Annotated in this window: 42 protein-coding genes and 2 tRNA genes; 15 read left to right on the top strand and 29 right to left on the bottom strand. The window is 35.7% G+C overall.

Annotated elements, in window-relative coordinates; genetic code table 11:
- Positions 1 to 171 precede the first annotated feature (171 nt).
- Complete coding sequence (locus J0M08_09855; protein MBN8703358.1) at positions 172 to 456, top strand: GIY-YIG nuclease family protein; 285 nt, start codon at positions 172 to 174, stop codon at positions 454 to 456.
- Between the two features lie 131 nt (positions 457 to 587).
- Here J0M08_09855 and J0M08_09850 read toward each other — a convergent pair whose 3' ends face one another.
- Positions 588 to 3428, bottom strand: coding sequence for a TonB-dependent receptor (locus J0M08_09850; protein ID MBN8703357.1), 2841 nt, complete (start codon positions 3426 to 3428; stop codon positions 588 to 590).
- Between the two features lie 96 nt (positions 3429 to 3524).
- Entirely contained in the window at positions 3525 to 6482 is a 2958-nt protein-coding gene (locus J0M08_09845; protein ID MBN8703356.1) for a CocE/NonD family hydrolase, read from the bottom strand.
- Positions 6483 to 6872: 390 nt separating this feature from the next.
- Here J0M08_09845 and J0M08_09840 point away from each other — a divergent pair.
- Positions 6873 to 6943 (top strand) — tRNA-Cys (locus J0M08_09840).
- A 206-nt stretch (positions 6944 to 7149) separates the two neighbouring features.
- Positions 7150 to 7575 carry a DUF2141 domain-containing protein gene (locus J0M08_09835; protein ID MBN8703355.1) on the top strand — a complete coding sequence of 142 codons (426 nt, stop codon included), beginning with the start codon at positions 7150 to 7152 and terminating at the stop codon, positions 7573 to 7575.
- A gap of 106 nt (positions 7576 to 7681) precedes the next feature.
- Here the strand turns inward: J0M08_09835 and J0M08_09830 are convergent, their stop codons facing one another.
- On the bottom strand, positions 7682 to 8143 hold the full coding sequence (locus tag J0M08_09830) for a rhodanese-like domain-containing protein (protein MBN8703354.1): 462 nt from the start codon (positions 8141 to 8143) through the stop codon (positions 7682 to 7684).
- Positions 8144 to 8363: 220 nt separating this feature from the next.
- Between J0M08_09830 and J0M08_09825 the strand changes: the two genes are divergently transcribed.
- From J0M08_09825 to J0M08_09805, 5 genes are read left to right on the top strand one after another with little or no spacing between them, the layout of a single operon-like run.
- Positions 8364 to 8702, top strand: coding sequence for a helix-turn-helix transcriptional regulator (locus tag J0M08_09825; GenBank protein ID MBN8703353.1), 339 nt, complete (start codon positions 8364 to 8366; stop codon positions 8700 to 8702).
- Positions 8692 to 9426: an ImmA/IrrE family metallo-endopeptidase gene (locus J0M08_09820; protein MBN8703352.1), complete on the top strand. Its 735-nt coding sequence runs from the start codon at positions 8692 to 8694 to the stop codon at positions 9424 to 9426. Before J0M08_09825 ends, J0M08_09820 begins: the two co-directional genes overlap by 11 nt.
- Positions 9410 to 9931, top strand: a complete 522-nt coding sequence (locus J0M08_09815) for a hypothetical protein (protein MBN8703351.1) — start codon at positions 9410 to 9412, stop codon at positions 9929 to 9931. The genes J0M08_09820 and J0M08_09815 overlap by 17 nt, the downstream gene beginning before the upstream one ends.
- 19 nt (positions 9932 to 9950) lie before the next feature.
- On the top strand, positions 9951 to 10571 hold the full coding sequence (locus J0M08_09810) for a hypothetical protein (GenBank protein MBN8703350.1): 621 nt from the start codon (positions 9951 to 9953) through the stop codon (positions 10569 to 10571).
- 21 nt (positions 10572 to 10592) lie between these two features.
- Positions 10593 to 11315: a hypothetical protein gene (locus tag J0M08_09805; GenBank protein MBN8703349.1), complete on the top strand. Its 723-nt coding sequence runs from the start codon at positions 10593 to 10595 to the stop codon at positions 11313 to 11315.
- A gap of 11 nt (positions 11316 to 11326) precedes the next feature.
- Here the strand turns inward: J0M08_09805 and J0M08_09800 are convergent, their stop codons facing one another.
- From J0M08_09800 to J0M08_09725, 16 genes are all read right to left on the bottom strand, one after another.
- Entirely contained in the window at positions 11327 to 11797 is a 471-nt protein-coding gene (locus tag J0M08_09800; protein ID MBN8703348.1) for a hypothetical protein, read from the bottom strand.
- A complete protein-coding gene (locus J0M08_09795; protein MBN8703347.1) occupies positions 11790 to 12566 on the bottom strand; it encodes a hypothetical protein in 777 nt (258 codons plus the stop codon). The genes J0M08_09800 and J0M08_09795 overlap by 8 nt, the downstream gene beginning before the upstream one ends.
- Before the next feature lie 188 nt (positions 12567 to 12754).
- Positions 12755 to 12958, bottom strand: a complete 204-nt coding sequence (locus J0M08_09790) for a hypothetical protein (protein MBN8703346.1) — start codon at positions 12956 to 12958, stop codon at positions 12755 to 12757.
- A gap of 30 nt (positions 12959 to 12988) precedes the next feature.
- Positions 12989 to 13402, bottom strand: a complete 414-nt coding sequence (locus tag J0M08_09785) for a GxxExxY protein (protein MBN8703345.1) — start codon at positions 13400 to 13402, stop codon at positions 12989 to 12991.
- A gap of 22 nt (positions 13403 to 13424) precedes the next feature.
- Positions 13425 to 14630 carry a restriction endonuclease subunit S gene (locus J0M08_09780; protein MBN8703344.1) on the bottom strand — a complete coding sequence of 402 codons (1206 nt, stop codon included), beginning with the start codon at positions 14628 to 14630 and terminating at the stop codon, positions 13425 to 13427.
- Complete coding sequence (locus tag J0M08_09775) at positions 14623 to 16251, bottom strand: SAM-dependent DNA methyltransferase (protein ID MBN8703343.1); 1629 nt, start codon at positions 16249 to 16251, stop codon at positions 14623 to 14625. The genes J0M08_09780 and J0M08_09775 overlap by 8 nt, the downstream gene beginning before the upstream one ends.
- A gap of 603 nt (positions 16252 to 16854) precedes the next feature.
- Positions 16855 to 17316, bottom strand: a complete 462-nt coding sequence (gene tnpA, locus J0M08_09770; GenBank protein MBN8703342.1) for an IS200/IS605 family transposase — start codon at positions 17314 to 17316, stop codon at positions 16855 to 16857.
- Positions 17316 to 18185, bottom strand: a complete 870-nt coding sequence (locus J0M08_09765; GenBank protein ID MBN8703341.1) for a Bro-N domain-containing protein — start codon at positions 18183 to 18185, stop codon at positions 17316 to 17318. The genes tnpA and J0M08_09765 overlap by 1 nt, the downstream gene beginning before the upstream one ends.
- A 10-nt stretch (positions 18186 to 18195) precedes the next feature.
- Entirely contained in the window at positions 18196 to 21261 is a 3066-nt protein-coding gene (locus J0M08_09760; GenBank protein ID MBN8703340.1) for a type I restriction endonuclease subunit R, read from the bottom strand.
- A gap of 170 nt (positions 21262 to 21431) precedes the next feature.
- The gene (locus tag J0M08_09755) at positions 21432 to 23675 is read right to left on the bottom strand and encodes an RNA-binding transcriptional accessory protein (protein ID MBN8703339.1); all 2244 of its coding nucleotides are present in this window, start codon (positions 23673 to 23675) and stop codon (positions 21432 to 21434) included.
- A 120-nt stretch (positions 23676 to 23795) separates the two neighbouring features.
- Positions 23796 to 24635, bottom strand: coding sequence for an alpha/beta hydrolase (locus J0M08_09750; protein MBN8703338.1), 840 nt, complete (start codon positions 24633 to 24635; stop codon positions 23796 to 23798).
- A 20-nt stretch (positions 24636 to 24655) separates the two neighbouring features.
- Entirely contained in the window at positions 24656 to 25606 is a 951-nt protein-coding gene (locus J0M08_09745) for a phosphatidate cytidylyltransferase (protein MBN8703337.1), read from the bottom strand.
- A 17-nt stretch (positions 25607 to 25623) separates the two neighbouring features.
- Positions 25624 to 26217 (bottom strand): CDP-alcohol phosphatidyltransferase family protein, encoded by a 594-nt coding sequence (locus J0M08_09740; GenBank protein MBN8703336.1) that lies wholly within the window; start codon positions 26215 to 26217, stop codon positions 25624 to 25626.
- Between the two features lie 216 nt (positions 26218 to 26433).
- A complete protein-coding gene (locus J0M08_09735) occupies positions 26434 to 27276 on the bottom strand; it encodes a hypothetical protein (protein MBN8703335.1) in 843 nt (280 codons plus the stop codon).
- A 6-nt stretch (positions 27277 to 27282) separates the two neighbouring features.
- Positions 27283 to 29394, bottom strand: coding sequence for a T9SS type A sorting domain-containing protein (locus tag J0M08_09730; protein MBN8703334.1), 2112 nt, complete (start codon positions 29392 to 29394; stop codon positions 27283 to 27285).
- Between the two features lie 54 nt (positions 29395 to 29448).
- Positions 29449 to 29898, bottom strand: coding sequence for a hypothetical protein (locus J0M08_09725; protein ID MBN8703333.1), 450 nt, complete (start codon positions 29896 to 29898; stop codon positions 29449 to 29451).
- Positions 29899 to 30000: 102 nt separating this feature from the next.
- On the opposite strand from J0M08_09725, the gene J0M08_09720 reads away from it, so the two are divergent.
- Positions 30001 to 30459, top strand: coding sequence for a hypothetical protein (locus tag J0M08_09720; GenBank protein ID MBN8703332.1), 459 nt, complete (start codon positions 30001 to 30003; stop codon positions 30457 to 30459).
- A gap of 81 nt (positions 30460 to 30540) precedes the next feature.
- Here the strand turns inward: J0M08_09720 and J0M08_09715 are convergent.
- The 7 genes from J0M08_09715 to J0M08_09685 form a co-directional block, all read right to left on the bottom strand.
- Positions 30541 to 30613: transfer RNA gene (locus J0M08_09715), tRNA-Gln, on the bottom strand.
- A gap of 89 nt (positions 30614 to 30702) precedes the next feature.
- The gene (gene infB, locus J0M08_09710; GenBank protein MBN8703331.1) at positions 30703 to 33465 is read right to left on the bottom strand and encodes a translation initiation factor IF-2; all 2763 of its coding nucleotides are present in this window, start codon (positions 33463 to 33465) and stop codon (positions 30703 to 30705) included.
- A gap of 112 nt (positions 33466 to 33577) precedes the next feature.
- The gene (gene nusA, locus J0M08_09705) at positions 33578 to 34828 is read right to left on the bottom strand and encodes a transcription termination/antitermination protein NusA (GenBank protein ID MBN8703330.1); all 1251 of its coding nucleotides are present in this window, start codon (positions 34826 to 34828) and stop codon (positions 33578 to 33580) included.
- A 37-nt stretch (positions 34829 to 34865) separates the two neighbouring features.
- Positions 34866 to 35339 carry a ribosome assembly cofactor RimP gene (gene rimP, locus J0M08_09700; protein ID MBN8703329.1) on the bottom strand — a complete coding sequence of 158 codons (474 nt, stop codon included), beginning with the start codon at positions 35337 to 35339 and terminating at the stop codon, positions 34866 to 34868.
- Positions 35340 to 35515: 176 nt separating this feature from the next.
- Positions 35516 to 36139, bottom strand: coding sequence for a hypothetical protein (locus J0M08_09695; GenBank protein ID MBN8703328.1), 624 nt, complete (start codon positions 36137 to 36139; stop codon positions 35516 to 35518).
- A gap of 94 nt (positions 36140 to 36233) precedes the next feature.
- Positions 36234 to 37700 carry an RNA polymerase factor sigma-54 gene (gene rpoN, locus J0M08_09690; protein ID MBN8703327.1) on the bottom strand — a complete coding sequence of 489 codons (1467 nt, stop codon included), beginning with the start codon at positions 37698 to 37700 and terminating at the stop codon, positions 36234 to 36236.
- 9 nt (positions 37701 to 37709) lie between these two features.
- Positions 37710 to 38903 carry a phosphoglycerate kinase gene (locus J0M08_09685; protein ID MBN8703326.1) on the bottom strand — a complete coding sequence of 398 codons (1194 nt, stop codon included), beginning with the start codon at positions 38901 to 38903 and terminating at the stop codon, positions 37710 to 37712.
- 124 nt (positions 38904 to 39027) lie between these two features.
- On the opposite strand from J0M08_09685, the gene J0M08_09680 reads away from it, so the two are divergent.
- From J0M08_09680 to J0M08_09665, 4 genes are all read left to right on the top strand, one after another.
- On the top strand, positions 39028 to 40155 hold the full coding sequence (locus tag J0M08_09680; protein MBN8703325.1) for a DNA polymerase III subunit delta: 1128 nt from the start codon (positions 39028 to 39030) through the stop codon (positions 40153 to 40155).
- Between the two features lie 102 nt (positions 40156 to 40257).
- On the top strand, positions 40258 to 41460 hold the full coding sequence (locus tag J0M08_09675) for a hypothetical protein (GenBank protein ID MBN8703324.1): 1203 nt from the start codon (positions 40258 to 40260) through the stop codon (positions 41458 to 41460).
- A 56-nt stretch (positions 41461 to 41516) separates the two neighbouring features.
- Positions 41517 to 42083, top strand: a complete 567-nt coding sequence (locus J0M08_09670; GenBank protein MBN8703323.1) for a GNAT family N-acetyltransferase — start codon at positions 41517 to 41519, stop codon at positions 42081 to 42083.
- Positions 42084 to 42086: 3 nt separating this feature from the next.
- Positions 42087 to 42569 (top strand): gliding motility lipoprotein GldH, encoded by a 483-nt coding sequence (locus J0M08_09665; protein ID MBN8703322.1) that lies wholly within the window; start codon positions 42087 to 42089, stop codon positions 42567 to 42569.
- 46 nt (positions 42570 to 42615) lie between these two features.
- Here J0M08_09665 and J0M08_09660 read toward each other — a convergent pair whose 3' ends face one another.
- Positions 42616 to 43605, bottom strand: coding sequence for a ketoacyl-ACP synthase III (locus J0M08_09660; GenBank protein ID MBN8703321.1), 990 nt, complete (start codon positions 43603 to 43605; stop codon positions 42616 to 42618).
- 202 nt (positions 43606 to 43807) lie between these two features.
- Here J0M08_09660 and J0M08_09655 point away from each other — a divergent pair, with 202 nt between their 5' ends.
- On the top strand, positions 43808 to 44086 hold the full coding sequence (locus J0M08_09655) for a hypothetical protein (GenBank protein MBN8703320.1): 279 nt from the start codon (positions 43808 to 43810) through the stop codon (positions 44084 to 44086).
- On the opposite strand, the gene J0M08_09650 is transcribed toward J0M08_09655, so the two are convergent.
- Together J0M08_09650 and J0M08_09645 are read right to left on the bottom strand one after the other, a co-directional pair.
- Positions 44081 to 44680 (bottom strand): riboflavin synthase, encoded by a 600-nt coding sequence (locus J0M08_09650; GenBank protein ID MBN8703319.1) that lies wholly within the window; start codon positions 44678 to 44680, stop codon positions 44081 to 44083. The genes J0M08_09655 and J0M08_09650 overlap by 6 nt on opposite strands.
- A gap of 1 nt (position 44681) precedes the next feature.
- On the bottom strand, positions 44682 to 47354 hold the full coding sequence (locus J0M08_09645) for a gliding motility-associated C-terminal domain-containing protein (protein MBN8703318.1): 2673 nt from the start codon (positions 47352 to 47354) through the stop codon (positions 44682 to 44684).
- 630 nt (positions 47355 to 47984) lie between these two features.
- Here J0M08_09645 and J0M08_09640 point away from each other — a divergent pair.
- On the top strand, positions 47985 to 48224 hold a 240-nt coding region (locus tag J0M08_09640; protein ID MBN8703317.1), incomplete at its 3' end, for a transposase.

The following is a 48224-nucleotide window of genomic DNA, read 5'->3' as shown; positions in this document are numbered from 1 at the left end:
ACGTAACAAAATTTATTAGCAGCCTTGACCTTTTATTGCTTTTGTGTCAAGGCAAAAGCAAAATAGCAGGCTATTTTAATTGCTCTTGTTCAAAAAAGGTTCTAACTTGCTTCAGTAACGCCCACCACAAAAACCTTCTAAACATAATTAGTTTAGAAGGTTTTTTATCTTATGCCAAGCTGCTACATTATTTTTAGTAAAAAGTTGAATCGCTTTTATACAGGGGCAACGCAAGATTCCGTAGATGTGAGAATTACAAAACATAATAATCACTTCTATGGTAATTCTCATTTTACTGCTAAGGCTAGTGATTGGGAGCTTTTTCTGTATATCGAGTGCAACACTTTTAATCAAGCGTTAAAAATAGAAAAGCACATCAAAAAAATGAAAAGCGCACAGTATATTAAAAATCTAAAATCTTATCCGGAATTAGTTACAAAACTGAAAAACTTATAACACAGACTCCCCCGATAGCCATTGGGGATTTTTTTGTTTGTTCCGATTACAACATAAAACCCTCAACAAACAAAAAGGAGATGAAGTAAAATACTTCATCTCCTTTTTACATAATAAACCCTACTATTTTCTTATTTATTTTTAAAAGCACCTACATCGCAAAGCCATGTAACATAAGCCATCCTGCCAATTGTTGGAGCTCCGTAAGCTTCTCTTCTCTTTTCGTTAAGCAAGTTAGAGCACCCTAACCGCACTGTAGAATGGTATTTCGGGAACTCGTAAAATAATTGCACATCAACAATTCGATAACTGCTTATATCTCCATTGCCAAAAGTACTTTCCCAACGATAGGTATCAACCCACTGAAAATTAGAAGAAAAACCTAGATTCTTGTACAAATTATTTCCTTTAACACCAATGTTTACTTTGTGTTTAGGCGTATTAAATCCGGGGATAATTTTATCCTGTGCTAATTTACTTGTATCTAACGCAGCATAGGTGTAGTTTGTGCTAATAGAATAATTTTGATTACTTCCTGTAGGCAACAACTGTACCGGACTAAAATAATAAGCAAGCCCAAGACCCCCTCCGTAACTAGACACACTCTCCTTTGCATTAATTGGTGTTTGATACAACCTATATGATTTTGTTAAAATTGCATCCATTCCATTTTCTTCGCCTGCAACAGCATCTCCATTTGGAAGAACAACTCGAGTATCCCCAATAAAATTATCGTAAATACTATAGTATGCATTTGCATCTACATATACTTTATTTGCAATTACTCCGCGATATCCCAATTCTACTGTTCTTACTTGTTCCGGCTTAACAGGATCTAGCTTTACTGTTTCGAGTAATGATGGAGAAATTTCATATGTAGAATCGTAATGTGCGTTAAATGCATTAACAGATTCGAGCGTATATAAATTACTAAACCCATCTAAATTTCCACTTAAAATAATTGGGCCAATATCTAACATTAAATACTGGTTTTGAAGTGTAGGGCTTCTAAATGCCGACTGCGCTGAGAAACGGAATACACTGTTTTTATGTGAATAAACAGCCGAAATTCTTGGCGATAATTGAGGATCAAAATTTTGATTTTTATCTACACGAACAGAACCTATTAACTTCAACTTTGTATTTTCTGTTTTGTACACTTCCTTACTCATTTGAATATATCCACCCACTTCGTAAGTTGACAAATCTAAGTACTTCCCTTTCGGATTGTCTCTTCCATCGGCCAATGTATCAGAAGGGTCTATAAGTGTGTCTCTAAAAATTGTTCCAAAAGATCTTGGTTTAAACAATCTTGCAGAGCCTCCTGCAATAACATCGGCAAACTTAAAATTGAAATTATATTGCCCCTCGACATGCGTAAACGATGATTTATCAAGGAATTTAGACCCAGTTTCTAATCGTGGGTCGTTTACTATTTTATTATAAATAGAATCAAACGCTGCAGTTCCCGGTTTATACCAACCAGAATTGGCAGCAATATTAGCGCGAGAAATAGCTGTATCTACCATCCATGGTTTTAAATCATCCGAAAATTCATCTGTATAGTCAGACAGCGTGTTAAAATATTTACTGAGATATTCTGATATGTATTGCGGAACGCCTTCTTTAGAAACATTAATTCCGGTAAACACAATATCATATGAATCACCAGCGTTCTCGCGAGTTGTATATGCTTTCACAAAAAAACGTTTGCCTGTCAACTCTAATTTATGTTGTTGAAATAAAATATTGTTTATGCTATATCGATTCGACCCCTGATACACTGCGGTTCCCTGACCAAGCTTATACACATAAGACGCACGCAAACTATCGCTAAATTTATAATGAAGCTCGGCACCCAATTTTAAACTTTTTACTTTATTATCAGACAAGTCAGACTCCATATACCCAGGAGCCGTAATTTTTTTCTTGCCTAATCCTCTGAAACCTTCTTGGTTAAAGTCTAACCAGTCGTTCAGCTTAGTAAAATCAGAAGCCTTTTGTGGATCGCTATCGTACTTTAACCCTCTAACGATAGCACTTAAATCTTGTGTGGTAGAAATATCTCCATATTTATTTGCTGCGGTATCATCTGCAACCCAATCATCAGCACGAGTAAAAGAACCCGTAATTTTTCCTCCCCATTTATTATTTTTTCCAAAAGTCTGTGCATGTCTAAACTGAGCCTCCACCAAGTTGTTTGTAGCTCCTTTCAATTGAACTGTTGTTCCCGGGAAGTCGTATGGATTTTTTGATGTCATACTTACCACTCCTTGAAACGCATTTGGACCATACAAAGCAGATGCTGCTCCTGTAATAATTTCAACACTGTGCAAATCAATATCGCTTACTCCCACTAAATTACCAAGTGGGAAATTAAGACCCGGGGCTTGATTATCCATACCATCTACAAACTGCACCATTCTAATTGGGGCTGTGGAGTTAAACCCGCGCATATTAACTGTTTTGAAACCCATACTAGATTGATTAACGTCTACTCCACCTAGGTTACCCATGCTTTCATAAAAATCTCCCGATGCAGCTTCTTTAATTTCTTTTGAATTCATTTTCTTTATAGAAACAGGCGATTCCAAAATAGTTTCACTAACACGAGAACCGGTAACAACAACTTCTTTACCATAAACTGCTGTTGGCTCTAACCACAAGTCGATTGTAGTTTCTCCTTTTTCAAGTGTAACCTCTCTTTTAGAATAGCCAACGTATGCCACTTGAAGAATCACCTCCTCTTTATCAGCAAAGTCAACAGTTAGTTCGTAAGCTCCATTAATATCAGTGGTAACACCTGTGGTAGTACCCTTGATAACTATAGCCGCAAAAGCAAGTGGCTGCTTGGTACTTTTATCTGTTAAAACTCCGGAGATTTTTTGTTGGGCAACTACAGTAAAAAAAGAAAGATTTAAAATTAAAAACGCAAAATTCTTTACTAGCTTAAAAGGAGATACTTTTTTCATTACACTATTTTCTAGATTTTATTTATTTGAAGTGCAAGCCATATAACTAACTATGGCTTGCACAAAGGAATTAATTCAAAAAAAAATGGAATTCGTTTAACGATTAATAATTAATTTTCTCATCGACTTTTCATTCGTTCTGCTGTCTGTTACTTCTACAAGATAAATTCCTGTTGGAATATTCTTCACATCCAAATCAACTTGATCTTGGAATGCTTTAGACTCAAGCAATTGCTTGCCAGTAATATCCAATAAAGCAGCTTTGTATTCTGAGTTTGTAGAAAGATATATGCTTACTTTATCTGAAGCCGGATTTGGATAAACAAGTATATTCAATCCTGAAGAATAATCTTGTTTATCTTCGTTCAACGACAGCGGAGAGCTTGTAAATACAGGCAATTCAATACTAGACGGGTATTGAGGAGAAAAAGCAAGTCTTTGTACTGCAACTCTTGGCATCATAAAAGAGCCATCCGGTGTTTTGTTTGTTCCTTGTCCATCACCTGGTTTTCTTCTAAAAAATTCTCCATCTGCAATTGGAATGTTTGGATTAACTTGAAAGCGAGGAAAATTACTACTACTGATAAGTATTTTTATTTTATGGTTTTTACCCCAGGTATATGCAATTGGGAAAAATTTGAATCTGAATTCATACACTTGTCCAATATTAATATTTGTAAATGGAGTATTATCATTAGGGAAAGGGAAATCTTCATCCATACTTGGATTGTCCACTAAGTTTTTAGCATAATCTCGTGCACGTGCATTTACAGCGCCTTCTACAACAAAGAGTTCTCTTCCATCAGGATATACATCGAGAATCCTAACCATAAAATCTGTGTCTGTAAGTCCACTGGAGGCTCCTGCAGGATTTGTTTTTGCATACAATGTTGCAACGGGTGCTCCTATAATACATAAAGAATCTTGAATCGCATTACTTGAAAATTGTATTACACCTGGCCTGTTCATTGTATAGGAAGAATATAATGGACTTGTCATATCTACTTGTCCTCTAGTTATATCATTGCTATTGGGTATTTGCTCAAGCATGTTACCACCACCGGCTGTAATAACAGGATCGTTAGGATCGTGCACATAAATTTTATATCCTTCATCAGATGTTGGTGCAGTAGAATTAACAGTTCCGTTATTATGTAAATACATTTTCTGCATACTGATACCAGTTGGAGGTGGAAATGTATTGGACGAAAACCAATAGTTACCCACATTTACATTATTAGCCGAATCATTTACTGGACCAATAACATAAAACTTCACATTCGGAAGGTTGGCAAAGTTCTTAATAGGAGCCGGGGAAATAGGTTCATTATCTAATTGACTCATCATTGGTTGCCCAAGTGCAGGAATACTAATAGTTATTTGATGCACGGTATAAGGAGGGAATGGATCTTTGTATTCCATCTTTAAATTATTTAAGCCACCGGAACCATTCATAAAATTTAGGAACTCATGAAATTGCATTTTAAAATCTTGAGATGGTATTCTTACTTTTATCAATCCTCCTTGCCATTTGTGGCTTGCAGGTATCATAAACTTAGGATCTCCAAGATATTGACTAGGGTTATAATTTAGGTTGTAGCGATACCAAGACACAAACTCTGATTTCAATACATCTGTAATCGAAACATCTTCGTTATCTCCGGATATATTCACGCCTATACCGTCTAATACATTTTCAGGATATTTGTTTGCACCCACCATATCTCCTGTTTCTCTCGAACCAATGGTTCCGTGCGCCCAAGGACCTATTAATATTTTTTGCAGTTTTTTGTTTCCATACGTGTTGCTCAAATATTTTTCGGCATAATTTCTTGACTCAATTTGTCCATCAATAAAAATATCATACCAACCAGTAAGATTATAAATTGGCACTTCCATGTTGGTGTAGCGACTAAATGTACCGGTAGCACTTCCTTCGCCATTGGCATCTACCATTGCACGACTAACATCCATGTCAATTCTGGCAGGGGAATTTGGATAGTATCCAGCCGGCTCTAAATTGCCATTTGCGTCCGGATATCGGGTTACACAAAAGTGGTCGATTGCACTATTTGCAGCCACAAATTTATTTGGCAATCCGTAATCAAATGCACTGTGAATGGCATTTTGAATGTCATTATCATTTGCAATTTGTGCTGAATCTTGATACTCTGTAATAGCATCAGTACCGGTAAATATTTGTCCTTTAAGCCATCCGGTAACTAATCTATCTCGCAACACTCCATTGTGAAAGCCGGTACTCTTAAAAAATTCGCTTGGTCCTACAATTGGCAATAAACATTTAAGTCCAGGCTTGCTTGGGTCTATCCTATGTGCCGCAGCAGCTTGATATTGATTGTATCCCAATGCCGACCCTCCGAACATTCCAATTCGTCCATTAAACATGGAGAATGACTCTGTAGCAGGATTTATAACACCATCATTATTTATATCATACGTTCTAATTAAATTATTGGTATCCAACATAAACTGAATACTGTTGTACCCATCTTCGTGCTTATTCCCATTTTTAGGGTCGCTCAAAGGTGTTAAATCCAATACATGTTTTGTTAGTGGATGATATGGATTTTTGTTCCAACCATCGCTATACAGCGGAAGATAAACACCTTCGGAGGTGTATCTACCTCTCATATCTTGTTCAGCATACGCATAACCAAGAAGCCCCAAAATACCGCCAATAGGAGAATTAGCGTGCTTATTGTAAGGAGTACGGGTAAAAATTAATGGCATTTTGTATGGATTAGGATTAGACTGCCCATTAAGAGTATCGTAAATCAATAGCTGAGTTCCTTTGCTGATCAACTCTAAATTGGTGCTTCCAAAACCAAAATTTATATTAACCATTAAACAATCTTGAACTACCGGAAGAAACACGTTAGTCATTAGCTTTATACTATCCGGCATTACAAATGGAATGTCGTATCGAACAGCAAAATCGGTAATGGTATCTAGCTTACCATTGTTACTCTTTTGCGCAAAGCTATTCATGGCAATAAAAAACAATACAATAGAGGTAAAAATAATTTTTCTCATTTTCTTATTCTGTTTGTGTTTAATAATCTACTCAAAAAAAGCAGATTTAAAGTTTAGGCATTTTGTTTCGTTGTTTTTTTTGTGTGCTGCAATGGCACGCAAACAACTTACAATTTTGCAATGCAAATGTATTTAATTTTTTTCTTAAAATAGCGCAATCAGACCACAGATTATGGCTAAAATCAAAAGGTTTTTAACCAACTTAGCCCCTATTTTATAAACAACTACAATACATATTGGTTCAATACATACAACACAATTAGCTTCAATCAACCAGCCTCATTGCAAGTATTCTCTAAAGACATTGACAAATATCTTTTTTTGAAAAATAATCCTTACCTTTGCATTGCATTATTAGAATTAATAAAACTTTAATTCTTAAATAAATAAGGTCCTGTGGCCGAGTGGCTAGGCTGAGCTCTGCAAAAGCTCCTACTGCGGTTCGAATCCGCACGGGACCTCTACTTAAAACAATAAACCCCTGTAATGTAATTCATTTCAGGGGTTTTGTTTTTGTTGGTGCCGACAATGTTGTCTTTTTAAAACAATTTCATCACATTTTTTTTCCATCTTAAGCAACAATTAAAAACTATATAAATAGCAAAAGGGGGTTTAAAAAATGCTAAGGAAGCATAGATCTGATAATTACAATAGAAAATAGAATACAATGAGACTATTAGTTTTCTTACTATTGCTTTTTACATTAGCCCATCTAGCTGTGGCTCAAACAAGCACCATTGCTTTGACCATTGAAGGCATACAAAATACTAATGGGAAAATTCAAATCGGGCTATATAACCAAAAAAGCGACTTTGGCAGCTATGATAAAGTATTTATCGGAGTTGTTGCCACACCTTTACTAAACAAAATTACCTACACCTTCAAAGATATACCTGACGGTACTTATGCAATTGCCACTTGGCATGATACTAATGATAATAAAAAAATTGATAAAAACTATTTCGGAATACCCACCGAAAAATATGGATTCTCTTTAAACAAATATGGCACATTTGGCCCTCCAGATTTCGAGGACGTATCTTTTAAGATTGGAAATGCTGAAAACGTAAAATTAACTATTAGATTAAAATAAGTTGGCAAAACCAAAATACAATTCAATATCAATTTAAAAGAATAATAGAAAGGAATTACCAATTGTGTGCTTCATTATTCTCAAACAATTTCCAAGAATACTCTCCTTACTCCATCATCGGATAACCCTTGTCAATCCAATCAACCTTTAGATTATCGGCTAAATTTAACAGTCGTGGCTTTTGAAAATTTAAGTCTTTTAACAAAGCAAATGCAGGGCGAATATTGGGGCAATTCTTAAAAGGACAGCAGCCACAATAAATTACTACTTCTTTGTCTTTCGAAACGGTAGATAATTGCTTCTTTAGATTCTCCAAATTTTCTTGTTCTTGCGTTGGTCCAATTTCAACCGAATTTTTAATTTTTCCGGATGGCCCAATATTAAATACAACCACAGACAATAGCTCTTGGGAGGTCAATAGTTCATTTAGCTTTGCAGGTGGCATAAGTTCCGCCTCTGTCCAAGGCTCTTTTCCGGCTTCCGCAGAAGTATTGGTTGAATTTACATTGCAGGCAGAGGCTCCAATGGATAGTATAATTGCTACGAAATAAATTATTTTGCTCTTCATAAATATATAGGATTACTGTTTAAAGTTCTATTTTCCAAGCTGTACTACCAAATTTAGCAGTAAAAATTTCGCCAAAGGAAATGGAGAATAGAGAAAGGGGAATACGGATTTGAAACAAATTTGTTTTTGATAATCAGGCCAATATAAAAACCTGCATATAATTGTTACAATTATTGACTAAAAAATGAAGTTTCCATATATTTGTAACAATCTTAGCAATATGAAAATCGGACATATATTAAAAGCATATCGGGAGAAAAATAAGTTTTCTCAAGAAGCTGTGGCTTCTTTCCTAGACATTAAAAGAGAATTGCTTAGTTATTATGAAAATGATAGCAGGGAGCCTTCGGTTGAAATTTTAGAAAAGTTGGCGGATGTATATGGGGCTGAGCTGTCTGATTTTTTTGAAACAGATATAAATCATATCAATACCAATGTTGCTTTTGCGTTTAGGGCAACTGAGATGAAAGAAAAAGATTTGAAAGAACTGGCTCAATTTAGAAAAGTGGTAAAAAATTATTTAAAAATTATTGATTTAGAAAAGAAGAATGCCGAATAATTATTTTTTACAAAAGGAAGCATCCGATTTTCGTTTGCGAAATGGCATTGGAGCATGTGAGCCGATACGTATGAAAAGCTGGTTACCCAAACTGGGTGTGATGGCCATGTTTAAGCCTATGTCGGATAATTTTTCCGGAATGGCAATTAAGCATAGTGATTATAAATTTATAATCATAAATTCCAATCATCGCGTGAGTAAACAGCATTTTACAATAGCGCATGAGTTTTATCACCTGTTTGTTCAAAAAGATTTTGTGTACGAAGTTTCCAATGCAGGTAACTTTGATAAAAAAAATAAAGTGGAGTATGAGGCCGATTGGTTTGCAGCATATTTATTAATGCCGGAGGAGTGCTTACTGTCTCTTATTCCTAAGGATGAATTGAGTAAGAATAAAATTGAATTAACTACGATTATCAAAATTGAACAATATTTTGCGTGCAGCAGGAGAGCTTTATTGATACGCTTAGATGCCATGGGATTGATTGATTTTGACAAATATGAAAAATATACAACAGGAGTTGTTCGCAGTGCAGAGTTGTTAGGGTACGATACCACTTTATACAAACCCGGCAACAAAGGCCTGGTAATAGGCGATTACGGAGCCAAAGCAAAAAAATTATTTGATAATGGTATTATTTCAGAATCTCATTTTATCAGCTTAATGAAGGATATAGGAAAGGATATTGAAAATTTAGCAGACGATAATGAGCAGGAAGAATAAGCCGGATATACTGTTAGATGCAGATGTGGTCCGTCACTTTTTAAATGGAAGTTGCCTACATAAACTCTCCGCTATTTTTCCGAACAGGTTGGTAATGTTGGACAAAGTGAAGAATGAACTATGCAGAAGTAAAAGCTTAACCACACCCATTACTAATTTTATATCTCACTTTAAAATCCCGGTAATCTCATTTCCTACTAAAACGGAGGTAATTAGGGAGTACGCTCTTTTGATAAAACAATTTGGAGAGGGGGAAAGCGCTTGTATGGCCGTAGCAAGGTTTCAAAACCATTATATTGCCAGCAGCAATTTGATAGATATTAAAGCATATTGCAAACAATACAACATCATCTACTATACGACAATGGACATATTAGTAATAGCTATGAACAAAAAAATAATGACAGAAAAGGAGTGTGATGAATTTATTAAAGATGTGAAAGCAAAAGGAAGTAAGTTGCCTTGTGATACGATGAAGGAGTATTTGAAGACTAAGAATTTGTGATTTTTTAAAAGTGAAAGAAATGACTCAAGAATTAGAACAGTTAGCAAATGCGTTAAATGGAAAATCTAACCTTCGCAATACTTTCGATAAATGCATTTCAATATTAGCTGATAATGGATGGTATATATCCAAAACCATGTCAATTGGAAATATTTTCAACTCAACGACCATAGTCATAAAAGAAGGCAAGGAGGCAATTGATAAAGCAATGTGCAACTATTATAAAAATAATTTTAGTAGAGTTATTGATGAATTTATATCTGATTTCCCCGAGAGAAAAGAGATAATTAAACAAGCAAAAAAGTGTCATGATAAAAAAATGTTTTTTGCTTCTACAATTTTATTTACTTCACAAGCTGATGGAATTTGTGAAGGATTTTTATTCAAAATAAAAAGAAAAAGAAAGGATGGACTGAAATCCTACCTTGAAAAAAACAATGCGCCTGATTATATTACAAAGCTTTTAATTGAAATTAGGGGAATTGATGCTTTTTTTGAAGACAATCATCTATATAATTCTGATTTTAATAGACATGGAATAATGCATGGATTAGATAATGAATATGGAAATGAAATAAATAGTTATAAAGCACTTTCATTATTGAGTTTCGTATCAAATCTATTCACAAGAAACAATTAGTAACTCTCTTAAAATAAAATTATGGACGAACTCTTAAAAACAGCTAGCTTAATTAGACATGGAAAAGGGCATAATTTATTAAAACCTTTTTTGAATATTCTATTTGTTTCCGTTATAACGTTTGCCATCATTAAGAAGATATATGTAAATCTACCTATACCTAGTAACTTTCCTATAGAGATGATCATTGATTTTTTCCTGAACGGAAAATTCATAATTCCATTAGGATTTTTTTTTCTTGTTTGGGTGTTAACCTCCGCCCCTTCTCAATTCATATTTCAGTGGTTTAACGATAGAATCGGGGAGAAGCAGCAAAGAAAAATTCTTGACTTCTCTTTTGCTGAGGCATTTACGTTGCTAGGAACAAATAAACAACTCAAAGAAAAATTACCAATTCAAACAAAAAGAAAAAATTGGATATTCGATTTATATGAGAAAGTAAGTAAATCTATTCCTTCAAAAGAGGCAGCAAGAATGCTGAAACAAATCCAGCGAGCAAAATTCTATTATACTACTGATTTTATTTTATTGATTAGATCTATTATAACATCAATTATTGTTTTCAATCAAAGTCTATATTTTAATAACTATGTATTAGCCATTCTAATAATGGCACATGTTATAATGGGATTTCTATTAGTATTTGGCTACCAGTTGGCGGCGGTAACACCGATTATAGTTTCAAAACTAAAAAATGAATACGAAGAATTTAAGCGACAAGAAGAAATTGCCAAGGTAACTTAGAAGTATGCTGGCTAAAACAATTCTCCTCTATATTCTTTTAATGGAATTTCGAAATCAAGTAGTTCTATTTTAATACCTTTTATAGTTTGAATAGGCTGGATTATTTGGTTAAAAGACTTTTTGTCCTTTGTAATATATCCTTGAATTTTCCTATTGAATATTTGAGCAATCAGTTTGCAATCATCTTTAATTACATTACGTTCAATATTGGCAACGTACTCTTTTTTATTAATAAGAATTGAATGAAACTCGCCAGCAGTTTTTCCATCAAAAAAATCAAATGGAATTATTTTTACATACTCAAGTGGTAAATTATTTGCATCATCTTTCACTGAGTATTCCGCAATAACGATACTTGATAAATACATTTCTATTTTTTGTTCTAAAAAATACTTGAAATACTCCTTAGTATTTTGGTGCAAAGCATCATTGCTTTTAAGTAGTCGAATGCAAAATGAAGTATCTAGTAAAATACTATCCATTAGCTCCTCCTCTTATTCCTTGCAACCATAAATCTACATTTGCAATCCCATTCCATGCTACGGATGCTTTTTTTATAATCAAATCCAATTTATTTTCATCATAATTTGGGTTGTATGTAACGTAATCAATAAGCTTTAGGTCAAAAGGCTTCTTGTCTGATAAACTCTGTTTCCCTTTTGCCCTTACTCCATAAATTTTAAATAACCGCTTCTCACCTTCCAAAAGTTGCTGTTCTGTAGCACTAATTACCAACTTTCCATATTCTTTAGTTAAAAGATGAAAGTTGGGATTATTCCCTCCTTCTTCATTAATCTTGCCATACAGTACAAATTCAGTTTCTATGTATGATGCAGCTATTTTAAAAAATTGTGTTTCTTTACTGATTTTTAGAATTGGATTAGCCCCTGAAGAGCTATAAAATGAAATCTCTATGTTTTTTTCGGTTGCTTCTCTCTGAAACTTATCAATAATTTCAGCTCGTTTATTATCTAAAAAATCGATGTTTCCTCTAACGCTTACCTCATTTAACAAACCATTGAATAATAGTACACCTGATATTGGTAAGTAAAATAAATTTCTGGCAGATCCTTCTTCTAGTTTGTAAGAAATGTGGGGGCGTTCTGCTTTTTCAGATCTAGTGGGGTACAAAAAAGTTTCAACATTGTTGATTATTTCTTTTATTTCAGCAATATCAATATCTAAAGGTTTTAGTTGCTTGTTACCAACTAATCCTTCAATCTTAACTTCTATGTAGCCTTGTTCTTCCACATTATAAAAATACGATTAAAAAATTAATTTTTCATCCTCTCTCTAACTTTTCAACCTTCAGCTACCCTAATCCCGAAGGGATTATACATTTATAGATTTACGTTTCATTTCATTAGTGCGACCCCGTTGGGGTCGTATGTTTTTTTATTTTTCATTTATTTATACATATAGGAATCCTTCGGATTCTTTTATCTAGCTTGTCTCTTTCGCTTCTTCAAATTTTCGTTTTTGGGGGTTTCGCTTTTTTTGCTTTTTAATGCTGCCTTTGAATTTTGAAGATTTTTTATAGGGCCAGTCTCCCCTCTAGCATGCATAGTGAAAGGCTTGTACTGCTTAGGTAAATATTCAATTGTTTCTTCTTTGTCAGGTAAATTCTCATCACCTACCTTCACCTGCCCATTCATTAAGTGTCTGAACTATGATTATTTTGATTGTTTTGATTCAGGTGATTTATATTTTTTGTTGGTCAATCTTTTGAAATTTAGGCTTGATTCTCCAAAATTGATAAGCAAACCTATTTCCAAATTGTACGCTTCCAAATAATTAATAGCCTGCGCAAGATGAACATCTTCTAGTTTGGTAATTGCTTTTAACTCCACTGAAATAATTCCTTCTACTAAAAAATCAACCCTCCGAGTGCCTATTTGTTCTTCTCTATAAAAAATTGGCATTTCAAATTCTCTGCTAAATTCAATACCAGCCAAACCCATTTCAATTGCCAGTGCCCTTTGATAAATGACTTCCTGAAAACCATTTCCTAACGTTTTATGAATAGTCATAGCACATCCAATAATTCGGGAAGTCTGTTCAGAATATTTGTATTGCTCATTAATCATACCAATCATTTAATCACAAAAATCAAAGTTCAGACACCTTCACCTGCCCATTCATTAACATTGGCAAAAGCCAATCACGGAGAGATGCAAGTTGTTGGTTTTGTAAAGAATTATTAAGTATAATTTCAACTAAAGGTTTTACTTTTTCAGAAAAGTTTATCAATACTTCTTTAGATGGTTTAACTACAAGTATAGAAGAAAAATCACCTTTGTTCATATTGGCAAACGTGTTACCTGTTTTAGCCCTTGCGTACTTAAAATAGTCAGTGAGATAGAAATATAAATAATATTGATTTTCGAATTTTTCGCAAATGATAGAATTTAATTGTTGATTTGTTTGTGAATCCTTAGTTGCAAAGCCAACTAACCCGGGCGTAGCAATACATGTAACGCAAATAGATCCTTTAGGTATAAATTTATTTTTTTGTGTATTAGCTCCTTCTTCTGTTAGTTTAATTTCTGTATCAACTATGTGCATATTCCCTCTAACATCGCCTATGCAAATAAATGGAATATCTCCATTAAAATAACTTTGATTTTCTGTTGAAGGCGTTTTACCTGTTATGATGTTGTTTTCTACATCCTCTAACTTTCTCACCTCCCACCCCTCCGGAATCTCCCTCCTTAATTCCTCACTCCAAACCATTTTACCCCCACTTGTTTTGTAGGGTTTACCTTTTGCATTCGGCTTGCCCTGAGCGAAGTCGAAGGGAAAATCAAACTGCACAAACCAATAATCATAAAGTGTTTTTGCCATTGCTTCTAACTCGGCATTGATGCGGTTGTTGAGTTCGATTTTGGAATCTAAGCAGGAAAGTACCGAGGTTGTCTTTTCTTGAATTTTAGGATCTAAATACGCATTTACTTTAAGTGGATGCAAATGATTCCTATTCATTGTTGGGACACCTGATCCGCTTTTAAATTCGTTTAATCTTAAAGTTTTTATTAAGTAGTAAATATACTTTGGGAAATTACCTTTAAAATCTTTTATAAAAAGTGCAGTGTTGTGAGGAAAGTAATCAACTTTAATATAATGTGGTAGGCCAACAGTTCCACTTCGACCTATTGTAATGCCTGGCGCTTTCACTTTTGCTTCATTATGATATCCTAAAATACCATTCGAAGATATTACAGGAACATTCCCCTCTTTAAATTCAGATTTAGGTAAATCATACCCCCGCTGAAATTCAATTAAATCACCTAAAGTAGTTTGTGAAATCTTACTCATACTTCAATCCCTCCAATTGTTTCTGAATATCTTTTTCCAATTTCTTTGATTCGCTGAAAAGGTTATCCAAATTGGTTTTATAGCTTTCCATCTTCTTTGCAAATTCTTTTGGAGTAATATCTGTGTATTCAATTTTCACATCAAAATATTGCCCTGCGCTAAAGCTGTAATTCTTTTCTTTTATTTGGTCATAAGAAACAACTACCGTAAAATCCTCAACAACTTTGTGCTTATTAAAGGTGTTAATGATCTTTTGTTCTTCATCGGCAGAGAGTAATGTCTTTTGATTTTTACCTTCTTTAACCGTAGTTCCTAATTTAGAGGCATCCATCAATACGATGTCGCCCTTTTTATTGGCAGTATCAATAAACAAAATGCTAACGTTAGTGCCTGTGGTTGCAAAAATATTGCTAGGCATACTTATAACACCACGCAGCATTTTAGCATCCACCATTTTTTCACGTATAGTTTTTTCAATTCCGCTTTGTGCGGTAATAAATCCGGTTGGTACAACAACGGCTGCTCTTCCTTTTGCAGAAAGCGAGTGCATGATGTGCTGTATGAACATGGGGTAAATAGCCATGCCTTCGGGTTTTGTTTTTGGTACATTGGGCGCACCTGCAAAAAAGCGTTCGTGGTTTTCTTTGCTTTTTAAATCTTCCACATAATCACTAAAATCAAGCTTAAACGGAGGGTTAGAAACAATGAAATCAAATTTCTTTAAGGTCTTTTTATCCTTCTCTTTGTGGTAGGGGTCTAACAAGGTGTTTCCCTTTACAATGTTAGGTATAGAGTGTACCAAATTGTTTAATATCAAATTCAACCGCAACAGGTTTGATGACTTTTGAGAAATATCCTGCGAGTAAATGGTACACTTATCCTCGCCAATGGCATGAGCCAAATTCATTAACAATGTGCCTGAACCTGCCGAAGGATCGTAACAGGTTACATCTTTAACTTTTTCAGTAACTAAGCACGATGCCATAATTTTAGCTACGGCATGAGGTGTAAAATATTCTGCGTACTTGCCACCACTATTGGTATTGTAATCTTTAATGAGGTATTCAAAAATAGTAGCGAAGAAATCAAACTTCTCGGTAAAAATATGTTCAAAGCTAAAGTTCACCAGTTTGTTAACGATTGCCTTACAAAATTCATCCCGCTTATCCGTTACATATTTGCTGATGTTTTCAAACAACATTATTTTTTCGCCACCATCGGTAAGTACAGAAAAAATATCGTTGTTCTCCTTTGCGATAGCCAATAGTGTGTTATCAAACAATTCGGAAAATTTATCGCTGTTTTGTTTATCGTAAAGTGTAGCGATGAAATGTTCTGGTCTTAATCGTGCAGTATTTTCATTCAACTGCATCAGCAGCATTTCGTAATCATTCTTTTTAAATTTCTTTAATTCACTCTCCCAACTCTCCGCTTTGGCAAGCTTTGGTTCCAACTGCTTTATTTCATAGGCAAATTTGTCGTTCAAAAATTTATACAAAAAAACCTGCGTAATAATTTTAAACTCATTGCCATCATTGCCTAAACCGTAATTAGCGCAAACGCTCTTTAGGTCGTCAATAAGGGTTTTTGTTTTTCTTTCAAATTCTAATGTCTTGCTCATACTCTTATTTTTTGATCCTGAAGGGATTGCATATTTATAAATTGTCTGTTTGTAAGTTGTTCGACCCCGCAGGGGTCGTATCACTTGTTTGTTTCTATTTGTTATACATATTCAAACCCTTCGGGTTTGCTCCTGCATTTCTATTTCCTATCTCTCTTTCCATATTTTTGATCCCGAAGGGATCTCATATTTGTAAATTTTTCGTTTGTAAGGTGTTCGACCCCGCAGGGGTCGTATCATTTGTTTGTTTCTGTTTGTTATACATATCCAAACCCTACGGGTTTGCTCTTGCATTTCTATTTCCCGCCCCTCTTCCCAAATTTTTTATCCTGAAGGGATCGCATATTTGTAAATTTTTCGTTTGTAAGGTGTTCGACCCCGCAGGGGTCGTATCATTTGTTTGTTTCTGTTTGTTATACATATTCAAACCCTACGGGTTTGCTCTTGCATTTCTATTTCCTGCCCCTCTTCACAAATTTTTGATTCCAAAGGAATCGCATATGTATAAATTGTCTATTTGTAAGTTGTTCGACCCCTTCGGGGTCGTATCATTTGTTTTATTGTGTTTATTAGAAATATATGAACCCTTCCGGTTCAAGTCCATTATTCTATCCATTCAAACAAATATTCATCTTTAAAATCTATTTTATATTTTTCTAAAAACTCAACGTACTCCTCTCTAAATGTTTTTTTTCTGTGATGCTCTTTCTGATTGCTAATATATGCTATTACATTGTCTAACGCAGAATGGCTGTACGAAAATGCCCCAAAACCTTCTTGCCATTGAAAATTAAACTTTGTGAATTTCTTACTCTTGATGAATTCGTTAGAGGACTTTTTTATTTCCCTCACCAAATCCGATAGGGAACAGCTTGGTTTCATACCAATTAATATATGAATATGATCTGGCATTCCGTTTATAGCTATTAACTTTTGCCCTTTATTGGTAATAATGCCTGTAATATATTTGTGTAATTCCGTTTCCCAACTCGGTAAAATCAGACTATCCCTACCTTTAACTGCAAAGATTACTTGAATATATATTTGCGAAAAAGTATTTGACATTATTTCTTTTTTTTCGATGGTAATTTTTTAATGTCTTTTACATTCGACAAATTTTTTTCCAATAGATTTTTAGCGTTTAAAGCCGTTACAACCTTTTTACCGGTTTTGGATTCTAATTCTTTTAAAGCCACCTTAGCTACATTCCCTCCATGTTGGGCCACTTTTTTGCTGGCTTCAAAAGAAGCGGGCTTGGTAGCTTCAGATATATCTTTAGTGGAAGCTTCTGCAAGCATACTCAAAATTAATTCGGTATTAGTCATATTATCCCTCAGGTTCTCTTTTTTCAACCCTTTAAGTATTTTATATTCTTTGGTAGTTTTATCGCTCCACGCTTTGGTGATAATGTCGGTAAGTGTAGCAAACTGAACACCATCTTTTAAACCGCGTTTTTTCCATTCATCGGTAAGTTCCTTCCGAATTTCAATACTTTTAAGTCGTTGATTTATCCATTTTTCCGAATAACCCAATTTTAGGTATTGCTCTAAGGCTCTGTCAATACTCAACTCCGGGTCTTGCATTTCATCCAAACGTTCGGCAGCTACTTGTGCTAACCACAGTTTAAATGGTTCTGCTTTAGGAGATGGAATAGTCTGTATAACCCGAAACAATTGTTCGGTGTCGGCCACATCGGTTGTGTATTTTTTGCCGTCAGACGCCTCCATTTTCAGTTGTCCGATTTTTTCGGACAACTCACTTCCTTCTTTTTTAAGCTTAGATTTTAAGTCACTCCAATATTTTCTGGGGCGGTCAGTGCCAGTAAGTACTTCAATTACATCTACAATAGATAAATACCATTTTTCATTTTCTTCGTCCCAAATGGTTCGTACTTGTTTTTGTTCAAATAATTTAATTTCACTTTTCTTACTCATACACTATTTTTTAAGATGCACGTCCGTAATACTCGTTCATGTACTCTTTTACAATTAATAGGTTAATTCGTTGTGATGATTCAGGATTAAGAGGTAACTGGTGCTTTTTCATCAGTTGGTCAATCACTATCCTTGCCATCATTTTTTCAATGTAGCTATCGTTTTCAAGCATATGCGAATTTTGCAAAATCTGTGTATCCACTTCTTTCTTTAAACTTTGCAGAGCCTCAAACAATTTGCTTTCGCTATCCGTTAGTGGGTCTTTCTCCATTAGGCGTTTGTGCAAACGGGCATACTTGGAATCATTATCGTATTTCGCTTTCAGTAATTGATTTTTACGTTCCAGTTCTTTGGCTTCGTTATAAATCTTTTCCAAATCCTGAATATTCTGTTCCATTTCCTCCTTTGTAACCTCGCTTAAATTCTTTTTCTTAAAGAGGCGTTCCAGTTCTTCTCTTAATGAAATAAACACCGGATCGTGTTGGTCGAAATTACCACCCAACATTTCACGGGTACGTTGTAAAATGTTTTTGAGTTGGTCAGCCAAAATCATTTCTTCCTCCTTAATTTTGGTAAAAGCGAAGATCACATCCTCTAATGCTACATTTAACAGATTGCTTGTATCAACATTTTTTTCTAATGCTTCACGAGTATTGATTAATGCTAACCTATCGTTTGCTGCTCTGGATAGTAGTGTAAGTTTATGAAAATCTAATTTTTCTAATAACTCATAATTACCTGATAAGCGAATGAGGTTGTATAATTCCTTAGCGGTGTTAAGGGCTTTAGCCAGTTGAAGCATGGTAGAGCGGTCGTTTATTTCAGAAATTTGTTGTGAGAACACTTCTGCATTTACAGTATCGTACTGAAATAAAACCTCTTTTATATGCTGAATATCCTTTTCAATTTCTTCTTTTGATTTGAATAAATTGGAGTAATGTTCCATTTCATCACCCAACTCATTTTGCAGTTCGTTAAAATAATCTCGGTTGGTTTTATCAAACTCACGCTGTATGTCTGCAAAATCAACAACATAACCATACTTAAAATCTTTATAGGTACGATTAACACGTGTAAGCGTTTGCAAAAGATTGTGTGCCTTAATAACACGGCTCAAATACAATTTCTTTAAACGAGGCGCATCAAAGCCAGTAAGCAGCATATTATACACGAACAGCAAATCAATTTTACCGTCTTTAAATTCTTCAATTAATACTTCACGTTCCGATTTTGTTCCGGCATCGTGCAAAATAAGAGCCGAAGAAGTTACCTTACTTTCTTCTTTTTGTTTTTGGTTGTATGAAACAGCAGGCTCGGCAGCCATTCTGTATTCAGATTCTTTGATAGAATATTTGTGTTCAAATATTTCTTTCATTTGTTCCGCCTGCTCCGATGAATCACAAACAACCATACCACCAATAGTATTGTCGTTGCTTGCAATACGTGCCTTTTCAAAATCTTGTACAATGTAATCCAGCATTGGCTCTACAAACTTGGGATGGGAGTAAACCAACTTTCTGTCGGAATCGCCTTTTAAAATTTCAATGTCTTTTAGGGCTTCTTTTAATTTTAAGTGGTAACTGGTTTCAATTTCTTCACGTATCAAGCGTAACGTATAACCATCAGCAATGGAAGAATTGTAATAGTATTTGTGAATGTAACCTCCGAACAAAGATTTAGAATTATAATCATCACCCAATAATGGCGTTCCTGTTAATCCTATTTTGATTGCGTTAGGATCGGATTCGTTCAGGTTGGCCAAGAAACTTCCTTTCGGATTATAGCTTCGGTGAACTTCATCTAAGAAATAAACGCGCTGAATGTTTAATTGATAATCCTTACTGCGTAAAACATCCGGATCATCTTTAAATTTTTGAATGTTTACAACAGTAATTTCCAATTTGCCGGAATTGTTGTGTATGGCACTTGTGGACTTAATATCCTTTGCAAATTCTTCTCGTGAATTTACATTGTGTACCACAAGTCCACGACTTTTAAATTCTCGTCCGGCTTGTATTAGTAAATCTAAACGGTCAACAATAAAATAAAATTTCGGAACAATATTTTTTGCACGGAAGTAATGCGTTAAATATTTTACGTTATAAAATGTGAGTGCAGTTTTTCCACTTCCTTGTGTGTGCCAAATGATACCCTTTTTAACGCCTTCGTTCAATTTCTTCTCAATAGCTTTTGTTGCGAAGTATTGTGGATAGCGCATGATGTGTTTTTGTAAACTGGCGTTTTCCTTTACATAGGTAATAGAATATTGCAGAAAAAATGATAATCGTTCAGGCCGAAAGAGCGAAGTACAAATCTTATTAGTAGGAGAATCGGGGTTTTTGTTTGTAATAAATTCTGGAGCATTTTTAATACCCACTAAATTGTTGTCCTTTAAGATGAATGTTTCCAAATCATCAGGAACATCAGCTAATAATTCTTGTAAATCAAACTTGTCTTCTTCTCTAAAATAATTGAATACAGGCTTAGAGTATGATGTTGTAGCGTAGAATGCACCTTGCAATGGAACAATATCGCCAACAGCATAGTTCATGTTATTTGAAAATACCATTAACTGCGTAGCGTTAATAAACTTACGTAGCTTTTTATTTTCAAAGCGCTTAAATGTGCGTTTGTATTCAGCCTGTATGCCTTCGAGGTTATTCGGTTTTTTAACTTCTATAAAAACCAACGGCATTCCGTTAATCAACAATGTAATATCAGGTCGAAATTCTTCCTCACCATTTACGCATGGTAATTCAGTAACAACGTGCAGGGAATTGTTTTTGAAATTATCAAAGTCAATTAGTTTATAACCGGACGGAGAAGTAATTAATTCATAAAATGCTTTCCCTAAATCCTCATAATCCAACACCAAATTGATGTTATCTAATATGCCTTTTACATCGCCATCAGTTATTTCAGGATTTAATCTTTTAATATTTGATTTGAATATATCGGTAAAAATATTGGTGTTCTTATCCCAATTAGTCCTTGATAAAGGCAAGTAAGTGTAGCCCAATCTGCATAAATGCAAAATGGTAGGAAGTTTAACTCGTGAGTTTTCGTTGAATTGCATGGGTTTACTGGTAATGAATTACGTTTTCAAAAAAATCCGGCAAAAAACAGTATAAAAATACTTGAAACAGCCAACTACACTTAGAATTAATTCTACTGCGAATCTAAGTAACTTTATTCTCTAACTCAATTTATAACATTGCACTATACAAAACAACTAACAATCTATAACTATTTCCCAAACTTCTGCTTCAATGCCGCCAATGCGGAATTAAAATCATTTGGATCGTACACGGGCTCTTGCTTCTTATTTACATTCTTTTTTGAAGTTGGATTTCCTTCTCCTTTCATTGAAAGCGCAATACGTTTACGTTGCACATCACACTCGGTAACATGCACCCATACTTTTTGTCCTACCTTAACAACTGTGTTAGGGTCTGTAACAAACGTATCGCTCAATTGAGAAACATGTACCAGACCATCTTGATGTACACCAATATCTACAAAAGCGCCAAAGTTAGTTACGTTGGTAACAATACCCGGAAGGCGCATTCCTTCTCTCAAATCAGATATTTTATGCACACTATCATCAAAGCTAAATACTTCAAAAGATTTACGTGGATCTCTACCGGGCTTCTCCAGCTCATTCATAATATCTTGCAATGTTGGTAATCCAATTTTTTCGGTCACATAAGAAGATAAATTAATTTTTTTTCGCAACTCCTTATTAGTAATTAAATCATCGATGGTACAATTCAAATCCTTGGCCATTTTTTCTACGATAGGATAACTCTCCGGATGCACAGCGCTTTTATCCAACGGATGCGTTCCATCAAGTATTCTCAAAAATCCAGAACATTGCTCAAATATTTTCTCTCCCATCCTATCTACTTTCAACAAATCTTTTCGCGATTTAAATGATCCGTTTTTATTTCTGTACTCTACAATGTTTTTGGCTAGCGTACTATTAACTCCGGAAACGTAAGACAGAAGCTGCTTTGAGGCCGTATTTAATTCAACACCTACTCCATTCACACAACTTATCACCACATCATCTAACTTTCGTTTCAACGCCATTTGATCTACATCGTGCTGGTACTGCCCTACGCCAATAGATTTAGGATCTAACTTAACTAGCTCTGCCAACGGATCAGCCAACCTACGCCCAATAGAAACGGCACCTCTTACTGTTAAATCGTAATCGGGAAATTCTTCTCTCGCTACTTCTGATGCAGAGTAAATAGAAGCTCCCGACTCACTTACCATAATCACAGGTATTGACTTTGGCAATACATCTATATTTCTTATAAACTGTTCTGTTTCGCGCGATGCCGTTCCATTGCCAATAGCAATGGCTTCTATATTGTGTTTTGCACAAAACGCAAGAATAACATGCTCCGACTCTGTAACCATACGTTGTGGCTCATGAGGATAAATTACAGTTTCTTCAAGTAATTTACCTTGTGGATTTAATGCTACTACCTTGCAACCTGTTCTAAATCCAGGATCTACACCCAGTATCGCTTTTTGTCCAAGAGGCGAAGCCAACAACAATTCTCTTAAATTTTCTGCAAAAACCTCAATTGCTTTCTCATCTGCCTTGTCTTTTGTAATAGCTCGCATCTCGCTTTCCATGCTAGGTTGAAGCAATCGGTCGTAGCCATCTTCAATAGCGGTAATAATATGCTGAGCACACTCTCCTTTCGACTTAACAAATTGTGTTTTTATTAAATCCAATGCAGTATCTGTATCTACTAAAATATCCAACCCCAATATACATTCGTTTTGTCCTCTGCGCATAGCAAGCATTCTGTGGCTTGGACATTCCGCCAAAGGCTCTTGCCAATCGAAATAATCTTTAAATTTTTCTCCCTCTTCCTCTTTGCCATATATAACCTGACTTTTAATAACACCGGATTTCATATACAGTTTTCGCATACCTTCTCTCACCTTGGCATCTTCACTTATTATTTCAGCAATAATATCGCGTGCTCCTGCCAACGCAGCATCTACCGAATCAACCTCCTTCTCAGCATCTAAATACTTTGTAGCTTCTGCTTCTAAAGAGATATCCGATTGTTCTAAAATAAATAAAGCCAATGGCTCCAAACCTTTCTCTCTTGCGATGGTTGCTTTTGTTCTTCGTTTTGGCTTGAATGGCAAATACAAATCTTCTAATGTTGCCATTGTCTCTGCCTCTAGAACAGCGTTCTTTATGAATTCCGTCAATCTTCCTTGACTTTCAATAGAAGCCAACACGGCCTCCTTGCGTTTTTCCAACTCACGCACTCTCTCAATTTCATTTTTTATTGCAAGCACCTGCACTTCATCTAAGCTACCGGTAACTTCTTTTCTATATCTTGAAATGAAAGGCACGGTGCCCCCTTCGTCCAACAATTCAACCGTTGCACTTACTTGCTTCGCACTTATGGAAAGTGTTTTTGCTATTTTTAAACAAATTGCTATATCATCCATTACATTAATTTTATGGTAACAAATATAAAATTAATACCCTCTAAAAGCCTTATTTGAAGCCTGTTTATGTTAAAAAGTAATTAACAATGCAGATGCCATTTATTGAAAACTTTTTATGGGCTATTCTAGCGATTTCACAAATTTTTCTACTTCATACGCAAATAATTCCGGGTACTCTATCATTGGTGCGTGACCACACTTAGGAAGTACAACCAATTTACTGTTTGGAATACGTGCATTAAATTTTTGTGCCGTATCCAAAGGGGTAATTGTGTCATTCTCGCCCCAAATAAGCAAAACAGGGCATTTAATTTGAGGTAACAGTTTTGATAAATTATCTTTCTTCGCACTTTTTGCATACCGAATTAAATTAATAAAACTATGTCTGTTAGAAACAATAGACTCAACATGCTGTATGTCTTCTTCTTTCAAGTGCTTCTCTTCATACACTACCTCGCGCATCAAATCATATATCTGTTGTCTAGTAGGCCTTAGCGATAATTCGCCAACACCTTTCTCGTACAAACCGGAAGTACCTGTTAATATTAATGCTTTTACCTTACTTGGATTAGACAAATACATTCGTAATGCAATATGTCCACCTAAAGAATTACCACAAATAATTGATTTTTGATAATGATGTTGCTCTACGAATTTGTGCGCATAATTAGATAGTGAATGTATCGATTTGTCTTCTCCAAAACCATTAGCAATAGGTAAATTGAGCGAATATGTGCACGACCATTTTTTTAGTTGATTGGTAACATTATCCCAATTCGCAGCATTGCCAATAAGTCCGTGCAACATAAGCATCTCCGGCCCAATGCTACCAGCCTGTTTAAAATCGAAAGGTATAGAAGTTTGTTTTTTTGAAAACCAATCTATTGCATTGGTTCTAATTAATTGACCTGCTTCAACAAGGCCTAAAAGAGTTCTGTTTAATACAATGTTTGTGCTCATGATGTTTAAGTTTTACGTAATTAATATTTTAAAAAATAAAGTATGTGAAAAAAGATTGGAGCGGTAAGCGCTAGAGAATCAATTCTATCTAAGATTCCTCCATGACCGGGAATAACGCTTCCCATATCTTTAACACCAATATCCCTCTTAATGGCAGATACCATAATATCTCCGGCAAATCCCACACATGCAACTACAAAGCTTACTACAATTGACTCTACTCCATTTAGTGGTGTTAAGAATCGCAGAAAATATCCAACAACGGTAGTTGTTATTACGCCTCCAATTAAACCTTCCCAAGTTTTGTTGGGACTTACTAAAGGAATTACTTTGCGTTTACCTAAAAATTTACCCCAAGTAAATTGAAACACATCATTCATTTCGGTTATAAATACAACAAATAATAAAAGTCCTCTCCCTCCAGGCTTAAAGCCTTGTAGTTCCGAAAGAGATAACAAATAAGCTAAATGACTTATTCCATACACGCAAAGCATCAATTGCATTGGAATTACAGCCATTGAAATTGAGATGTGTTTGATAACGCCTTTTTTAACAATTAAAAATGTTAGAAAAAATGTCATGAATACAGGAATGAAAATTAAAAATGCTTCGTACCATCCCATGTATGCAAAAAAATACTGAACCGGGATGGCTGCATATCCCCAGCTAATTATATTCTTGTCGCAAACCCTTGTAGTTCGGCTTATAGAGGTTAACTCTTTAAAAGCAAAAATGGATAGGAATGTGAATGCAATGAAGGACACAATTGTATTTACGAGTGTAGCCGTTATAAATATACCAGCCATAATCCACCACGACCGAGTGCGTGCTTTTAATTCTTTTAAATTGGCTTCAGGCTTTATTTTACCCCAGATAAAAAACAATACTGTTGCAAATACAAGTATTCCGAGTATCACAGCTATTACTAAGCTTAACTCTTTGTTTTGTTCTATTTTTTCAATGCTTAACATGGTACTTTAATTTTAATTTATTTAGTTGTTTTGATTAGTCTTTTAATTGTACTTACTACTGCCAATAAAGAAGCAAACAGTAAAACTGTTGTTGTATATGCTATTGCTTGCGGATAGAAATAACAAATCAAGCAGAACAATCCTATAACAAAAGCTCTGTCGCTTTTTCCCATTGGACCAGTATATGATCTAACTCCATAAACAACCTTTGCTAGTATTCCGGCAAACTCATTTATAATGGCAATCGCCACAAATACAAATACCGGCAAAGGATTACCCGCGGAGAGCTTTACTAAAGGGATGTACAATAGTGCGTCTGACACAACATCGCCCAGTTCATTTAATATTTCTCCTTTTAAGGATTGTTGATTGTATGTTTTTGCCATCATGCCATCAAGTGCGTTCAAAGCCATTCTTAATAATAGAGCAATTGGGACAAGCAAAAACATATAGCCTTGAGGATGAAACCAAAAAGCAACTCCGGTAATACCAGACAAAACAATTGCACTAATTGTAATTTGATTGGCTGTTACATCCAACTTGTTTAACGTTTTAAGTATTGGCAACAGCACCATTTGAAACTTAGCTTTCATGTTATAAACAGAGATCATAATTTTATTTTTTTTCAAATTTAGATCTCAATGGAGGGAAAGTGTAACGGACTTTGATGACGGAAAACGAGCTCTTATGCGATTAGCAATAAAAAAAAGTCAATTTGGCTTATACGAACACGATTTGTGGCAAAAATTGCAACAGGCAATTTGCAATTAGTAAATAGTGCAACTTATATTATAAAAAGTTGCGATAATCCGTAAACAAAATCTATGTTATTTATACGGAAGAAAATAGTCCCAATTATATGGAATCCTCTGAACATCAGAAGAATACGAACCATTCTTAATAAACTGAAATAGTTGATCTCCAATTACATCCAATTTAAAATACATTTCATCGTGGTTCAATCGAATATACATGTAATCGGAATAAGGCTGCTTAAAACTTGATACATCCCAATTCAATTCGCCTAGCGACATAGTCGTTCTCTTGTGTTTCCGAATAAGGTCTGTGGCTTTACTCTCCACCAAAATTCCAATCTTGGCTTTAGAATTTTGCAAGGGAGGGTATGGTGTATTACGAAAATTCCACATTATTTTTCCACCAACAATTCTTGCCAAAAAAGGTGAATCGTGAGTCAATACATAAGGAGCTCTTTCTTGCAAAGGACTTCTATCGTATTGTATAGTTTCAATATTGGATTGAGGTGTTTGATTTAAATACGTATTTAACACCCAAGAACCAACAATATAACTAAATACATGTACCTTCTTATACTGAGCTAAGTTGTTTTCTTTATAATAAGAGTCTAGTCTTTTAACGCATGCCGATATTGATTTTCTTTTGATATATTTTGGAATATGTACATCGTAACCTTTATTAGAAAAATAGGCTAGTTGTTTTTTATTACCATGAACAATAGAGCCAAATCCAGGAAGTATAAGAATAGCCTCCCTTTCAGACAAGGGCACAGAAGCATTTGAAATGTAGCGGTATGATTTTTTTTGAAAACAAGAGGTTAAAACAAAAGTGTATGCAAACAAAATAAAAAAAGAGCGTATCCTATTTCTACTATTCAGATTATATCTTTTTATATCGAGTAAATATTTTCTCATTCAATCTTATTTAATTCCAACAACCAATGGCCTTGCAATACTCTGTTTACCATCCACCACTTTAAGAAAATAAACTCCGGAAGAAACTGTGTTTAAGTCGAAAGAAAATACATGAGCACCAATTGAAAAGAATTGCTTTTCTCTTTCAAAAATTATTCTACCTGAAACATCGACAACAGAAAAAGACAACTCTTTGGGCTCAATCAAATCAAATGAAACAGAAACATTATCCTCTGAGGGATTGGGAAATAGTTTAATATCAGTAATTACCTCCTGTAAATTCTGAACTCCCGTGGAATTGCCAATACTAATGTCATCTAAATAAAAATTATTTCCCCCTTTGGAACTAAATACAAATTTAATTCTAAATGTAGAAGTGTAATAAGCCAATGGAATTGTAATATTGGCTTGCATCCACTGGCTTGAATTTGTAGGCATAAAACTACCCGACTGAATAGGAGCTGTTTCAAGTGCTGCTCCTACCAAACTTAGTCGCTGAATCCAACCGGCACAATTATTCCCAATATAAACCTGCAACTGATCCTTATTGGAAGTATCCTTCCTTGCAAAAGCATATTTAAAATTAAAACTCAAGGAGCTTGCCCCGGAAAGATTTATTATTCTACTATACAGCTCATCTCTAGTTTCCATAGGATTATTCGCATTGGAGAGCATAACAGAAACAGAACCACTATAAGAAGCAGTATTGGTGATTTGCCAAGCATTAACAGTATCCATGCTATTTGCAAACCATTGGGGCCCATATAGCGAATTAACCGTTTCAAAACTTTCTGAAAACGGATACGATACAGATGTGGTAGGTAACACAGAAACACAATTCAATTTAGTAACTATTGCAGAATCAGTTGTGGTATATACTTTAAGTGATACCGAATACACACCAGCGTTAGTATAGGTAATAACAGGTGATGCTGCGGTTGAGGAAGAAGGAGCACCTCCGGGAAAAGACCAAATCATACTTACAATACTGTCATGATACGAAGTATTCGTAAACGTAACTTGATTGAGGCTATTAGCGCACACCACATTCTTACTGCCAGTAAAATCTGCTTTACACAATACATTTGACGGGTTTGAAACACCTGTTGCAATTAAGTTTGCGGGTTGCCACAAATTATTTCTACTAGCCATAGTATCATTCAAACACGCATGCATTCTAGCTTTCTGACCATACGTAAACATTTTATTGCAATACGAATAATCCATTACATTCTGAACCATATCAACGGTATTGCCACAAGAGCTTCCGTTTAAATTACATGTTACCCAGCCAATGGTTGGTGGTGTATCGGCAACTAAATCATCAATGCTGCAACTTTTATTCAGGTCGGCACACGGCAAATAATAAAAACCGGGTACATTATTACCGCCCCAAATATGATGCAAATTAAGATAGTGCCCACATTCATGCGCAAGCACTACAGATGAAGTTGGATTTGATGTTCCAATACTACCAACATAATTGTGAGACATTACAATACCATCCCAAGCTGGTATAGTATCAGCATCGGCAGGCCAAACAGCGTGCCCTGCAAGACCTGCTGCGTTTTGCACCACATAAATATTCAAATACTTCTCAGGAGGCCAATGAATTAATGACTTTACAGAATGGTCGCCAATAGCGGTAAGTGAAGAAGCTATTCTATTGATTCCACTTGTACAGTTGCCATTGGGGTCCAGAGTAGCCAAACGAAATTCAATTTCACAATCGGCATGCAGCGGCTTAAAAGCTGCAACAATCGTGGATGTATCAGCAGATTGTTTTCTAAATCGTTTATTTAAAACAGATATCGCATCTTTAATTTGCGCATCCGAAATATTTTCTGCACCGTAATTGTGTATAACATGAAACACAACAGGAATAATATATGTAGAAGATGTAAGTTGCTTCTTGTAAAACTGATCAACGTATTGTTTTGTATGTTCTTCTAATTGCAAATCGCGCTTTGCAACTGCTTTGGCAATAGTAGGATTCTTTTTAAGTGTGCTTATACGCATTTCATCTGCACCGCAGTGTAATAAGTCTTGCGCACATATCGTATTTGCAAATAATACAAAAAATACAAGAAAACATATTTTTTTTGAAAGTGTATACATACACGCAAAGATAGACAATGATTGATAAATTGCAGCAAAGCTTTTGCTTAATAGCTATCCTATTGCTAGTACAACATATTTCTTTCCATTAAAAGAAATTTCATCCATTACCTTTTTGTCCAAAAACAGCATTCCCAAAGGAGAATCGGGCGAGATAAAAAAGTACGGTTGCTCTTTATAAGTCACAACTCCCATACTTATAGAAATAAAAAAAATGCCATTGGTTGTGGTAACTAGCGAGCCTGCAATTATTCTATCAGAAATATTATCTATTTGTATTTTCGCAAGTTGCGCTTCTAGCCTTTTTGCTTCTTGCAACTGCTTACTATTTTTTTCTATTTCTAGTTGTGCCATCGCACGCCCTGTTTCGTGCTTATCTCCTGCGCTACTTTTATTTTCTTCGTTAGCCGATGTTTGCACCGATTCTATTTCTTTAGTTATACGAACTATACGTTCCTGAACATAGCTTAAACAAATAGAATACAGAGATTCCTTTAATGTCATTAATGAAATTAGTTAGGCAGTAAATATAATGAGAACAGATTTGAAAATTTGGCGAGTACAAAAATAAATTGCTACTTTTCACTACGACTAAAAACAAGACACGTGTTTCTACTAAAAGAGTTAACCGCCCTAGAAAAAAATATTATAAACTACAGCATAACAAATCGCACCATATCTAAAACAGGTGTAGATTGGCATATAGACCATTGCTTAAAAGTAATCAATGGCATTTATTATCGATTAGAGAAGTCGAATCCTGCGGAATACAAATGGAAGTTTAACCTAAACAGGTATATTGTATTTATAATTAATCGAATCCCCAGAGGAAAAGGAAAGGCTCCAAAATCAGTAGTTGCAGAGGGAATAATTACAATAGAAGAATTAGAAAAACAATTGAACGTGGCAAAAGAAAAATTAAAAACCATTGACACTCTTCCAGCAAAAAGTAATTTTATACATCCCTACTTCGGGCAACTCAATTTGCCCATGACCAAATGGTTTTTAAAGATACACACGCAACATCATTTAAAAATTATTGAGGATATAATTCAAAAAAAATAAATCACTCCAATAGACAAATACTATTCACAAATCCACTAAAAACACAAAGCCCTCTAAAACTATATTTAGAGGGCTTTGTTGTTGTCCGATCAGGTTTCGAACCTGAACTCTTCTGAACCAAAATCAGACGTGTTGCCAGTTACACCATCGGACAGTTTTACTAATGAAGAACGCAAAAATAATAATTAATTAAGTAATGCGCAAAATTTGTTTTTCTCTTTTCTAAACCTATGATTCTAGCTCTTACAATTTAGGTTTTACTTCCACTTGGTCGTATCCTTCAATAATATCACCCACTTTTACATCATCAAATTTATCAATATTCAATCCGCACTCAAAGCCTGCTACCACATCCTTTACATCGTCTTTAAATCGTTTCAACGAGCCTAAAGAACCGGAATGCAATACAATACCATCACGTATCACACGCACCTTAGTGTTTCGAGTAACTTTACCATCCAACACCATACAACCTGCAATAGTTCCCACTTTGGTAATATTAAACACCTCGCGAACTTCTATATTACAAACAATTTTTTCTTCAAACTCTGGCGCCAACATTCCTTCCATAGCATCCTTAATTTGATTGATAGCATCGTAAATGATAGAATACAAGCGTATATCAATTTGTTCTGCCTCGGCTAACTTACGAGCACTTGAAGAAGGACGAACCTGGAATCCAATAATAATTGCATTTGATGCTGATGCCAACAACACATCCGATTCGGATATTTGTCCCACCGATTTATGAATTACATTTATTTGAATTTTTGGTGTAGATAATTTCAATAACGATCCAGAAAGAGCCTCTACAGAGCCATCCACGTCACCTTTTACGATTACGTTTAACTCTTTGAAGTCTCCAATTGCCAATCGTCTTCCAATCTCATCAAGTGTAATATGTTTTTGTGTTTTGATACCTTGCTCACGCATCAACTGCAAACGTTTATTAGCAATATCGCGTGCTTCGCGTTCATCCGACATCACGTTAAAATTATCTCCTGCTTGCGGTGCACCACTCAACCCAAGTATCAATACCGGTGTTGCAGGCCCGGCTTCTTTAATTGCCTGCTGACGCTCGTTATACATAGCTTTTACTCTACCGGAATGTGGACCTGCTAAAACGACATCCCCAATGCGTAATGTTCCGTTTTGAACCAAAATAGTGGATACATATCCACGACCTTTATCCAAAGATGATTCTATTACGGTACCCGATGCATTTCTATTTGGATTTGCTTTTAAATCCAACATTTCGGCTTCTAATAACACTTTATCCAATAATGCCTCAATATTTAAGCCTTTTTTAGCTGATATTTCCTGGCACTGGTATTTCCCGCCCCAATCTTCTACCAAGATATTCATGATAGATAATGCTTCTTTTATTTTTTCAGGATTTGCTCCAGGTTTATCAATTTTATTAATGGCAAACACCATCGGAACACCAGCTGCTTGCGCATGGTTGATAGCCTCTTTTGTTTGTGGCATCACACTGTCATCGGCAGCTACTACAATAATAGCCACATCGGTAACTTTAGCACCACGTGCACGCATAGCGGTAAACGCCTCGTGACCAGGAGTATCTAAAAATGTGATTTTTCTTCCATCTTCTAATTGCACGCTGTATGCACCAATGTGCTGAGTAATTCCCCCTGCCTCTCCTGCTATCACATTCGCCTTACGAACAAAATCCAGCAACGATGTTTTACCGTGATCTACGTGCCCCATTACGGTTACGATTGGTGAACGTGGCATTAAATCTTCCGGCTTATCGGCTTCAATCGCAATGGACTCTTGGGCTTCAACAGTTACAAATTCTACTTTGTAGCCAAACTCTTCAGCCAACATAGATATTGTTTCTGCATCTAAACGCTGATTAATAGAGATAAACAACCCAATACTCATACAGGTTTTAATAATTTCATTTACCTGTATATTCATCATAGTAGCTAACTGACTTGCAGAAATAAATTCGGCTACTTGTAATGTTTTCTTATCAACTTCTTGCTGTGCGGCTTCTTGTTGTAATTTTTCTTTTATCTCCTCACGCTTCTCTTTACGATACTTTGCAGCCTTTGATTTTCCAGACCCACTTAGTCTTGCAAGTGTTTCCTTAATTTGTTGCTGTATTTGATCTTCAGTTGGAGCAACCCTTTCCTCTCTCGGTTTTCCGGCAAATTTATTTTTATTATCAAACCTTGGTGTAAATGGCTTTCCGCCACCGCCACCTTGAGTAGGCTGAAAACCTTGACCTCCACCTTCTTTTTGAATTCTTCTTCTTTTTTTCTTCTTATCTAAATCAATCCCATCTGCAGACGAAGAGGCAACAGGTTTCTTTTTATCTTCTTTTTCTTTTACAACTGGTAAAACAATTTTCCCCACAATAGTTGGACCTCCAAGTTTGGTAAACTTGGTTTCCATAAAATCCTCTTTCTTTTCTTCTTTTACCGGTGGCGGAGGAACAACCTCAACTTCTTTTTTCTCTTCAACAACCGGAGGTACTTCTTTAACAATATCTACGGGTTTTTCAACAATTTCTTCCTCTTTTGCCTTCTCTTTAGATTTTGTTGTTTTTGTGGTTTTTGCTTTTGTAGTTTTCGCTTTCGGAGCCTCTAAATCAATTTTAGAGATCACTTTAACCTTTATCTCTTTTTCTGGTTTTGCTCGTACAACCTCTTCAGCAGGCGCAACACTATTTGCATCTTTTATCAAAATGTCTTCTTTCTCTTCTTCTACTTTCGCAGGCTTCTTAACCTCAGTGTTTTCAAGAACTACGGCCTCTTTTTTTGTTTTAGAAGAAATTCCAACAAGCTTCGACTCTTCTTTTACAGATTTTTCAGCTTGAAATTCTCTTGCTAACTGAAGATATTGCTCTTCGTTTACTTTTGAATTACGATTAATGTCGGTATGGCCATTCTTATTTAAAAAATCAATAATATGATCCACGCCAACACCCATTTCTGATGCTACTTTTACAATGCGTTTTGTACTTGCTGTTTCTGACATGCTTATTTTTTATGTAATCTCTTTTGCTACTAATTGGCTTTACTTATTTATTTTCTATACAAAATAAACTACCCGAGCTTCTTAGCCAATAGAAGCTCGGTTTAGTTAAAACCTATTCGAATTCTGCACTTAAAATGTTTCTTACTTCTTTAATTGTTTCCTCTTCTAAATCGGTACGTTTTGCTAAATCTTCTACGCTTAAATCCAACACACTCTTAGCAGTATCGCATCCTACAGACTTCAACTCGTCTATAATCCAACTTTCAATTTCATCTGCAAATTCTTCCAAATCCACATCTTCATTGTCAATATCGGTATCTCTATATACATCTATTTCGTAGCCTGTTAACTTACCTGCTAGTTTAATGTTGTGTCCTCCTTTACCAATAGCCAACGATACTTGATCCGGACGTAAATAAACTTCTGCACGCTTTGTATCGTCATCCAATTTAATGGTAGATATTTTAGCAGGGCTTAGCGCTCTGGTAATAAACAATTGTGCGTTTGTTGTGAAGTTGATAACGTCAATATTTTCGTTCTTTAACTCACGAACAATTCCATGAATTCTAGAGCCTTTCATACCCACACACGCTCCAACAGGATCTATTCTATCATCGTATGATTCAACTGCAACCTTAGCTCTTTCGCCCGGTTCACGAACAATTTTCTTAATGGTAATTAATCCATCAAAAATTTCAGGCACCTCTAACTCAAATAATTTTTCTAAGAATAGTGGCGAGGTACGAGATAAAATGATTACAGGTGTTGCGTTCTTTAATTCAACGCGTTGAACAACGGCTCTAACGGTATCACCTTTTTTGAAAAAGTCGCTTGGTATTTGTTCTGTTTTAGGAAGCAACAACTCGTTTCCTTCGTCATCTAAAATTAAAATTTCTTTTTTCCAGATTTGATACACCTCTCCGGCAACGATATCTCCTAGTCTATCTTTGTATTTTTTATAGATACCGTCTTTTTCTAAATCAAGTATTTTTGAAGCCAAATTTTGGCGGATAGACAACACAGAGCGTCTTCCAAAATCTTCTAGTTTGAAGGGTTCAGAAACAGCCTCTCCAATTTCAAAATCAGGTTCAATTTTGCGCGCCTCTGTTAAGCTAATGTGTCTGTTTTCATCGTAATCAAAGCTATCCTCTGCAAATTCATCGTCTACAATTTCTCTGTTTCTCCACACCTCTAAATCCCCCTTATCCGGATTTACGATAATATCGTAATTCTCGTCTGTTCCGTATTTTTTAATCAACAAATTTCTGAAAACATCCTCTATAATGCTCATCAATGTTGCTCTGTCGATATTTTTAATATCCTTAAATTCAGAAAACGATTCAACTAAATTAACATTTCTCATTGTACTGTTTTTTTGAGTTAACACATTTATTTTTTATCTATTTTATTTTTCCAAACACAATTAATGCTTTTGCTTCTTTTATTTGCTCAAAGGGCAACACAATTTTATCTACCACAGTTTGCTTCCCTTTTTTGCCTTCAATCTTCACTTTTTTTTCCTCTTCAATTGTAATATAAGCATCTGTAACTTCAGCCAATTTACCTTGATACCCCTTACCATCCTTGGTAATTGCTTGTATGTTTTTACCTAAGCGTTTTTGGTATTGCCTTAGCACTTTGTAAGGTTGTTCTAGTCCGGGAGACGAAACTTCCAACTCATAATCTTCAACGTCTCTGTTTAAGTTAGCTTCTATATGCCTACTAACTGTTATGCAATCGTTAATTTTTAAGCCGGACTCTCTTTCTAGGGCTACAAAAATTTTATTCCCGGATTTCACGGAAATATCAACCCAAAACAAATCCTCTTCCAGCTTCTCTTCAACTAATTTCTTTATGGTATCAACCGTAATCATTTGTATATATTCAATAAGAAAGGGGACTAAAGTGTCCCCTTTCTCTTGAATTTCTGCACAAATGTACAAATTTTATCCTTACGATGCAAAAAAGCTCAAAATGCACTATTTTACCTTTAGTACAAGCGTGTTTAGATAGTTGTTTTCTTGAATTTTAATTTCGAGCTGTTGTTGGGTTAAAAAGGAAAAGAAACCGCAAACACAAGCAGCATACTTACTAAACCAATGGCAAAACCTACATATACTTGGGCAGGAGTGTGTGCCTGCAACAACAATCTAGATGAGCCAACCAAACCTGCCACAAATACAAAAGCAGGGAATAGCAGTAAAACATTAACTCTTCCGGAAACCAAATACATAGCCATACACACCCCACCAATTCCAACCATGTGTGCGCTTACCTTCCAAAACATATTGAGTATAAAAGTTATCACAAGCGCTACTAATGCGCCAAGCAAAAGATGTTCAATTAAAAGTGATAGTTGCAAACTATGAAGTAAATAATAAGCCGCTGCAAAAAAAATAATTGTTGTAAAATATAAAATTCTTCTATCCTCCTTGCTCTCCAAATAAATAGATTGCACATGTTTAAAGGCATACATCAACAGAATATTTGCAACCGGCAAAATTCCAGTAAACAAAAAAATAACACCGATTAGTTTTAATTTATAGTGCAACGGTAAAAACAAACTAAGTTGCGGGTGCCCAAACAACAACACTACCACTCCGTATGTTGTTACCAACAATGGATGAAAAACAACAGAAATAAATGTAGCTAGTTTATGAGAAAGATTGTTCATAGAATCTTATAGTTTCAGGTTTTTGCGTTGCGGCTATTCAATTGTTACCAACTGCGTTTTTCCGCTAATTCCGAATGAAAGAAAGAAGACAAACTTACACTTCCTTGCGCATACGCGCAACAGGTATCTCCAGCTGTTCTCGGTATTTAGCAACAGTTCTTCGAGCAATGGTGTAGCCTTTTTCTTTCAATATTTTTGTTAGTGCATCATCTGTTAATGGTTTCTTTTTATTTTCGGCAGAGATACAATCTTCCAATATTTTTTTCACTTCTCGTGTGGACACCTCTTCTCCGCTGTCTGTAGCCATCGATTCGGAAAAAAAAGATTTTAACAAAAATGTTCCGAACGATGTTTGCACGTACTTACTATTCACAACGCGCGATACGGTAGAAATATCTAAACCAACTCGTTCTGCAATATCTTTTAAGATCATTGGCTTTAGCTTGGTTTCATCGCCCTCTAGAAAAAAATTGTACTGGTATTGCAAAATGGCATTCATGGTGTACAACAATGTATGTTGGCGTTGTTTAATAGCATCGATGAACCCTCTGGCAGAATCTATTTTTTGTTTCACAAACATTACCGCATCCTTACTCGATTTGTCTTTACTCTTCGAATACGTATTTAACATTTCTGCATATGCACCACTAACTCGTAGCTCCGGAGCATTGCGCGAATTAAGCGTAACCTCTAATATCCCGTCTGTATTGGTAAGCGTAAAATCAGGTATTACTTGCTGCACACTTTTTTGCGAATCGGCCAAAGAACTCCCTGGCCTAGGATTCAGCTTGGTTATTTCTTCTATTACTTCTTTAAAAATTTCTTCGTCATCAATCTCTAGATATTTAGCAATTTTCTCATAATGCTTTTTAGAAAACTCTTCCATCTGCTTATCTACGACCTTAATTGCAGTTTCTATAATAAAGGATTGTGGCTCCTTTCGCTTTAATTGCAAGAGCAAACACTCTTGCAAATTTCTTGCACCAACACCCGCAGGGTCGAATGTTTGTATGATGTGCAATAGTTTTTCCAGCTCTTCCTTGGTGGTTGAAATGTTTTGAGAAAACGCAATGTCATCTACAATAGACTCTAAGTCCCTTCTCAAATACCCATCTTCATCTATATTTCCAATCAAATAACTAGCAATTTGGTATTCGTTATCGCTAATCTCTTTTAATCCTAATTGCTGTTCTAACAACTCTTGAAAAGTGGGACCCGATGCATATGGAATTTCCTTTTTATCGTCATCGGCACTTGAGTTGTTGGCGTTATACTTATACTCCGAATCATCGTCATCGTCCATATAATCGCTCATGTCGAACTCATCGTCTTGCCGTTCGTTCTCTTCACTCGTATCTTCTGTTTCTAGCTCATTGTCGTCATTTGCATCAACATCTTTTTCATCTTCTTCTGGGCCTTCTTCCATTGCGGGGTTTAGCTCCAACTCTTCTTTAATACGTTGCTCTAGCGCAATTGTAGGCAACTGCAACAATTTCATTAGTTGAATTTGTTGTGGAGAAAGTTTTTGTAAAAGCTTCTGTTGAAAATTCTGTCTAAGCATTTGTTCTGTTTAATTATTTTTTATTGCAGCAACCCCCGGAAGCTCTTTCCCCTCCATATATTCGAGCATAGCACCTCCACCGGTAGATACATAGCTTACTTTGTGTTGCAAATTATACTTATTAATTGCCGCCACACTATCCCCTCCTCCAATCAATGAAAAGGAACCATTCTCTGTAGCCTTTGCCACTGCTTGCGCTACAGCTTTTGTACCGGATTGAAATTTATCCATTTCAAAAACACCCATTGGACCATTCCACAAAATAGTTTTAGCTGCCAGTATCTCTTTTGCAAATAACTCTTCGCTTTGTTTACCAATATCCAACCCCATCCATCCCGCAGGAATTTCTTTCATTGAAACGGCTTGCGTATTCGCATCGTTCGAAAATTTGTCAGCAGCAATAGCATCTACAGGCAATAGCACAGCAACACCCTTTTGTTTTGCTTTTTCCAACACATCCAAGGCCAGTTGCAATTTATCTTCTTCGCATAGCGAATTGCCTATTTGCATTCCCAACGCTTTGGCAAAAGTAAACGCCATACCCCCTCCAATAATTATACTATTGGCTTTACTCAATAAATTTTCAATAATTAATATTTTATCGGAAACTTTTGCTCCTCCAATGATAGCAACAAAAGGCCTTTCCGACTCATACAAAACTTTGTCGATACTTTTTATTTCGCCATTCATTACATAGCCAAACAATTTATCTTTTTCGAAAAACTTAGCAATAACCGCTGTAGAGGCGTGTGCTCTGTGTGCAGTACCAAAAGCATCATTCACATATACATCGCCCAAAGCTGCTAGTTTCTTTGCAAATGCTTCGTCTCCCTTTTCTTCTTCTTTGTAAAAACGTAAATTTTCTAACAACAACACCTCCTTTGGCTTTAATGCCAAAGCCATATCTACAGCACTTTGTCCAATACAATCATCGGCAAATTTCACATCTACTTTCAAAAGCGTTGAAAGGTGCGGCAATAAATGTTTAAGCGAATATTTATTCTCCGGTCCGCCTTTGGGCCTTCCTAAATGAGACATTAAGATTACACTTCCTCCGTCCTTCAATATTTTAGTAATAGTAGGAATTGCAGCAGTAATGCGAGTATCATCGCCAATGCTAAAATCCGCATTTAATGGCACATTAAAATCAACTCGAATAAGCGCCTTCTTATTTGAAAAATTAAAAGAATCTATGTTTTGCATATCGTATTTGTACTTGTTTGTTGTATAAAAATAAGGTTTTATAAAATAAAGAAGCAGTTTAAAAAAAGAATTTGAATTAAAATAATTATTAATAACTCCATAGGCTTAGTATATTTGATGCTGCATGAAATTCTCCGAAGTAATAGGACACCAAGAAACAAAATTAAAACTGGCGCAGGCTGTGCGCGAGGGGCGTATTAGCCATGCGCAATTGTTTTTGGGTGCCGAAGGCTGCGGAGCACTGCCAATGGCATTGGCCTATGCACAATATATTTCGTGTACAAATAGAAATGAGAGCGACTCGTGCGGAACTTGCGCCTCGTGCATTAAATACCAAAAATTAATTCATCCAGATTTACACTTCGCTTATCCGGTAGCTATTTCGAAAGATGTACGCGTAAGCACCGCTGTTATTGCAACTTGGCGAGAAAAGATTTTAGAAAATCCATACTTAAATTTATTCGATTGGTTTTTATCGCTTGATGCCGAAAACAAACAAGCTATCATTGGTACTGAAGAAAGTGCCGAAATAATGCGAAAATTAAGCCTTACCACTTATGAGGCCGAATACAAAGTGATGATTATTTGGATGGCTGAAAAAATGAACTCAACTGCTGCCAATAAATTATTAAAAATCTTAGAAGAGCCGCCCGATAAAACCCTATTTATATTGGTTTGTGAAGCAGAAGACCAATTACTGCCAACTATTATTTCTCGTACACAAACGACACGTATCGGAAAATTAAGTACCGAAGAAATAAAAAATGCACTTATGCGCACCCAACAACTTTCTAGCGAAGATGCCGGTAAATTTGCATTTGTGGCAGATGGCAATTACAATGAGGCGATGAAACACGCATTTCATGCGACAGAAGAGTTAAATTATTTTGATTTTTTTAGAGATTGGATGCGCTTAAGTTTTAAGCTGGATATACAAAAAGCAATGAAGTGGATAGAAAGTATTGCCGGTATTGGTCGCGAATCTCAAAAAAGATTTTTATTGTATTGCAATCAAATTATGCGATCAGGTTTGTTAGAGAACCTAAACATGCCGGATTTAGTGAAGTTGGAAGGAGAAGAAAAAGAATTTATCAAAAAATTTTCACCGTATATAGGTTTGCACAATATAAGCGACTTTTCCGAAGAGCTTACTAAGGCATTTACACACATTGAACGCAATGCAAATCCTAAAATATTATTCTTAGATCTAACATTTAAGATGAACGAGTTATTGAACAGGAAAAACAGCTAAAAAACACCTTTCGCAAGCAACTGCTTTTTTCTCCCCAATATTCCTTATTTTTATGCATCATAAAGTTTAATCTATTCATAACTACAATTTATACTTATATATATGGGATGTTCGGGATGTTCTACATCAAGCGACAGCACTACGGGAAAATCAACTACGCCAAAAGGATGCAATAGCAATGGCTCTTGCGGCACAAGTAGTTGTAATAAATTGAGTGTATTTGATTGGCTATCAAACATGGTGCTTCCTTCAGGTCAGCAACAATTTGACTGCATGGAAGTACGTTTTAAAAATGACCGAAAAGATTTTTATAGAAACGTAAACAACCTTTCACTTACTGCGGGAGATGTTATTGCCGTTGAATCCAGCCCCGGGCATGATATTGGTGTGGTATCCCTTACAGGAGAATTAGTAAAAACGCAAATGAAGCGAAAAGGGGTAGATCCGGCAAACCCCGAACTAAAAAAAATATATCGTATAGCTAAGCAACAAGATATTGACAAGTGGAAAGAAGCACAAAATCTGGAGCGACCTACCATGTATCGTACTCGAGAACTTGCGCTTAAGCTAGGCTTAGAGATGAAAATAAGCGATGTGGAATATCAAGGGGATAGAGCAAAAGCCATATTTTACTACACTGCTGATGGGCGCGTAGATTTTAGAGAGCTGATTAAAAAAATGGCAGAGGAATTTAAAATCCGTATTGAAATGCGCCAAATTGGAGCAAGGCAAGAAGCAAGTAAATTGGGAGGTATAGGTTCTTGCGGACGAGAATTGTGCTGCTCTACTTGGCTTACAGACTTTAGAAGCGTTTCAACAACTGCGGCTCGTTACCAACAATTGTCGTTAAACCCATTGAAATTAGCCGGGCAGTGTGGAAAACTGAAGTGTTGTTTAAACTATGAGTTGGACAGCTACTTAGATGCCATAAAAGATTTTCCAACTACAGAAGTAAAACTAAAAACAAAGAAAGGCGATGCTTTTCATCAAAAAACAGATATTTTTAGGCGTAAGATGTGGTATTCGTATACCACAGAACCAAGCGTATTCATTGAAGTTCCCGTTGACAGAGTAAAGCAAGTATTGGCATTAAATAAGGATAATAACTTTCCGGAAGATTTAATTGAGTACGTAAATAAAGAGATTAAAGTAAAAGAACCTGATTTTGAAAATGTGGTGGGACAAGACAACATAAATAGGTTTGACAAGAAGAGAAAGCCTCAACACAACAATCAAAACAGAAATAGAAACCGACCAAATAACAATAACAACAGAAGAAGACCGGACAATAGACCAAAAAAATAATTTTGAATGTTGAGTTGTGAGTGTTGAATTATAAAAAGATCCGTAAAATGATCCCTTTGATTGATACAATTTGTTGCGAGAAAGAAACCGACACATCCAAATTTGCCTCAATTACGAGAGCGAATAGACCTCGACTATTTGACGGCAACTATGATTACAACTGGAACGAAGCTTTATCCGAAGAAGAAAAAATTTCTGTAAGGGAATTAGGAAAAAATCTTGAGAAATTATTTGTTTACAGATACCTGTTCTATAGTGACGGTAAAGCAATAGGTTGGAGTTGGGGGGTGCAAAAAGCTGCTGACGAAATATATATGGTAAATACAGCCATTGAGCCCGAATACAGAAACAAGGGAATCTATACAGCTTTTTTGCACTTATTGATAAAGGAGCTTTCCGAAAAGGGATTTCAGCGAATTTACAGTAGGCATAAACTCTCAAATAACGGTGTAATAATTCCGAAACTAAAAGCGGGGTTTGTAATTACGGGCATAGAAGTAGATGACAGATTTGGCTCTGTAGCTATTTTAAGCTATCTGACAAATCCTATAAGAAGAAAAATTTTAGACATCCGCATTGGCATGCAAAAACCAGATGAAGAAACAAACGCACTAATTGTATAAAAAATGAACTTTTTAAAAAATATACTACTTATTACCATCTACCTACTACTCATTTCTACATTATCTTCCTGCGACAAAAACAGAGTGTTTGAAGAGAACAAACAAATTTCCGATCAACTTTGGAATATAGATGAGAAGCTTAGTTTCGAGGTTAATGTAACAGATACACTAAGTAACCATAATTTTTACATCAACGTGCGAAATGCAGATGGCTATCCGTACAATAATTTATTTTTATTTATTACCACACAATTTCCGAACGGAAAATTTGCAAAAGACACACTAGAGTGTATTTTAGCAGATGAGTCCGGGAAATGGCTTGGAGAGGGGCTTGGAGATATTTGGGACAATCAAATTCCATTTAAGCGAAAAGTATTATTTCCGCTCCAAGGAAAATATATATTTACACTTGAACAAGGTATGCGCGCAGAAGAACTTCCTCTTATATTAGATGCGGGTATTCGAATTGAAAAACAAGGAGAATAGATATAAATATTCCATTCAACATTTATAATTAAGCATTCAACATTATTTAATACGCCCACTTCAAATAAATAGAGCCCCACGTAAACCCTCCACCAAAAGCGGATATTACAATATTATCGCCCTTTTTAAATTGCTTTTCAAAATCCCACATGAGCAGCGGAATAGTGCCTGCGGTAGTATTTCCGTAACGCTGAATATTCATTAACACTTTGTCTGAATTCAACCCCATACGCTCTGCGGTAGCATCAATAATGCGCTTATTGGCTTGATGCGCCAACAACCAACTTACATCATTGCTTGTAAGTTTATTACGCTCCATTATCTGAGCAGACACATCCGCCATTCCCTTTACGGCAGCCTTAAATACAGTTTGCCCTTCTTGGTACACAAAATGTTCCTCTGCGTCAACTGTAGCATGGGAAGCAGGCTTTAAAGATCCTCCGGCTTTTTGATGCAAATAATTTCTTCCTGCACCATCTGCTTTCATAATAGCGTCTATAAAACCTAGTCCTTCTGCGTTAGGCTCTAACAAAACAGCTCCGGCTCCATCACCAAAAATTATACAAGTAGAGCGATCTTTGTAATTAATAATAGAAGACATTTTATCGGCACCAACTACAATAATTTTCTTGTGAAATCCTGTTTCAATAAACTGTGCCGCAGTAGTTAGTGCAAAAAGAAATCCGGAACAAGCAGCCGACAAGTCGTATCCCCAGGCATTTTTAGCACCAATCTTATCGCAAATAACATTCGATGTAGATGGAAATACATGGTCTGGAGTTACAGTTCCAACAATTACCATTTCAATTTCTTCGGCACCAATACCACGCTTTTTAAGCAATTGATTAATTGCCTCCACACACATATCAGATGTTGCTTTGCCCTCTCCTTTTAAAATTCTTCGTTCTTTTATTCCAGTACGACTTTCAATCCACTCGCTATTTGTTTCGACCATCGTTTCCAACACTTCATTGGATAAAACAAAATCCGGAACATATCCTCCAACAGCAGTAATAGCAGCAGTAACTTTTTGCATAAATAATTTTTTAGGAGTACTAATTTACAATTCTTTTTGGATGGTTTGTGCATCAGCATCAAAAAGGAGATAATTGCACATGTAGAATTCAAAAAAATTCTTCGTACTACTATCAACATGTTTTTTGTTGATAACAACTTTATAGACATCTCATACAACTAAAGACGGTTTTTAAATTTGTTTAAATCCAAAACCGACAGCAATGAAAAATGAAAAAACATTTGTAACAATTCGGCAAACAAAAAAGCAAGAATTGTTAAACACTACCACCATTAGTGATTTGCGAGACAGAGAATACAGCGCACAATCACTTACAAACGAAGAATGGATGGCATTGCGAAATTATGACAAATTCCGTATCACGGAGTTGAACAAAGAACTTACTGATATGGAGTTTCATGAAAAATACAGAGAGCTTCAAGTAATGGCTAACCTAGGCGACTATAAAGAATTTTTGAAAGAAAAATATTCTTCGTTATAAGTTAGGTAAATAGCCGGCAGAAAGTTTTGCCATGTATTTTCCTACAACATCAAATTCAATATTTACATCCTCACCAACTTGCAACTTGTGTAAATTGGTATGTTGGAACGTATAAGGAATTACAGCGATAGAAAATCTGTCTTTTTTCGAATTTACCACTGTTAGGCTAATTCCATTAACTGCAACAGAGCCTTTCTCTACCGTAATAAATTCAGGCTTTACAGCGTGTTTAAATTCAAACACCCAACTTCCGTCCATATCCTTTATCGAAACACAAGTAGCTGTAGCATCTACATGCCCTTGTACAATATGTCCATCAAAACGAGCAGAAGCCGACAAACACCTTTCTAAATTTACTTTATCTCCTATCTTAACAGCAGATAAATTTGTTTTTTGAAGCGTTTCTTGTATTGCAGTTACCTGGTACGTGTTGTTTTCTTTGGCTGTAACGGACAGACACACGCCATTGTGCGCAACACTTTGATTTATCTGTAAATCGGCTGTAAAAGAAGATTTTATAGTAAAAACAGTATTTGTTTTACTTGTGTTAATAGCAATCACTTCGCCTACTTCTTCTATAATTCCTGTAAACATATTAGTTGGTGGGAGCTCCGTCTTTTCCGTGTATAAGCTGAATAAATCCTTTTAAATACCTTGGTTTGATGCCTGTTACGCGTATTTCATTTACAACACACGTATAATAATAAGTACCGTCAGAACACATTGTTTTGGTTTCTAAATTTTTTCCGTTCCAGTTAATATCTGGGTCGGTTGTTTCATAAACCAAAAGTCCCCATCTATTATATATTTTCATTTCTACATCCTGCACGTATTTGTAGGGCTTAAGGGATGAATAAAAATCATTCACACCATCTCCGTTAGGAGTAAATACATTAGGCAACTCATAAATTGGACAATTATCTACACAAAATGATTGTGCATTTACACTCTCGTTAGCAAACGAATCGACAGCTGTAACTAAATAACAACCGGCTATGCTTAATCCATTGGCATAAGTATACGTTGTATCGTGCGGAGATGAAAAGGTTGCTAAAAGCGAATACGAATCGCCTTGAACGGGAGTATAATAAAGTCTATAGCCAACAACATCGTTCGCACAACTATTGTTAGGATTATTCCAAACCAAACCCACCTGAGACAAATCACAGTCAGGTGTAGCCACAATTCGTGGAGGGCATGGTGGGGTTAAATCTATTGGTGTTGCACAAACAACTTGCGACCTGTTATACAATGGCCGCACAATGGTTGTGTCAGAATATTCACCTTTCGCTAAAATATAATAGCAATATTGTTTTCCATTGAGCAAATTTTGTTTTAAATATTGTTGTGCCAACGAACTATCAATAAGAGTAAAGGTTCCGGGCGAAGTTTCATAATAAATAAAATAATTATTATTCGTCCACGGAACATTTGCGCTCCAAGTAAATGCAAGCTCTTTATCTGCGGGAGTTATGGACAAAAACACAGAGGATGCTACATGAGATGAACCCACATAGGTAGTTCCCCCTAAGGCATATAAATCTATAACATACGAATATGCTTTTTCTTTTGTATTTAAATTAGTTGCCGTGAAAACTGTGTCGTTCCAATTAAGAATGCTATTTGCCGTAAATGTAGCAACTATAGATGGTGTGCCCAATACAAAACCTTCTGATTGTTTCAATTCTATTCTATATGGTCCGGGGTAAACGAGTGTATCAAAATTTTGAGTATTGGTAATAGGCATTGTCCATTTTACTTTAATACCTCCTGTAGCAATATCAGTAGCAGTAACATCTACATTCGTAATTATTGGGATGTCGTTTTTTAGTTGCTCACAAACCTCAATAGAGGCGTAACTTTCAGCACCATCTAAAAAACAAGCCACAATTCTGTAACAATAATTTTCGCCATGAATCAACCCCATTCCATTATTGGAGTCGGTAAAATTTGTACTATCAATAGTAAACCCTTGCGAAATAGGCATGGAACCAACAAGAGAAAACCCTGTATAGCTTGGCACTCCTGTTTCGCAATGTGCCGGAGACCAACCTGAGGTTCCCGCTTTTCTGTATATTTTGTAACCAACAAATTTATTGTTAGTTGGATCGCAAAAACTTTTATCCCACGATAATTTAATACTTGTACCGAGCGCATTGGCGGTAGGGTTTTGAGGGGCAGGAGCAACTACCGTAATTTTTACAGTTTCAAAATCAACCAAACTAGGATTGCCATTATCAACAGCCTTAAACGACACCAAATGTGGCTGTTTTCGCACATGATTGCATGATGTTGGCCAAGAAAAAACTCTCGTACTTGAATTAAAAGTAGCCGCAGGGCTTAAAATAAAAGGCCCACCGGAAGCACTGTACGAAATCGAATTCCCATTTATGTCAAAGGCAGATACCGTCATTGTTAAAAGAGTTCCTGCATTGACACACGTATCTCTTAAATTAGAAATAACCGGAGGATCGTTATTACATCCCGCCACATCTATTTGCAAATCACGCAACACCTGCCCTACTCTAAATCGTTGGCCATTTATGGTACGCCACTCTTCTATCAAAATGGCAACGTTATATATTCCTTGATTGAGAGGTGTACACCATTCAAAATCTCCGGTTACGGCATCGATAAACAAAGTAGATGTTGTTGGCGGCAACGTATAACCTCCTATTGGATTTGCGCTAGCCCCCAAACATGTAACCAACGAATAAGACAAACTATCTCCATCTGCATCAAAAGCCCCGGGATTGTGATAAAAACACACATTGGTGCAGGCATTGTCAATTGGTGGATTTAGTAATTGTGGAGAGCTGTTACTACCCAAAATTGAGTTTATAATTAATTTCGACTCCAGCGCAAATGGAACATCTACAGAGTTAGGAATATTATCAACTCCCGAAATTCTGTTGGGGTCCTCCATCCAAAGGCTGTAAATACCACTACCGGGATAGGTATGTGTTCCTTTATAAATATTTTTTTTTATATCATTTCCTAGCGACTGCCCATTGGGAATGCTGCCACATGCCGATGTTGAATTAACAGGCCCATTAGTTCTATTTAAAACAGCGGTGTCTCCATCTCCATAATGAATTACCAACTCACATCTATCTGCGGGACTACTCTCTTTAGTGTAAGTAGTTATCACAATTTCGTAGGTAAGCCCACCAAGCCAATTATAGGTAATTTCACCGGCTCTATTGTGTGTAGCAAACCCGGTGATGGTATTAAGAGAAAAAAGTAAAATGTATATAAGTCTCTTCATTATGAACTTCAACAAGCTTCAATTTACAAAAAATATATGTAAAGTGGTTGTATTTTCTGTAACAAAAAGCGATTCAACCTACGTTAAGTAATAGTATTGTTTGTCACTGTTTAGTTTTTTATAGAACGCCACAACTCCGTATTTAGTACGTCCATCATTCTACCCTTTTTAAGGTATTCCCATTACGCGCTAAGCTGAAGCAATGCCTGTGTGTCTGGGCTTAGTGTGAAACTATTATTGTAAGTTCTACTTACCAATTGAGCCCCTCTTTGTAAATAAGACGCATGAATAAAGCCTTAGTAGTGCAAACGAAAATAGCCAATACCATTAGATAAAAAATAATAAGCAGAGCTTATGAAGATATACAAAGACACTAAGCCCAATCGCACTAATGCCGAGCTTCAGCTTAGCGTCTACCCCAGTACGCGCTAAGCTGAAGCAATGCCTGTGTGTCTGGGCTTAGTGTGAAACTATTATTGTAAGCTCTGCTTACAAGTGCCTACTTCGTATCTGGTATTTCTCGGAGTAAGCGCTAAGCTGAAGTCAAGAATTTTGTGCGGTAGAGCTTAGTGTGAAACCATTATTGAAACACATATTGTAAGTTATACTTACTTTTTATATTTTCATTTCATGTCCGAAAAATATAAAACACATAGTGATGGGTTATACTTTGTAAGTTTTAGTGTAGTTGGGTGGATAGATGTATTTACAAGAAGGTTATATCAAGATATACTGGTAGAGAGTATTATCTACTGTCAAAAAAACAAAAATCTTAAAATATACTGCTATTGTATTATGCCTAGTCACGTTCATTTGATAAGTTATTCAGCCGGAGGCGAATTGTCGAATAGTTTAAGGGATTTAAAATCA

The organism is Bacteroidota bacterium (assembly GCA_017303975.1).
In the GTDB taxonomy this organism is placed as follows: domain Bacteria; phylum Bacteroidota; class Bacteroidia; order JAFLBG01; family JAFLBG01; genus JAFLBG01.
The sequence above is the reverse complement of the archived record's forward strand: the minus strand, read 5'-3'. Positions and strand labels throughout refer to the sequence as shown.

Coding starts and splice junctions, on each gene's coding strand:
- J0M08_09855 (MBN8703358.1), top strand. CDS start 172: ATGCCAAGCTGCTACATTATTTTTAGTAAAAAGTTGAATCGCTTTTAT.
- J0M08_09850 (MBN8703357.1), bottom strand. CDS start 3,428: ATGAAAAAAGTATCTCCTTTTAAGCTAGTAAAGAATTTTGCGTTTTTA.
- J0M08_09845 (MBN8703356.1), bottom strand. CDS start 6,482: ATGAGAAAAATTATTTTTACCTCTATTGTATTGTTTTTTATTGCCATG.
- J0M08_09835 (MBN8703355.1), top strand. CDS start 7,150: ATGAGACTATTAGTTTTCTTACTATTGCTTTTTACATTAGCCCATCTA.
- J0M08_09830 (MBN8703354.1), bottom strand. CDS start 8,143: ATGAAGAGCAAAATAATTTATTTCGTAGCAATTATACTATCCATTGGA.
- J0M08_09825 (MBN8703353.1), top strand. CDS start 8,364: ATGAAAATCGGACATATATTAAAAGCATATCGGGAGAAAAATAAGTTT.
- J0M08_09820 (MBN8703352.1), top strand. CDS start 8,692: ATGCCGAATAATTATTTTTTACAAAAGGAAGCATCCGATTTTCGTTTG.
- J0M08_09815 (MBN8703351.1), top strand. CDS start 9,410: ATGAGCAGGAAGAATAAGCCGGATATACTGTTAGATGCAGATGTGGTC.
- J0M08_09810 (MBN8703350.1), top strand. CDS start 9,951: ATGACTCAAGAATTAGAACAGTTAGCAAATGCGTTAAATGGAAAATCT.
- J0M08_09805 (MBN8703349.1), top strand. CDS start 10,593: ATGGACGAACTCTTAAAAACAGCTAGCTTAATTAGACATGGAAAAGGG.
- J0M08_09800 (MBN8703348.1), bottom strand. CDS start 11,797: ATGGATAGTATTTTACTAGATACTTCATTTTGCATTCGACTACTTAAA.
- J0M08_09785 (MBN8703345.1), bottom strand. CDS start 13,402: ATGATTAATGAGCAATACAAATATTCTGAACAGACTTCCCGAATTATT.
- J0M08_09780 (MBN8703344.1), bottom strand. CDS start 14,630: ATGAGTAAGATTTCACAAACTACTTTAGGTGATTTAATTGAATTTCAG.
- J0M08_09775 (MBN8703343.1), bottom strand. CDS start 16,251: ATGAGCAAGACATTAGAATTTGAAAGAAAAACAAAAACCCTTATTGAC.
- tnpA (MBN8703342.1), bottom strand. CDS start 17,316: ATGTCAAATACTTTTTCGCAAATATATATTCAAGTAATCTTTGCAGTT.
- J0M08_09765 (MBN8703341.1), bottom strand. CDS start 18,185: ATGAGTAAGAAAAGTGAAATTAAATTATTTGAACAAAAACAAGTACGA.
- J0M08_09760 (MBN8703340.1), bottom strand. CDS start 21,261: ATGCAATTCAACGAAAACTCACGAGTTAAACTTCCTACCATTTTGCAT.
- J0M08_09755 (MBN8703339.1), bottom strand. CDS start 23,675: ATGGATGATATAGCAATTTGTTTAAAAATAGCAAAAACACTTTCCATA.
- J0M08_09750 (MBN8703338.1), bottom strand. CDS start 24,635: ATGAGCACAAACATTGTATTAAACAGAACTCTTTTAGGCCTTGTTGAA.
- J0M08_09745 (MBN8703337.1), bottom strand. CDS start 25,606: ATGTTAAGCATTGAAAAAATAGAACAAAACAAAGAGTTAAGCTTAGTA.
- J0M08_09740 (MBN8703336.1), bottom strand. CDS start 26,217: ATGATCTCTGTTTATAACATGAAAGCTAAGTTTCAAATGGTGCTGTTG.
- J0M08_09735 (MBN8703335.1), bottom strand. CDS start 27,276: ATGAGAAAATATTTACTCGATATAAAAAGATATAATCTGAATAGTAGA.
- J0M08_09730 (MBN8703334.1), bottom strand. CDS start 29,394: ATGTATACACTTTCAAAAAAAATATGTTTTCTTGTATTTTTTGTATTA.
- J0M08_09725 (MBN8703333.1), bottom strand. CDS start 29,898: ATGACATTAAAGGAATCTCTGTATTCTATTTGTTTAAGCTATGTTCAG.
- infB (MBN8703331.1), bottom strand. CDS start 33,465: ATGTCAGAAACAGCAAGTACAAAACGCATTGTAAAAGTAGCATCAGAA.
- nusA (MBN8703330.1), bottom strand. CDS start 34,828: ATGAGAAATGTTAATTTAGTTGAATCGTTTTCTGAATTTAAGGATATT.
- rimP (MBN8703329.1), bottom strand. CDS start 35,339: ATGATTACGGTTGATACCATAAAGAAATTAGTTGAAGAGAAGCTGGAA.
- J0M08_09695 (MBN8703328.1), bottom strand. CDS start 36,139: ATGAACAATCTTTCTCATAAACTAGCTACATTTATTTCTGTTGTTTTT.
- rpoN (MBN8703327.1), bottom strand. CDS start 37,700: ATGCTTAGACAGAATTTTCAACAGAAGCTTTTACAAAAACTTTCTCCA.
- J0M08_09685 (MBN8703326.1), bottom strand. CDS start 38,903: ATGCAAAACATAGATTCTTTTAATTTTTCAAATAAGAAGGCGCTTATT.
- J0M08_09680 (MBN8703325.1), top strand. CDS start 39,028: ATGAAATTCTCCGAAGTAATAGGACACCAAGAAACAAAATTAAAACTG.
- J0M08_09675 (MBN8703324.1), top strand. CDS start 40,258: ATGGGATGTTCGGGATGTTCTACATCAAGCGACAGCACTACGGGAAAA.
- J0M08_09665 (MBN8703322.1), top strand. CDS start 42,087: ATGAACTTTTTAAAAAATATACTACTTATTACCATCTACCTACTACTC.
- J0M08_09660 (MBN8703321.1), bottom strand. CDS start 43,605: ATGCAAAAAGTTACTGCTGCTATTACTGCTGTTGGAGGATATGTTCCG.
- J0M08_09655 (MBN8703320.1), top strand. CDS start 43,808: ATGAAAAATGAAAAAACATTTGTAACAATTCGGCAAACAAAAAAGCAA.
- J0M08_09650 (MBN8703319.1), bottom strand. CDS start 44,680: ATGTTTACAGGAATTATAGAAGAAGTAGGCGAAGTGATTGCTATTAAC.
- J0M08_09645 (MBN8703318.1), bottom strand. CDS start 47,354: ATGAAGAGACTTATATACATTTTACTTTTTTCTCTTAATACCATCACC.